Source organism: Streptomyces sp. NPDC058796, from assembly GCF_042745235.1.
Lineage (GTDB): Bacteria > Actinomycetota > Actinomycetes > Streptomycetales > Streptomycetaceae > Streptomyces.
The window spans coordinates 1-55,315 of sequence record NZ_JBHYOP010000014.1; the positions used below are offsets into that span (position 1 = coordinate 1).

The following is a 55,315-nucleotide window of genomic DNA, read 5'->3' on the forward strand; positions in this document are numbered from 1 at the left end:
CGAACCGATCAGGTCGGGGTATCAACATATCTGGCGTTGACTTTTGGCACGCTGTTGAGTTCTCAAGGAACGGTCGCTTCCTTTGTACTCACCCTATCGGGCTTTCCTCCGGGCGCTTCCCTTCGGTCTTGCGTTTCCGACTCTATCAGATCCTTTTCGATCCGATTCCCGGTCGGCGGGGGTTTGCCGTCGGCTTCCGGCTTTCGCCTGTCGGCCTTTCGACGTTCACTACGTTAGCGGATCTCTCCGGGGACTCATAATCGAGTCCCGCGAGATTGAATTCGGGCATACAAGCACGCAGAATTCGCCCCCGCTGAGGGGAGACCGTAGGTAGTGGGTTGGCCGCTTCCGGCTGCAGGCGATTGCCGTACCCGGGTCAAGCGGCTCGGGCTACATTACGCGGCCCCCGAGGGAGAGTCAACTTCGGCGGCGCCTGGGCACATGGGCCCGGTAGGGACTGACCGTCGGGTCGTCGGCGACCCAGTAGCGCCACGGATGTACGCCGCCCTCGCCGGCCACGCCGGTGCGCGGACCGTTGCGCACCTGGTCAGCGGGGACGGGGGCGCCGGCCAGGATGCGCAACGGAGTGTCCTCCGTCGTGCAGGCGTCCGTGCCGTTCAGTGCGCGGTCGACGTCCAGGGCGGTGGCGAGGCGGGCCGGACCTTTGGCCAGTTCCTTGTCGTTGCGGGCGGAATGCCGTCGGGTACGGGCCAGCTCGGCGCCCTCGATGATCTCGCCGGCGCGGAGCAGGACCGCACTCGCCCGGCCCTCGGGTCCGCACACCAGGTTCATGCAGAACCACATGCCGTAGGTGAAGTAGACGTACACGTGTCCGGGAGGACCGAACATCACGTCGTTGCGGGGTGTGCGCCCGCGGTAGGCGTGGGACCCGGGGTCGTTCTGACCGTCGTAGGCCTCCACCTCCGTCAGACGGAGGGCGATCGGGCCGTCCGGGCTGTTGCGCACGAGGACGCGGCCCAGGAGGTCGGGGGCCACCTCGAGGATGGGGCGGTCGAAGAAATCCCTGGGCAGAGGCGTACGGTCGGGGCTCGCGATCATGCCTTCCGAGCGTAACGCAGGTGCGTCGGTGGGAGGGGTGGCCAGGGCTCGTCACCCTTGCCGGGGTGTGGGCGTGGAACCGGTCATGGCCGGATCGCGTTTGTAGGGATCAAGGGTTCACACGCAAAGGGTGGAGAGGGAGAGACATGGCGTTCAAGAAGCTGCTCGCGAGCCTGGGGGCCGGTGGGGCTTCGGTGGAGACCGTGCTGAGCGAGGTCAACGTCGTTCCGGGCGGTGTCGTCCAGGGCGAGGTCAGGATTCAGGGCGGCTCCGTCGACCAGCAGATCGAGGCCCTGTCGGTGGGACTCCAGGCCAAGGTCGAGGTGGAGAGCGGCGACCAGGAGTACAAGCAGGACATCGAGTTCACCAAGAGCCGGCTCGGCGGTGCCTTCGAGCTGAAGGCGAACGCGGTGCACGCCGTGCAGTTCGGACTCGAGATCCCGTGGGAAACGCCGATCACGATGATCGACGGGCAGGCGCTGCGCGGTATGGACATCGGCGTCACCACCGAGCTGGAGATCGCCCGCGCGGTGGACTCCGGTGACCTGGACCCGATCAACGTGCACCCGCTCCCCGCGCAGAAGGCGATCCTGGACGCGTTCATCGGGCTGGGCTTCCGCTTCAAGAGCGCTGACATGGAACGCGGCCACATCCGTGGTACGCGGCAGAAGCTGCCCTTCTACCAGGAGATCGAGTTCTTCCCGCCGCAGCAGTACCGGGGACTGAACCAGGTCGAGCTGAGCTTCGTGGCCGACGCGCAGGCGATGGACGTCGTGCTGGAGATGGACAAGAAGCCGGGTCTGTTCAGTGAGGGCAGCGACACCTTCCGTTCCTTCAAGGTGGGGCTGAACGACTACCAGGGCACCGACTGGACGGCGTACCTCAACCAGTGGCTGTCCGAGGTCGGCAGCAAGCGGAACTGGTTCTGAGGGTCCTAGGCTCGGAGATCACTGCACCGAACCATCAGGAGGTACCGAGGTGACCGAGCTCAAGCGGCGTCCGCTCCCCCATGACTTCCACCCGCCCGTGGCGTCGTTCACGGTCACGAGTGAGGACGTCCAAGAGGGCGCGACGCTCAAGGACGCTCAGGTCTACGCGGCCGGCAACACCTCGCCGCAGCTGCGGTGGGAGGGCTTCCCGGCCGAGACCAAAAGCTTCGCCGTGACCTGCTACGACCCGGACGCCCCGACGGGCAGCGGTTTCTGGCACTGGGTGGTGTTCGACATCCCTGCCTCGGTGACCGAGCTGCCGGCGGGCGCGGGCAGCGGCAAGTTCGAGGGCCTGCCGGAAGGGGCCGTACAGGCGCGCAACGACTACGGGACCAAGGAGTTCGGTGGTGCCGCGCCGCCGGCCGGCGACGGGCCGCACCGGTACGTGTTCACGGTGTACGCCGTGGACGAGGAGAAGCTGGGTCCGGACGCGGAGGCGACTCCCGCCTTCGTCGGTTTCAACCTGCGCTTCCACACGATCGGCCGGGCGCAGCTGATCGGTGAGTACGAGGTGCCCGCCGAGGGCTGAGTGTTCCGAGCGTTCATGGAACGTTTGCCCGCCCCTGGTCTTGGAATGGATCAGGGGCGGGCATTTTTGTTGCGGGGGTGGTGGGGGCACGTCCCCCGTAGGAGCAGCAGATATTGCGTTGTCCATCCCGGCGTGCCCGGCCAGAGTTGATCCCAGCCCGCCAGGGGGTGGGCCGGTGCACACGGGAGGTGGGCTGGTATGCGGGACACGCTGGTACTGAACGCGAGCTTCGAGCCGTTGTCGACGGTGACGCTGAATCGAGCCGTCGTTCTGGTGCTCCAGGACAAGGCCGTCGTCGAACAGGCCCACCCCTCACTGCGGATGCGCGGCGCCGCGCTCGACATGCCGGCGCCCCGGGTGATCAGGCTGTGCCAATACGTACGGGTCCCTTTTCGAAGACGTGCTCCCTGGTCGCGGCGGGGTGTTCTGGTCCGGGACCGGCACCGGTGCGCGTACTGCGGGCGCCGGGCGACGACCGTGGACCACGTGGTGCCGCGGTCGCACGGTGGGCAGGACACGTGGCTGAACACGGTGGCCTCCTGCGCGGAGGACAATCACCGGAAGGCGAACCGGACGCCTGAGCAGGCGGGGATGCCGTTGCTGCGGGAGCCGTTCGAGCCGACTCCCGCCGATGCGATGTTGCTGGCGCTGGCCAGGGACGACCTTGAGGCGCTGCCGGATTGGTTGGTGCTGGACGCTGCGTGAGGATGCGCCGTAGGAGCTCATGTGCGTCGCTGACCGCGGGTTTGTCGTGGCTTGTCGCGCAGTTCCCCGCGCCCCGTCGGGGCGCGGGTGTCGCCCCGCGTCGTGACGTACCGGCTAGTCGATCGACGGCTTCTCGCGGCGTTCCTGGGCGGGGACGCTCGCGCCGCCGTTGCCGCTGCCCGAGCCGCCGCCCAGGCCACCGATGTTGCCCATGGCGCCGGAGAGGCCCTTGAGGGCGTCGCCGATTTCGCTGGGGACGATCCAGAGCTTGTTGGCGTCGCCCTCGGCGATCTTCGGGAGCATCTGGAGGTACTGGTAGGAGAGCAGCTTCTGGTCCGGGTCGCCGGCGTGGATGGCCTCGAAGACGGTGCGGACGGCCTGGGCCTCGCCCTCGGCGCGCAGGGCCGCGGCCTTGGCCTCACCCTCGGCGCGCAGGATCTGGGACTGCTTCTCGCCCTCGGCGCGCAGGATCTCGGACTGGCGGACACCCTCGGCCTGGAGGATCGCGGCGCGCTTGTCGCGGTCGGCACGCATCTGCTTCTCCATCGAGTCCTGGATGGAGGTGGGCGGCTCGATCGCCTTCAGCTCGACGCGGTTGACGCGGATGCCCCACTTGCCGGTTGCCTCGTCGAGGACGCCGCGAAGGGCAGCGTTGATCTCCTCGCGGGAGGTCAGGGTCCGCTCCAGGTCCATGCCGCCGATGATGTTGCGGAGCGTGGTGACGGTGAGCTGTTCGATGGCCTGGATGTAGCTGGCGACCTCGTAGGTCGCGGCGCGTGCGTCGGTCACCTGGTAGTAGATGACGGTGTCGATGTTGACGACCAGGTTGTCCTGGGTGATGACCGGCTGCGGCGGGAAGGGGACGACCTGTTCGCGCAGGTCGATGCGGTTGCGGATGGTGTCGATGAACGGGACGACGATGTTGAGGCCCGCGTTGAGGGTCCGCGTGTAGCGGCCGAAGCGCTCGACGATGGCGGCGCTGGCCTGCGGGATGACCTGGATGGTTTTGATCAGGGCGATGAAGACCAACACCACCAGGATGATCAGAACGATGATGACCGGTTCCATAGTGGCTGTCCGTCCCCTTCTCCGCCTCGGCGCTCCGGCAGATCCTATTGACCTTGACTGCTGTGCATCTTACGGCTGTTGAGGATCTTGTCCGTCGAGTCTGACAGACCGTCGTGTGCCTCGGTGGGTGTTCGGTCCACTTGTGTCCGGCATACGTCCCGCGCGGTCACATGATGATCGCGGTTGCCCCCTCGATGTCCACCACGTCCACTTCCTCGCCCGCCTCGTAGGCGCGTGCGCTGTCGAGGGCGCGCGCGGACCAGATCTCACCGGCGAGCTTGATGCGGCCGCCGGCGCCGTCGACCCGTTCCAGTACGACGGCTTGTCTGCCCTTCAGGGCGTCGACACCGGAGGCCAGTTGGGGCCGTTGGGCGCGGTGCCGGGCGGCGACGGGCCGTACGACGGCGATCAGCGCGACCGAGACGATGACGAAGACGAGTACCTGGACGACGAGGTCCGCGCCGAGGCCGGAGGCGACGGCGGCGGCGACCGCGCCGACGGCGAACATCCCGAACTCCGGCATCGCGGTCACGACGAGCGGGATTCCGAGCGCTGCCGCGGCGACGAGCCACCACACCCATGCGTCGATGTCGTTCACACGGTCATGGTAGGTCCGGGTGGCGTGCCGGGGACAGGGCGCACGGGGGGCGGGTCAGGACAACGGGAGTCCCTGAGCGGTCCAGCGGTCGCCGACCTGCTCGACGACGAGCGGGAGCCCGAAGCAGAGGGAGAGGTTGCGGGAGGTCAGTTCGAGCTCCAGCGGGCCCGCGGCCATGACCTTTCCCTGACGGATCATCAGGACGTGGGTGAAGCCCGGGGCGATCTCCTCGACATGGTGGGTGACCATGAGCATCGAGGGGGCGATGGGGTCGCGGGCGAGGCGGCCGAGGCGGCGGACCAGGTCCTCACGGCCGCCGAGGTCGAGGCCGGCGGCCGGCTCGTCCAGGAGCAGCAGCTCGGGGTCGGTCATCAGGGCGCGGGCGATCAGCGTGCGCTTGCGTTCGCCCTCGGAGAGGGTGCCGAACCTCCGCTCCAGGTACTCGGTCATGCCGAGGCGGTCGAGGAAGGCGCGGGCGCGCTGTTCGTCGACGTCCTCGTACTCCTCCTGCCAGCCGGCGGTCATGCCGTAGGCGGCGGTGAGCACGGTCTGCAGGACGGTCTGGCGCTTGGGCAGCTTGTCGGCCATGGCGATGCCGGCCATGCCGATGCGCGGGCGCAGCTCGAAGACGTCGGTGCCGGGCTCGCCGAGGGTCTCGCCGAGGATCGTGGCGGTGCCCTTGCTCGGGTAGAGGTAGCTGGACGCGACATTGAGGAGGGTGGTCTTGCCGGCGCCGTTGGGGCCGAGGATGACCCAGCGCTCACCCTCCTTCACCGACCAGGAGACCTGGTCCACCAGAGCCCGGCCCTCGCGGACCACGGATACGTCCTGAAGCTCCAGAACATCGCTCATGAGCGCGTTGTCTCCCCTTGCATTGTGGCCGGTCTCGGCTGTCGCGTACGCCTGTGGCTCGGGCCGCCGCGCCGGTGGGCGCAGGCCCTCCAGGAAATCTACGCCACCGGTCGGCTTCACCGTTCCATCGGTCCGGTCCTTAGGGTGGGGGCATGCTCTCGGAACCACGCGCAGGGCGCCTAGCCGCCTGGGGAAATGCCCTTATTGCCGGAATGGTCTCGCCGGATGACGCCGCGATCGCGATCGTGGGCGAGGACGCCGTGCACCGGGTGGAGGGGCTGCCGGGTGAAGCGGCGCCGGTCGGTCTCACGCTGGCGCTGGGGCGGCTACGGGCGCTCGGGGCGAGGGGGCTGCGGGTCGCGCTGCCCGCGCCGGGGCATCCGCTGGGGCTGAGCGGGCCGCCGGACTTCAACGCGCGTGCGCTGGAGGCGGAGGAGGCGGTGGTCTGTCACGGGGCGGCGCTGGGGCTGGTGCCGGAGGTGTACGAGGCGGGCCCCGAGGGTGATGTGCACGTCGAGGTCGTCTGGCACTGTCTGCCGGTGCGGGAGGCGCCGCCCGCGGACGTGCCGTCGCTCGGGGAGGCCGAGCGGGAGCTGGCGGAGGCCTTGCGGGACGCGACGGAGGTGCTGACGCGGCTGGACGTCGCCGGGTCGGGGCCGGTGGCGGAGGCGGCGGTCGCGGCGTACCGGGCGCGAGTCGACGGGGCGGCGCGTAGCGCCTCGTTGAGGGGCGGTGGCCGGGTGGCGGGCGGGAGGGGTCCGGAGGTGCTGGCTCCGGGATATCCGTCGCGGGCGGTGCGGGTGCTGGAGATGGCACAGCGGGTGGGGCTGCTGATCTCGCTGGCGTACGAGAACGGGCACGGGGGTGCGGTGAGTGCCGGTGAGATGGCGGCTCGGGGGGAGGCGTTGCGGCCGGTGGAGCGGACGGCTCGGCGGGCGCAGGTCGCGGCGTACAACTCCGTTGTGGAGGAGCGGGAGAAGGGGATGCGGTGACTGGCCGCCCGCCCCGTGCCCCACGGTCCTGTGAGCCCCCTGGGGGCTGCGCCCCCAGACCCCCGTTTTCGGTCTGAACGGCCTCGTCCTCAGACGCCTTGACGAGCTGAAAGCACCGACCGCATGACGGCGACCGGCCTCCCGGGTGGGGCCGGGAGGCCGGGGGGCCGTGGGGCCTGGCGGCCTGGGTCAGTGGTTGACGCCCAGGTTGCCGAAGGCCGGGTTCAGGACGCCGATGACGTTGACGCTGTTGCCCACGGCGTTGACCGGGATGTGGACCGGCGCCTGGACGACGTTGCCGGAGGCGACGCCCGGGGAGCCGATGGCCTCGCCGTGGGCGGCGGAGCCGTCGGTGGCGGAGGCCATGCCCGCGCCGGCGGCGATCAGCCCGCCGGCCATCATCGTCACGGCCGCTGCCTTCTTCAGGTTCTTCACTTACAAGCCCTCCTTGCGATTGCCGCGGCAGTCGCCGCAGCACGCACTGGAGAACGGCCGGACGCCGGAGAGGATGCGCCATATGGGGGACATTCCCACGACGGTATGAATCTCGCACCGGAGGGGAACCCTCCGGGTTGCCGCCGCGTACGGGGTCAGCCGGTGACACCGTGGCGTACGGCCCACAGCGCGGCCTGGGTGCGGTCCGCGAGGTCGAGTTTCATCAGGATGTTCGAGACGTGGGTCTTCACCGTCTTCTCGGAGAGCACCAGGGCGCGCGCGATCTCCCGATTGGAGCGGCCGTCCGCTATCAGGCCCAGCACCTCGCGCTCCCGCTCCGTGAGGGAGCCGGCTCTGCCCGGACCGGAACCGCTCTCCTCCTGGGCCAGCAGGGCGCCCGCCACCTCGGGCTGGAGCAGGATGTGGCCGGCGTGGACGGAGCGGATGGCGCCCGCCAGCGCGTCGGGGTCGACGTCCTTGTAGACGTACCCGGCGGCCCCCGCCCGCAGGGCCGGGACCACGGTGCGCTGCTCGGTGAAGCTGGTGACGATCAGCACGCGCGCGTGGTTGTCCAGCTCACGGAGCCTGCGCAGCGCGTCCACGCCGTCCATGCCCGGCATCTTGACGTCCATGAGGATCACGTCGGGCTTCAGCTCCTCGGCGCGGTCGACTCCCTCGGCGCCGTCCGCGGCCTCCCCCACCACCTCGATGTCGTCCTGCACCTCCAGGAAGGTGCGCAGGCCCCGGCGGACCACCTGGTGGTCGTCGACGAGCAGCACCTTGATTCCGTCAGCCACCGGGGACCTCCATCTCGATCGTGGTGCCCTCGCCGGGCGCCGATTCGACGGTGAGCCTGCCGCCGACACCGTTCGCCCGGTCCCGCATGGAGACCAGGCCCAGGTGGCGTCCCGCGCGGCGTACCGTGCGCGGGTCGAAACCGGTGCCGTCGTCGGCGACCCGGAGCACCGCTCCGGTGCCGCGCCGGTGCAGCGTCACGTCGACGCGGTCCGCCGCGGAGTGGCGCAGGGCGTTGTGCAGGGCCTCCTGGGCGACGCGCAGCATCGCCTCCTCCTGGGCGGCGGGCAACGCCTTGACCCCGTGCCCGGCGAAGGTCACGCGCGCGGTGTGGGCGCGGTCGAGGACCTGGATCTGGGTGCGGAGGGTGGCGACGAGACCGTCCTCGTCCAGGGCGGCGGGGCGCAGCTCGACGACGGCGGCGCGCAGCTCGTCGGCGGCCTCGGCGGCGAGCGCGGCGACCTGCTGCAGCTCGCCCTTGGCGCGTGCGGGGTCGCGGTCTACCAGGGCTGCGGCGGCCTGGGCGGTCAGGCGCAGGGAGAAGAGCTTCTGGCTGACCGCGTCGTGCAGTTCGTGGGCGAGGCGGGAGCGTTCCTCCGCGATGGTCAGCTCGCGGCTGCGTTCGTAGAGGCGGGCGTTGGTGAGGGCGATGGCGGCGTGCTGGGCGAGGATGCCCAGCAGTTCCTCGTCGTCCGCGGTGAAGCCGCAGCCGCCCTCGGGCTTGACGCAGTTCTTGTTGGCCAGGAAGAGAGCGCCCATGACCTCGTCGCCGTCCCTGATCGGCAGGCCCAGGAAGTCGACGAGGTCGGGGTGGGCGGACGGCCAGCCCTCGAAGCGGGGGTCCTTGCGGACGTCGGCGAGGCGCTGGGACGTGGCCTCGTGCAGCATCGCGGCGAGGATGCCGTGCTGGCGGGGCAGGGGGCCGATGGCCTTCCACTGCTCGTCGCTGACGCCGTCGACCACGAACTGTGCGAAGCCGCCGTGGTCGTCGGGGACGCCGAGAGCGGCGTACTGCGCGTCGAGCAGCTCGCGGGCCGAGGCGACGATCGTCTTGAGGACGTCGCGCACCTCGAGGTGCCTGCTCATGGCCAGCAGCGCGGAGCTCACCGCGGCGAGGCCGGACCGGGGGCCGTGACTCATGTCCTCACGGTACCGGCGGGGTGCGACGGCGGGATCGGACCTGTGGACGCCACCGCCTAGGACGGTGGGCCTAGGTCCGAGGTCCCGTCGGCCGGTCCTAGGGCGAACGGCCCCGCGCGATTGCGGCCCGTGCCCGAGGCGGCCCGGGCGGTCCGGTTCCTACGTTGAGGAGCACGCCGGCCATTCGGCGGGCGTGGACGACGAGGGGAAGTGTGTCATGCCGGTCGCGATCATCACCGGAGCTTCGAAGGGACTGGGCCGGGCGCTGGCCGAGGCCCTGGCGGAGCGGGGCTGGGACCTGGTGCTGGACGCCAGGACGCCGGGCGTGCTCAAGGAGACGGCGGCGGCGCTGGAGGCGTACGGCACGCGCGTGACGGCGCTGCCCGGTGACGTCACGGACGCCGGGCACCGGGCGGCCCTTGTGGCGGCGGCGTGGCGGCTGGGCGGGGTGGACCTGCTGGTCGGCAATGCGAGCGCGCTGGGGGCCGAGCCGCTGGTGCGGCTGGAGGAGCTGCCGCTGGACGGACTGCGCCGCGCGCTGGAGGTGAACGTGGTGGCGGCGCTGGGGCTCGTCCAGGAGGCGCTGCCGCTGCTGCGGGCGGCCCCGGCGGGCGCGGTGCTGGCCATCAGCTCGGACGCGGCGGCGGAGGCGTACGAGACGTGGGGCGGCTACGGGGCGTCCAAGGCGGCCCTGGACCAGCTGATGGCGGTGCTGGGCGTGGAGGAGCCGGGGCTACGGGTCTGGGCGGTCGATCCAGGGGACATGGCCACCGACCTGTACGCGGCGGCCGTACCGGACGACGACGATCCGCGGCCCGATCCGGCGAGTGTCGTACCGGCGCTGCTGCGGCTGCTGGACGAGCGGCCGGCCGGAGGCCGCTACGGGGCGCCGGCGCTGCTGGAGGACCGGCGATGACCTTGGCGGTGCGGGTGCCGAAGGAGCTGTCGGCCCGGGTGCCGGCCGAGCAGCGGGGGCCCGGCCTGGAGCGGGACGACGTACGGCTGCTGGTGTCGCGCGGCACCGAGGTGTCGCACCACGGGTTCCGGGAGCTGCCGGGGCTGCTGCGGGCCGGGGACCTGCTGATCGTCAACACGTCGGCCACGCTGGCCGCCGCCGTGGACGGGCGGGTGGGGCACGCGCGCGTGGTGGTGCACTTCTCCACGCGCGGGGACGACGGCCGGTGGGCGGTGGAGCTGCGGGAGCCGGACGGGCGGGGCACCACGCGCGCGCGTGCGGACAAGGGGGGAGGGCTGGAGGTGCGGCTGCCGGGTGATGGGCGGCTGGTGCTGGAGGAGCCGTTGAGCCCGGGTTCGGGACGGTTGTGGTGGGCGAGCGTGCACGGGGCCGGGGTGCCGGTGCTGCTGCGGGAGCACGGGCGGCCCATCCGCTACTCGTACACGGAGCGGGACCAGCCGCTGTCCGTCTACCAGACGGTGTTCGCGCTGCCGTCGGGCGACGGGACGGGCAGCGCCGAGATGCCGAGCGCGGCCCGCCCCTTCACGGCGCGTCTGGTGGCGGAGCTGGTGAGCCGTGGGGTGCAGTTCGCGCCCGTGCGGCTGGACACGGGGGTGGCGTCGGCGGAGTCGCACGAGCCGCCGTATCCGGAGCGGTTCTCGGTGCCCTCGGCATCGGCGCGGCTGATCAACGCGGCCCGGGCGGGCGACGGGCGGGTGCTGGCCGTGGGGACGACCGCCGTGCGGGCGGTGGAGTCGGCGGCCGGTCCCGACGGGGTGGTGCGGGCGCGGGCCGGGTGGACCGGTCTGGTGGTCACTCCGGAACGGGGGGTACGGGTGGTGGACGGGCTGCTGACGGGGCTGCACGAGCCGGAGGCCTCGCATCTGCTGATGCTCGAGGCGGTGGCGGGACGGGCGGCGATCGACCGCGGGTACGAGGCGGCGGTGGACGGGCGCTACCTGTGGCACGAGTTCGGCGACGTCCATCTCCTCCTGCCGTAGGAGGGCTGCTCCAACCCCTCACGCAACGCATTGCTCCAGCAACCAACAGTGAGAAGAGAGGGGGGCGCGTGTGAGCCCGCGCATAGGGTCCACGTCACGTACGAACGGGAGTAGGAGAACGACTCGTCCGTTTTGAGCGGGGCAGATGGTCCAATCTATCCCGTTCCTCCCATCCCTGATCCACTATCTCGGATCGTACGTCACACCTTTGCCTCCGAATTTTGCGGCCGCTAAGAATTGCTCTCGTCGCTCAACGCCGTGGGTCGTTTCCCCGCGGCGTTCGTGCCGGAAACATCATCTGTCCCCACCGGACGAGAGCGACCTCCGCGCTATTCGAAGAGGTCTATCCCGCCATGCCCAAGAACATCTTCACCCGTGGTCGCAGTCTTCCCCTGAACCGCAAGCACAAGATCGCGGTCGCCGGTGTCGGCGCGCTCGGCGCCGCCGCCGTCGCGCTCACCGCGGTCCCGGCCAGCGGTCAGACGACGACCACGAGCGAGGCCGCTCCGACGGCCAAGGTGGCGTACAGCACCAAGCAGATCCAGGACGTGCACGCCGGCGTCACCGGCCAGCTCGCCGGCGCCAGCCAGAAGGTCGCCGCGATCGAGGCGAAGCAGGAGGCGGCCGCCAAGAAGGAGACCGCCGCCAAGAAGGCCGCCGCCGAGAAGGCCGCCGCCAAGCGTGAGACGAAGCAGTCCGCCAGCCGCTCCGCCGAGCGCACCGAGGTCAAGAAGTCCTACCCGGACAACCTCGACGGCTGGATCCGCGAGGCCCGGGCCATCATGAAGAAGCACGGCATCCCCGGCTCCTACGAGGGCATCCACCGCAACATCATGCGGGAGTCCTCCGGCAACCCGAAGGCCATCAACGACTGGGACATCAACGCCATCAACGGCATCCCGTCGAAGGGCCTGCTGCAGGTCATCCCGCCGACGTTCGAGGCCTACCACGTGCCCGGCACCCCGAAGAACATCTGGGACCCGGTCGCCAACATCGTCGCCGCGTGCAACTACGCCGCGGACAAGTACGGCACCATGGACAACGTCGACAGCGCGTACTGAGGTCGGCGCGGACCTCTTCACGACGTCGCCGACGCCGCACCGTACGCCGAAGGGCGGCACCCTCCTGACGGGGTGCCGCCCTTCGGGGCGTTCACGGGGCCGTCGGGGCCCCTGCGGTCACTTCCGCATGACCTCGGGCTCATGGCGGCGCAGGAAGCGCGCCACGAAGAAGCCGCAGATCACACCGAGCGCGATCAGCGCGGCCATGTCCATGGCCCAGGCGCCGACGGTGTGCTCCCACAGCGGATCGGCCTCGGCGCCCTGCTCGGGCGGGCTGATCTTGTTGAAGTCAAGCGTCGCGCCTGCCGCGGCCACCGCCCAGCGGGACGGCATCAGGTACGAGAACTGGTTGACGCCCACCGCGCCGTTCAGGGCGAAGAGGCAGCCGGTGAAGACGACCTGGATGATCGCGAACATGACCAGCAGCGGCATGGTCTTCTCGGCGGTCTTCACCAGCGAGGAGATGATCAGGCCGAACATCATCGAGGTGAAGCCCAGCGCCATGATCGGCAGCGACAGCTCGACGAGCGTGAGCCCGCCGAGGACGAGGCCCTCCTCGGGGATCTCCCGGGAGGCGAAGCCGATGACGCCGACCATCAGACCCTGCAGCACGGTGATCACACCGAGCACGAAGACCTTGGACATCAGGTAGGCCGACCGGGAAAGGCCGGTCGCCCGCTCCCGTTCGTAGATCACCCGTTCCTTGATCAGCTCGCGGACCGAGTTCGCGGCGCCGGCGAAGCACGCGCCGACCGCGAGGATCAGCAGCACCGTGGTCGCCGTGCCGTTCGGAATGATCCGGCCGGCCGCGTTGGGCGGGTTGGGCAGCAGGCCCTTGTCGGCGTCGATGAGCAGGCTCACCGCGCCGAGCACCGCCGGGAGGATCACCATCAGGGCGAGGAAGCCCTTGTCGGAGACGATCACCGACACATAGCGCCGCACCAGCGTGACGAACTGCGACATCCAGCCCTGCGGCTTCGGCGGCCTCATCGCCTGCATCGCCGGGACCTGTACGGCCTGCGGGGCGACGGCGTCGATGTCCGCGGCGTACATCTGGTAGTGCTGCGAGCCCTTCCAGCGGCCCGCCCAGTCGTAGTCCCGGTAGTTCTCGAAGGCGGAGAAGACGTCGGCCCAGGTGTCGTAGCCGAAGAAGTTCAGCGCCTCCTCGGGCGGGCCGAAGTAGGCCACCGAGCCGCCCGGCGCCATCACCAGCAGCTTGTCGCAGATCGCCAGCTCGGCCACCGAGTGGGTGACGACGAGGACGGTGCGGCCGTCGTCGGCGAGGCCGCGCAGCAGCTGCATCACGTCGCGGTCCATGCCCGGGTCGAGACCGGAGGTCGGCTCGTCCAGGAAGATCAGCGACGGCTTGGTCAGCAGCTCCAGGGCGACCGAGACGCGCTTGCGCTGGCCGCCGGAGAGGGACGTGACCTTCTTGTCCTTGTGGATGTCCAGCTTCAGCTCGCGCAGCACCTCGTCGATGCGGGCGTCGCGCTCGGCGGCCGTGGTGTCGGCCGGGAAGCGGAGCTTGGCCGCGTACTTCAGGGCCCGCTTGACGGTCAGCTCCTTGTGCAGGATGTCGTCCTGCGGGACCAGACCGATGCGCTGGCGCAGCTCGGCGAACTGCTTGTACAGGTTCCGGTTGTCGTAGAGGACCTCGCCCTGGTCGGCGGGCCGGTATCCGGTGAGCGCCTTGAGCAGGGTCGACTTGCCGGAGCCGGACGGGCCGATGACGGCGATCAGCGACTTCTCGGGTACGCCGAAGGAGACGTCCTTGAGGATCTGCTTGCCGCCGTCGACCGTGACGGTCAGGTGGCGGGCGGAGAAGGACACCTCACCGGTGTCGACGAACTCCTCGAGGCGGTCGCCGACGATCCGGAACGTCGAGTGGCCGACGCCCACGATGTCGGTCGGACCGAGCAGCTGGGAGCCGCCCTTGGCGATCGGCAGACCGTTGACGTACGTGCCGTTGTGCGAGCCCAGGTCGCGGATCTCCATGCGCCCGTCGGGCGTCGAGTGGAACTCCGCGTGGTTGCGGCTGACCTGGAGGTCGGAGACGACCAGATCGTTCTCCAGGGCACGTCCGATGCGCATCACACGACCGAGCGAGAACTGGTGGAACGTGGTGGGGCTGCGGTCGCCGTACGCCGGCGGCGCCCCCGCCGCGCCACCGGAGCCCTGCTGCTGGGGGAAGTGCGGTGCGCCCTGCTGCGGCGCTGCCTGGTGCTGCGGCTGCGGCTGCTGCTGCTGCTGGTGCTGCCAGCCGGCCTGCTGCGGCTGCTGCCCGTGCTGCGGCGGAGCCTGCTGCTTCTGCGGCTCCTGGACCGGCGCCTGCTGGGCCCAGCCGGCGTTCGCGCCCTGCGCGGCGTACGGCTGCTGCCCCTGCGGCGTGCCGGCCGGGGCCTGCGCGCCGGACAGGCTGACACGCGGTCCGTCGGTGGCGTTGCCCAGGTTCAGCACCGTGCCGGCGCCGAGTTCCACGTGCTGGACGCGCTGTCCGTGCACGAACGTGCCGTTGGTGCTGCCGTGGTCCTCGACGACCCAACTGCGGCCGTTGAAGCTGATCGTGGCGTGACGCCAGGACACCCTGGCGTCGTCGAAGACAAGTTCCCCCTGCGGATCGCGTCCGAGCGCGTATGACCGGGACGGATCGAGCGTCCAGGTCTGTCCATTGGATTCCAGTACGAGTTCCGGCACTCCAAGCCCCACTGAGTTGTCCCCCGATGTACCCCCGTAGCGGGGAGTCTAGGGATGTCGAACATCGGGGGGAACTATTTCAGGCTCGGCCCCCTGACCGAAAGTCGGGCCTTGTGAAACTTGCGTAGGCGCCCATCGGCCGATCCCGTTGACGGGGTTGAAACCTGCCCGGAGAGTGGTATTCCACGCGAGGGGGACATGCGCGGCAACTCCGCCGCGCAGCGGATCGGGGGGTCTGCCATGAGCGCGTCCACGAGCGTCGGCACCGAGGGATACGGCACGAGGGTGCCGTGGGGTGACGTCCTGATGTCCGCGATCGCCTCCGTGAGCTGGGCGTTGATCGGGATGGCGGGCACGGCGGCGCTCGGTCTGCGCCTGCTGGGCGCGGACGCGGCGGGCGCGCTGGGCCCGATGACCGCGGCGGTGGTGGCGCTCGGTGCGGGTGGTTCGGTGTCGCCGGCCGGTGATGTGTCCGTGTTCGGGCTGGAAGGGGCCGAGGCGCACACGGCCGTCGAGATCGCGCCACTGGGTGTGGGGCTGGTCGGTGCGCTCTTCCTGTCCTTCTTCTTCCTACGGACCATGCGGGCAGCCGGAGTCGTGGTCTCGCCCGCGGAACTGCTGGCGCGCGCGGGCGCGGTGGTCTCCCTGTTCGTGGCGATGCTGGGCGGGCTGGCCTGGGTGGGTCACGATGTCGTCACGATCGACGGCGGTTCGATGGGGCTGGACGACCTGCCGGAGAGCGGTGCCGGGGGCATCGAGGTGCCCGGGCTCGGCGACGTGGGCGGCATCGGGGACATCGGGGACATCGGCGGGCTGCTCCCCGACCGGATCGGCGACCTGGTCGACGCCGAGGCGGCGGTCGGCTTCTCCGTCGACACGGGTCCGACGTTGCTGGGCGGGCTGGTCTGGTGCGTCGGGGTCCTGCTGATCGCGCTGCTGGCCTCGCGCCGCACTCCCCTGCCGCGCGGGTGCGAGGCGGTGCACCGGGTGGTGCGTCCGGCCGTGTCCGCCCTGGTCACGGTGGCGCTGACGGCGGTCGCGGCCGGCTGGGCGGCCGCGGCCTACGCGGCGATCGGCGACGACCATCCCCGGCGGATCTTCGGTGCCGCGTTGCTGGGCGCGCCGAACGGCGTCTGGCTCGGCGTTCCGCTCGGCCTGTTCGTGCCGTGGGAGGGGCGGGCCACGGGCGCACTGGTCCAAGTGCTTCCGGATCCGCTGGACGAGTTGCTGGGCGCCGGCGGGCGGGAGCCGGTGACGATCGGGCGGCTCGCGGAGCTGGACGGGCGGGTGTGGCTGCTCGGGGTGGCTGCGGCACTGGTGATGCTGCTGGCCGGGGTGCTGACGGCGGCGCGGACACCAGTGGCGCCCGATGAGGCGCGATCCCCGGCCTTCGCCGGGCGGTGTGCCGTGCGGCTGGGCGTCGCGACCGCGTTGACGCTGCCGCTGCTGGCCTGGGTGACGGAGGTGTCCGTGAACGCCTCGCTGTCCGTGCTCGGCATCGACGCGTTCGGCGCGGGGATCGGCCTGCGCGGGCAGCTCGGTACGGCGCTGCTGCTGGGCGCCGTGTGGGGCGCGGGGGCGGGGGCCGCCGGGGCGCTGCTGACGAGGGTGAGCGGCACGGCGGGGGCCCGGGCGACGGCGATGGCACGGGGTGCCGGGATGGTGGGGGCGAACGCGGTGGGCGCGGGTGGCGGGGGCGGAGGCCGCACCGGTGCGGGCGGGGGCGGTGCGCGCGGGGATGACACGGGTGCCGACGGGGGTGGCGGTGTGGATGGTGCCTGGGGTGGTGTCCCGGGCGGAGGCGGCGACGCGGGTGGTGGGCGAGGCGGTGTCCCGCACGGGAGCAGCGGTGCCGCTGGGGCGGGGGGCGGTGCCCCGGGCGGAGGCGGCCCTGCCGGCGGTGGGCGGGGCGGTGGCGGTGGCAGGGGTCCCGGCGGTACGGCGTACGCGGGGCCGTACCGGCCGGAGCCTTCGCACCGGCCACCGAACCCGGACACCAATCCGTACCTGCGCCCGGAGGGGGCGGGGGAACCCGAGGACGCACGGCCGGTGTGGGCGCGCCCCCGGCCACCGTCCGACACGGGCCGCGCTGCGGGGAGCGGGCCCCCCGCACCCGGCGTCCAACCGCACGGCAACCCTCAGTGGCCGCCGCACCGCCCGGACGAGGAGCCCGGCGGCGAAGACCGGTGGCCCCGGGACGGGAGCGGGCCGGCCGGTGAGGAGCGCCGTGCCGGCGGTGGGGACGGGCCGTCCGGGAGCGGCGAGCAGGAGCCCGGGGACGAGGACGTGTACGGCGCTCCCACGGTCGCCGGGCCGCTCGGACCGCCGCCGGGAACGCCGCGGCGGCCTCCGCGCCCCGGGGAGCGGCCGGGCAGGCCACCGTCCCGTTGGGGCGAGGGCCCGCCACCGCCGCCACCGCCGCCTCCGGCGCCCCCTCGGCGGCCGAAGGGTGGATGACCGGGTGACGGCGGACCGCCGGGACGCCCCGTGAAAGCCGCCGTCCCCTTCACTGCGGCAGGGCGGCCGCTGTCGTACGGCTGATGCGCGGGCCCGCCACGACCGCGCTGTCCGTCAGGCGGACCTCACGGGCGAAAGGCACCGGGTGCCGGATACGGTTGGAGCACCATGAGCGCTTCGCAGACCTCTGACGTTCCCACGCTTCTCGTCAAGATCTTCGGCAAGGACCGACCGGGCATCACGGCCGGCCTGTTCGACACCCTCGCCGCCTACTCCGTCGACGTCGTCGACATCGAGCAGGTCGTCACCCGTGGCCGGATCGTCCTGTGCGCGCTCGTGACCGAGCCACCCCGGGGGCTGGAGGGCGATCTTCGGGCGACCGTCCACAGCTGGGCGGAGTCGCTGAAACTGCAGGCGGAGATCATCTCCGGCATCGGTGACAACCGGCCGCGTGGTCTCGGCCGCTCCCTGGTCACGGTGCTGGGCCACCCGCTCACCGCCGAGGCGACGGCCGCCATAGCGGCCCGGATCACCGAGTCCGGCAGCAACATCGACCGTATCTTCCGGCTCGCCAAGTACCCCGTGACCGCCGTCGAGTTCGCCGTCTCCGGGGTGGAGACCGAGCCGCTGCGCACCGCCCTGGCGACGGAGGCCGCGGCGCTGGGTGTGGACGTCGCGGTGGTGTCGGCGGGCCTGCACCGGCGGGCGCAGCGCCTGGTCGTGATGGACGTGGACTCCACGCTGATCCAGGACGAGGTCATCGAGCTGTTCGCCGCGCACGCCGGCTGTGAGGACAAGGTCGCCGAGGTAACGGCGGCCGCGATGCGCGGAGAGCTGGACTTCGAGCAGTCACTGCACGCGCGCGTGCGGCTGCTGGCGGGGCTGGACGCGTCCGTGGTGGACAAGGTGCGCAGCGAGGTGCGCCTGACGCCGGGGGCCCGCACGCTGATCCGCACGCTGAAGCGGCTCGGTTACCAGGTGGGGGTCGTCTCCGGCGGCTTCACCCAGGTCACCGACGACCTGCGGGAGAAGCTGGGGCTGGACTTCGCCCAGGCCAACACGCTGGAGATCGTCGACGGGAAGCTGACCGGCCGGGTCACCGGGGAGATCGTGGACCGGGCGGGCAAGGCCCGGCTGCTGCGGCGGTTCGCCGCCGAGGCGGGCGTGCCGCTGTCGCAGACGGTGGCGATCGGTGACGGGGCCAACGACCTGGACATGCTGAACGCGGCCGGGCTCGGCGTCGCTTTCAACGCCAAACCGGTGGTCCGCGAGGCGGCGCACACCGCGGTGAACGTGCCCTTCCTGGACACCGTCCTCTACCTGCTGGGGATCACCCGCGAGGAGGTCGAGGCGGCTGACACGCTGGAAGAGGGCCTCGGCGACAGCCTGGGCAAGCCCCTCGACCGGATCTGACCGGCGCTCTTCGGCCACAACCCGCCGACGGGCGGGCGGCCACTGCGGCAAGGGCCCGGAGCACCTGAGCGCCGGGCCCTGTCGCGCGGGGCCGGGTCAGTCGGTCGGAGCCCAGTAGTCGACGAGGGAGGCCACGCCCGGCTCCACGTCCTTCCAGGAGCCGGTGAAGGTCAGCACGGCGAAGGCGGCGGTCGGGAATCCGCGGCGGCCCATCCGCTCGCGGGCTTCGTCCTCGGCCGAGCCCGCCAGGATCTCGGCAAGGCCTTCCATGCCCGGGTTGTGGCCGATCACCAGTACGTTCCGCAGGTCGTCGGGGGTCTCGTTGAGCACGGCGATCAGCTCGCCGGGCGAGGCCTCGTAGATCCGCTCCTCGTAGACGGTTTTCGGCCGCTGCGGAAATTCCGCGACGGCGAGCTTCCAGGTCTCGCGGGTCCGGGTGGAGGTGGAGCACAGGGCCTGGTCGAAGGGGACTCCGGTGTCCGCCAGCCGGCGTCCGGCCTCTGCGGCATCCTTGCGACCCCGCTCGGCGAGCGGCCGCTCGTGGTCGGTCACCTGTGGCCAGTCGGCTTTCGCATGCCGGAAGAGGACGATCCTGCGGGATTCTGCGACGCTCATGGCATCCAGCTTCGCATGAAACAGGCCACGGGGCGCAGGGAGTTGACATGCGGATTCAGCCCCCATCGGCGCGCATCCGGTGACGTGGTCCGTCCTCAGCGCGCGATCAGCTGCCGCAGCCACTCCACGAGGTGGGCGATCCCGGGTTGACCCTCGGCGGCGTGGGCGTCGGCGGGATTGAGTATCAGCAGGAGCAGGATCACGAAGGCGAGCACGGGCAGGGCGAGGGCCCACCAGGGCAGCCGGATGTCGACGCCGCCCCTGGACGCCTGGGGAGGCCGGGTGTGGGTAGGGGCCGACATGAGTGCCTCCGCGGGTCTTCGGGTGTCCCTGGTCCGTGCTGCGCGGCCCGCCTGGAGCGGGCACATCTCGAAGCTACGGATTCCGCGGGCCCCGCCCCATCCGGAGGTCCACCCACTTGACCCTGACCCTCACCCCCTAGGGGACGGGGGGTTAACCCCACCCCCGGGCGGCGTCACGGTGAGGCGATCGTCGCCACGATGCCGATGATCACGAAGATCGCGAGGAACGAGCCGAAGACGATCAGCATCTTCTTCTGGCCGTGCTGGGGGTTCGGGTCGAGGACTGGCATACGGCAAGTCTCGCATCCGCCGCCCGTGCCCGGGACGGGGGTCCGGGTCAGCGGCCCGCTTCGTCCTCCACCGTGCGGTCGCGCCCCGCGAGCACGCCCACCACGATCTGCGGCACCATCAGGGCGCTCATCAGCGCGATCGGCAGGCCCCAGCCCCCGCTGTGCTGGTAGAGCACACCCACCAGCAGCGGCCCCGGGATGGAGATGAGGTAGCCGGTGCTCTGCGCGAAGGCGGACAGCTGGGCGACGCCCGCGCCGGTCCTTGCCCGCATCCCGACCATGGTCAGCGCGAGCGGGAAGGCGCAGTTGGAGACGCCGAGGAGCAGGGCCCAGACCCAGGCGCCGCCGGCCGGGGCGAAGTACAGGCCGGCGTATCCGGCCAGCCCGCACACGCCCAGCACGACCACGATCGGTCCCTGGTGGGGCAGGCGGGTGGCCACGCGCGGGATGACGAAGGCGAGCGGCACGCCCATCACCATGATGACGGCGAGCAGCAGCCCGGCGGTGCCCGCGGAGACGCCCGCGTCCCGGAAGATCTGCGCCATCCAGCCCATCGTGATGTAGGCGGCGGTGGCCTGGAGGCCGAAGAAGACGGCGAGCGCCCAAGCCGTACGGCTGCGGGTGATGCGCAGCGGGGGCTGCTCGGCCTGGCGGCCGTCGGCGTCCGCACGCCGGTCGTCGGACCCGGCGGATTCTGCGGACCCGGCGGACGCCGACGCCTTCCGGGCCCGTACGAACGGGATCCACGCCAGAGCGGCCGCCGCGCCCAGCACCGCCCACACCGCGAGGCCGGGCTGCCAGTGCCCGCCCAGCGCGTTCGTCACGGGCACGGTCGCCGCGGCGGCGATCGAGGTGCCGAAGGCGAGGGCCATCGAGTAGAGACCGGTCATGGAGCCGACCCGGTCGGGGAAGAAGCGCTTGACGATGACCGGCATCAGTACGTTGCTGAGCGCGATGCCCATCAGGGCGAGGGCGGTGGCGGCCAGGAAGCCCGCCGTGCCGCCCGCGTACGGGCGTATCAGCAGGCCGGCGGTGATGGCGACCATGCCGCCGAAGACCACCGCGCCGGGGCCGAAGCGGCGGGCGAGGCGCGGGGCGGCGACGCCGAAGACGGCGAAGCAGAGCGGGGGCACGGAGGTGAGCAGCCCGGCCACGCTGCCGCTCATGCCGAGTCCGTCGCGGACCTCTTCCAGGAGCGCGCCCAGGCTCGTGATGGCGGGGCGCAGGTTGACCGCGGCCAGCACGATGCCGAGGACGAGCAGACGGGCCGTCCACGGCGTCCACGCGCGCGTGCCGGTCGCCGGCCGCGTGGTTTCCGTCTGCCGCATCGTCCGCGTCTCCGTCCGCGTCTCCGTCCGTGTGTCGGTCCGGGTTTCGTCACTAGCCATGAGGCCCATCATAGAATCATGGGATGATTGATTGTCCACTCGCTTGTCGACTCGCGCGTGAAGGTGAGCCATGCCCCTGAGTCATCCCCGTCGCTCGGCGCTGTCCGAGCAGGTCATCGCGGCGCTGCGGCAGCAGATCGCCACGGGCGAGTGGCCGGTCGGCTCCCGCATTCCGACGGAGCCCGAGCTGGTCGACCAGCTCGGCGTCGCCCGGAACACGGTCCGCGAGGCGGTCCGCGCCCTGGCCCACAACGGTCTGCTGGACATCCGTCAGGGCTCCGGCACGTACGTCGTGGCGACCAGCGAGCTGGCCGGCGTGATGCAGCGCCGGTTCGCCGAGGCCGACCCGCGGCACATCGCCGAGCTGCGCTCCACCCTGGAGTCCGCCGCCGCCCGGCTGGCGGCCGAACGGCGCACGGAGAAGGACCTCAAGCAGCTCGACGCGCTCCTCGCGCGCCGCGAGGAGGCGTGGCAGACGGGCGACGCGGAGGCGTACGTGACGGCGGACTCGACCTTCCACCTGGCCGTCGTGGCGGCCTCGCACAACGACGTGATGACCGCGATGTACGCGGACCTCGGTGAGGTGATGCGGGACTGGCTGCGCGTGGACGTCGGCGGCGAGCTGACGCCGGAGACGCGCATGGACCACACCCGGCTGGTGGAGGCGATCCGCGCGGGGGACGCCGAGACGGCGCACACGGAGGCCGCGGGCTACCCGTTCCAGTGCCGCGCGGGCCGGATCAGCTGATCAGTCCCCCCGCGCGTGGCTGACCCAGGCCGCCCGGACCTCCTTCCAGCACCGGCCGTCCAGGCGCACGGTCTGCGCGGGAGCGGCCTGAACCGGGGAGGTGTCGGTGTCGAGGTCCCACCAGCGCTCGCACTCGATGTGCAGGCGCACGTGGTCGGGCTCCGGGTAGGGGTTGTGGCAGTGGGCGGTCACGTCGGACTCGTCGACGCGGACCCGGCACGCGGAGCCGAACGGCTCGGCGGACTCGGTGTTCCCGGTCTCTCCGGCCCGCGTGACCGGCGCGCGGGCGTGGGACACCGCTTCGTACGGCAGGATCAGCACGCAGGCGACGGCGAGGGCCGCCGGGGCCAGACGGTGGAGTGGACGCACAAGGGACCTCCTCGGCCGGCTGGGGAGGGAAAGCGCGTGGTGACCTCGGCTTCAGCCTGCCGGGCGGCCGCCGCGGACGCCCGGCGGGCTGAGCCGAACGGGTGACGTTTCGGCGGTCGCACACGCGGTCACACACCGGGGGCCCGCACCCGGGTGGGTGCGGGCCCCCCGGGGGGCGTCCGGTCAGGCGCCGATGGCGTGCAGACCGCCGTCCACGTGGACGATCTCACCCGTGGTCTTCGGGAACCAGTCGCTGAGCAGCGCGACGATGCCGCGGCCGGCCGGCTCGGGGTCCTTGAGGTCCCACTCCAGCGGGGACCGGCTGTCCCACACCGAGGCCAGTTCCCCGAAGCCGGGGATGGACTTGGCGGCCATGGAGCCGATCGGACCGGCCGAGACCAGGTTGCAGCGGATGTTCTGCTTGCCCAGGTCACGGGCCATGTAGCGGCTGGTGGCCTCCAGCGCGGCCTTGGCCGGGCCCATCCAGTCGTACTGCGGCCAGGCGTACTGCGCGTCGAAGGTGAGGCCCACCACGGAGCCGCCGTTCTGCATCAGCGGCAGACAGGCCATGGTCAGCGACTTCAGGGAGTACGCCGAGACGTGCATGGCGGTGGCGACGGACTCGAACGGCGTGTTCAGGAAGTTGCCGCCGAGCGCGTCCTGCGGGGCGAAACCGATGGAGTGGACGACGCCGTCGAGGCCGCCCAGCTCCTCCCCGACGATGTCGGCCAGCCGCCCGAGGTGCTCGTCGTTGGTGACGTCCAGCTCGATGACCTTGGTGGGCTTCGGCAGCTTCTTGGCGATGCGCTCGGTCAGCGTGGGCCGCGGGAACGCGGTCAGGATGATCTCGGCGCCCTGCTCCTGGGCCAGCTTGGCGGCGTGGAAGGCGATGGAGGACTCCATCAGCACACCGGTGATCAGGACGCGCTTGCCCTCGAGAATTCCGCTCATGGTGATCAGTGACCCATTCCCAGTCCGCCGTCAACGGGGATGACGGCTCCAGTGATGTACGAGGCGTCGTCCGAGGCGAGGAACCGCACCGTCGCGGCGATCTCCTCCGGCCGCGCGTACCGCCCCAGCGGCACCTGCGACACGATGTTCGCCCGCTGCTCGTCGGTGAGCACCTTGGTCATGTCGGTGTCGACGAAACCAGGCGCGACGACGTTGAAGGTGATGTTGCGCGACCCCAGCTCACGGGCGAGGGAACGCGCGAAGCCGACCAGACCGGCCTTGGAGGCGGCGTAGTTCGCCTGCCCGGCGGAGCCGAGGAGCCCGACCACCGACGAGATGAGGACGACGCGGCCCTTCTTGGCGCGCAGCATGGCGCGGTTGGCGCGCTTGACCACGCGGAAGGTGCCGGTGAGGTTGGTCTCGACGACGGAGGTGAAGTCCTCCTCCGTCATCCGCATCAGGAGCTGGTCCTTGGTGACGCCGGCGTTGGCGACCAGGACCTCGACGGGACCGTGCGTCTCCTCGACCTCCTTGTAGGCCTGCTCCACCTGCTCGCTGTCGGTGATGTCGCACTTGACGGCCAGGAAGCCGGCAGGGGGCTCGCCCGAGCGGTACGTGACCGCGACCTTGTCTCCGGCGTCGGCGAACGCGCGGGCGATGGCGAGGCCGATGCCCCGGTTTCCTCCGGTGACGAGAACCGAGCGGCTCAACGGATCACCCTTTCGATAGCGGTCTGGCACACCCGCCCGGCCCCGTGGAGAGCAGGCGGCTTCCTCGAAAACCTATCGGTCGGGGACCGGCCGGGGACATTCGGGCACCCACAGTGGCTTACGGGAGTGACTGTCGGATCCCTACAGAACCGTTCGCGCACCGGCCGGAAACCTCTGGTCCGGGGGCGGGATGGGCGACATGATCGGAGCGACCACGGACACACCGGCCCGGTGCGCCCCGACCTCGTCCAGTCGACAGAAAGAGACGCAGGTGCCTCATAGCATCGACGAAGCCTTCACAGCACTCCCCCTGCGCGCCCTCGCCGACGCCGCCCTGGCCCGCGCGCGTGCGCTCGGCGCGGAGCACGCCGACTTCCGGCTGGAGCGGGTACGCAACGCCTCCTGGCGCCTGAGGGACGCCAAGCCCGCCGGGTCCTCGGACACCACCGACCTCGGGTACGCGGTGCGCGTGGTGCACGGCGGAACCTGGGGGTTCGCGTCGGGCGTGGACCTGACGATGGACGCCGCGGCCAAGGTCGCGTCCCAGGCGGTGGCGATGGCCAAGCTGTCCGCGCAGGTGATCGAGGCGGCCGGTTCCGACGAGCGGGTGGAACTCGCCGACGAGCCCGTGCACGCGGACAGGACGTGGATCTCGGCGTACGACATCGACCCGTTCACCGTGCCCGACGCGGAGAAGTCGGCCCTGCTGGCCGACTGGAGCGCGCGGCTGCTGGCGGCCGACGGGGTCGATCACGTGGACGCCTCGCTGCTCACCGTGCACGAGAACAAGTTCTACGCCGACACCGCCGGGACCGTGACCACGCAGCAGCGGGTGCGGCTGCACCCGGTGCTGACCGCCGTGTCGGTGGACGACTCCAGCGGTGAGTTCGACTCCATGCGCACCCTGGCGCCGCCCGCCGGGCGCGGCTGGGAGTACCTGACCGGCACCGGCTGGGACTGGGACGCGGAGCTGGCCGAGATTCCCGGGCTGCTCGCGGAGAAGATGCGCGCGCCGAGCGTCGAGGCGGGCCCGTACGACCTGGTCGTCGACCCGTCCAACCTGTGGCTGACCATCCACGAGTCCATCGGGCACGCCACCGAGCTGGACCGTGCCCTCGGCTACGAGGCCGCCTACGCCGGCACCTCCTTCGCCACCTTCGACCAGCTGGGCAGGCTGCGCTACGGCTCGGAGCTGATGAACGTCACCGGCGACCGCACCGCCGAGCACGGGCTGGCGACCATCGGGTACGACGACGAGGGCGTCGCGGGCCAGTCCTGGGACCTGGTGAAGGACGGGACGCTGGTGGGCTACCAGCTGGACCGGCGGATCGCGCGGCTCACCGGGTTCGAGCGGTCCAACGGGTGCGCGTACGCCGACTCCCCCGCCCACGTGCCCGTGCAGCGCATGGCCAACGTGTCCTTGCGGCCGGATCCCGGCGGGCTGTCCACGGAGGATCTGATCGGGGGTGTGGAGCGCGGGATCTACGTCGTCGGGGACCGGTCCTGGTCGATCGACATGCAGCGTTACAACTTCCAGTTCACCGGCCAGCGGTTCTTCCGGATCGAGAACGGGCGGCTCGCCGGCCAGCTGCGGGACGTGGCGTACCAGGCGACGACCACCGACTTCTGGGGCTCCATGGCGGCCGTCGGCGGCCCGCAGACGTACGTCCTCGGGGGCGCCTTCAACTGCGGCAAGGCGCAGCCGGGGCAGGTGGCGGCCGTATCGCACGGCTGCCCGTCCGCCCTCTTCAAGGGAGTCAACATTCTCAACACCACGCAGGAGGCGGGTCGATGAGCGCGCGCACGAGCAGGCCGCACGAGACCGTCGAGCGGGCGCTGGAGCTGTCCCGGGCCGACGGCTGCGTCGTGATCGCCGACGAGGAGTCCACCGCCAACCTGCGCTGGGCGGGCAACGCGCTCACCACGAACGGTGTCACGCGCGGGCGCACGCTGACGGTCGTCGCCACCGTGGACGGGCAGGAGGGCACTGCCTCGGGGGTCGTGTCGCGTTCCGCCGTGACCGCGGACGAGCTGGAGCCCCTGGTGCGCGCAGCCGAGGCCGCCGCGCGCGGTGCCGGACCGGCCGAGGACGCGCGGCCGCTGGTCACGGACGTACCCGCGTCGCCCGACTTCACCGACGCGCCCGCCGAGACCTCGTCGGCCGTGTTCGCCGACTTCGCGCCGGCCCTCGGGGAGGCGTTCGCACGCGCGCGTGCGGGCGGCCGGGAGCTGTACGGCTTCGCCAACCACGAGATGACGTCCACGTACGTGGGCACGTCCACGGGGCTGCGGCTGCGGCACGACCAGCCCAACGGGACGCTGGAGCTGAACGCCAAGTCGCCGGACCGCACCCGGTCGGCGTGGGCGGGCCGGGCCACGCGGGACTTCAAGGACGTCGACCCGGCGGCACTCGACGCCGAGCTGGCGGTGCGGCTCGGCTGGGCCGAGCGGCGGGTGGAGCTGCCCGCCGGGCGGTACGAGACGTTGCTGCCGCCCACCGCGGTCGCCGACCTGCTGATCTACCAGTTCTGGTCGGCGTCCGGGCGGGACGCGGCCGAAGGGCGCACGGTGTTCTCCAAGCCGGGCGGCGGCACGCGCGTGGGCGAGCGGCTGGGCGAGCTGCCGCTGACGCTGCGCAGCGATCCGCACGAGCCGGGCCTGGAGTGCGCGCCCTTCGTGGTCGCGCACTCCTCGGGCGGCGACCAGTCCGTGTTCGACAACGGTCTGCCGGTCGCGGCGACCGACTGGATCCGCGCGGGCGAGCTCCACCGGCTGACCACCACCCGCCACAGCGCCGGGCTGACCGGGCTGCCGGTGGCGCCGGCCATCGGCAACCTGGTCCTGGACGGCGGCGACCCCGGCCGGTCCCTGGAGGAGATGGTGGCCGGCACCTCGCACGGGCTGCTGCTGACCTGCCTCTGGTACATCCGCGAGGTCGACCCGGCGACGCTGCTGCTGACCGGGCTGACCCGGGACGGCGTCTACCTCGTCGAGAACGGCGAGGTGGTCGGCGAGGTGAACAACTTCCGGTTCAACGAGTCGCCGGTGAGCCTGCTGGGCCGGGCCACCGAGGCCGGGCGGACGGAAAAGACGCTGCCCAGGGAGTGGGGTGACTGGTTCACTAGGGCTGCGATGCCCGCCCTGAGGGTGCCGGACTTCAATATGAGCTCTGTCAGTCAGGGCGTATAACCTCGTAGTCGGCTGCCACCGGGCTGCCGAAGATCATGAGCATGTAGGAGACACGAGAACCGTGACGGACATCGTCGACGAGCTGAAGTGGCGTGGGCTGTTCGCCCAGTCCACCGATGAGGATGCTTTGCGCAAGGCGCTCGCGGACGGTCCCGTCACGTTCTATTGCGGTTTCGACCCGACCGCGCCGTCCCTGCACGTGGGGCACCTGGTGCAGGTGCTCACCGTGCGCCGGCTCCAGCAGGCCGGTCACCGGCCGCTGGCGCTGGTCGGCGGGGCCACCGGCCAGATCGGTGACCCGCGCCCGACCGCCGAGCGCACGCTGAACTCTCCGGAGACGGTCGCGGGCTGGGTCGAGCGGCTGCGCGGCCAGATCGAGCCGTTCCTGTCCTTCGAGGGCGAGAACGCGGCCCTGATGGTCAACAACCTCGACTGGACCGAGGGCCTGTCCGCGATCGAGTTCCTGCGGGACATCGGCAAGCACTTCCGGGTCAACAAGATGCTGACCAAGGACTCCGTCGCCCGGCGCCTGGAGTCCTCCGAGGGCATCAGCTACACGGAGTTCAGCTACCAGCTCCTCCAGGCGATGGACTTCCTCCAGCTCTACCGGCGCTACGGCTGCACGATGCAGCAGGGCGGCAGCGACCAGTGGGGCAACCTGACGGCCGGCCTCGACCTGCTGCACCGGCTGGAGCCGGACGCGTCCGTGCACGCCTACGCGACGCCGCTGATGACCAAGGCGGACGGCACCAAGTTCGGCAAGACCGAGGGCGGCGCCGTCTGGCTGGACCCGGAGATGACCACCCCGTACGCGTTCTACCAGTTCTGGCTGAACGTGGACGACCGGGACATCTCGCGCTACATGCGCATCCTTTCCTTCCGTTCCCGCGCGGAGCTGGAGGAGCTGGAGCGGCAGACCGAGGAGCGTCCGCAGGCGCGGGCCGCGCAGCGCGCGCTGGCCGAGGAGCTGACGACGCTGGTGCACGGCGCCGACCAGACGGCCGCCGTGATCGCCGCGTCCAAGGCCCTCTTCGGCCAGGGCGATCTGGCGGAGCTGGACGAGCGGACGCTGGCCGCGGCCCTGTCGGAGCTGCCGCACGTCCAGGTCGCCGAGCCGGCCCCGGTCGTGGACCTGTTCGCCGAGGTCGGCCTGGTCGCCAGCAAGTCCGCCGCCCGTCGCACGGTGAAGGAGGGCGGCGCCTACGTGAACAACGCCAAGGTCGCCGCCGAGGACGCCGTCCCCGCCCGCGAGGACCTGCTGCACGGGCGCTGGCTGGTGCTGCGCCGCGGCAAGAAGAACCTGGCCGCGGTCGAGGTCACCGGCGGCTGAACGCACGCGTCAGGGGCGGGCTCCGGTGCCGTGCGGCTGCCGGAGGCCGCCCCTTCGCCGTATGGGACCGTGCGGGCGCTCAGGCCCGTTCGCGCCGCTTGTTGCCGCGCACCGCCATGTAGAGCGCGTCGCCGACGCCCACGATGATGACCGCGGCCACCAGCTGGAACACGTGCCGCCACCAGTCGATACCGCGGGTCGCGTCCACGCCGACGGCACGGGCGATCGCGTTTCCGGCGATGGCTCCGAGGATGCCGAAGATGGTGGTCAGCCACAGGGGGCTGTGCTGCTTCCCGGGAATGATCGCCTTGGCGATCAGACCCAGCACGAATCCGACGATGATCGCCCACAACCAGCCCATGGCTGCCTCCTCATTCGGCTCCAAGCGAGCAATACCGCCAGTCTTCGGCCCTACCGCGTACGGCGCATGGCGGGTACGGCCGAATGGGGTACCGGGCTGCGCGGTGCGGCGCGGGTCCCGCGGGCCGGCCGGAGGGTGCCCCGGTCTCGTGGACGGCGCAGGTGCGGCGTAACGTGGTGAGTTGTCCGGGACCGGAGTCCCCGTGCGGCCGCGGACGGGAGCGGGGCGGGGAGAGTCCGATACGGGCGGATGGTGGAACCAGATGCGGAAGCAGAGTGCCGGCGGCAAGGCCGAGGTGTTCCGGATCACCGGGGCCCGCACGGGCCTCCAGGAAGACGTGCGCGGCCGGCAGCGCCGGTACATCATCTCCATGTCGATCCGTACCCTGTCGGTGATCCTCGCCGCCTGCCTGTGGAACGTGGAACGGCACGTGGCGATCGTGGCGCTGGTCCTGGGCGCGGTACTGCCGTACGTCGCCGTGGTGATCGCGAACGCCGGGCGCGAGAACGCGCCATCGTTGCCGTCGACGTTCGTGACGATGCCGACCGCCCCGATGATCACACCGCCGCGTGACGACGACGGCCCGGCGGAATCCGACCCGGAGGACACCCCGTCCGAAGCGGCTCCGGACGGGGCTGGTGAGCCCCGTGCTCGAGCCTGACCGCGGGGCGTACGTCGATTCCTCGCCAGGCCGAAGAAATGCTCAGATGAATCATGTGGTTCCGGTGCCGGGCGATGGGTGACCCGTGACATACTTCGTACGCGCTCCGCATCCCCCGTCGGAGCGACGGACCGACGCCGGGCAGCTCCCCCCGTGGCTGCTCGGCGTCGCCTTGTGTGTGGACCTGTGAGACGAGCCTGTGAGTGACGAGACCGCCCCGGAGACCGCCCCGATCTGCTCCGCCAAGGGCTGCCGCACCGCCGCCGTATGGGTGCTGGCGTGGAACAACCCGAAGATCCACACGCCGGAGCGGCGCAAGACGTGGATCGCGTGCGACGAGCACCGGGAGCACCTGTCGCAGTTCCTCGGAGTGCGCGGCTTCCTGAAGGACGTCGTCCCGCTGGACGAGTGGGAAGCCCCCGCGGGCTCCTAGGGGCTGTACCTATCCCCCGATCGCCGACATCGGCCGGTCGGGCTGGACGAACGTCGGGTCGTCGAGGCCGGCGCCGGCCTTCTTGCCCCACATGGCCAGCCGCCAGATCCGGGCGATCTCCTCGTCCGGGGCGTCCGAGCGCAGGGCGGCCCGCAGGTCGGTCTCCTCGGTGGCGAACAGGCAGGTGCGCACCTGGCCGTCGGCGGTCAGACGGGTGCGGTCGCAGGCGGAGCAGAACGGGCGGGTGACGGAGGCGATGACGCCGACCCGGTGCGGGCCGCCGTCCACGAGCCAGCGCTCGGCGGGGGCCGACCCGCGTTCCTCGGAGCCCTCGGCGGTCAGCTCGAAACGGGTGCGCAGGGAGGTGAGGATGTCACCGGCGGTGATCATCCCCTCGCGCTTCCAGCCGTGCTGGGCGTCCAGGGGCATCTGCTCGATGAAGCGCAGCTCGTAGTCGTGCTCGACGGCCCAGGCGAGCAGGTCGGGGGCCTCGTCGTCATTGAGGCCCGGCATCAGGACGGAGTTGACCTTGACGGGGGTCAGGCCCGCTTCCCGGGCCGCCTCCAGGCCCTCCAGGACGTCCTTGTGGCGGTCGCGGCGGGTGAGGGTCTTGAAGACGTCCGGGCGCAGGGTGTCCAGCGAGACGTTGACCCGGTCCAGCCCCGCGGCCTTCAGGGCCGCCGCCGTGCGCCGCAGGCCGATGCCGTTGGTGGTGAGGGACATCTGGGGGCGCGGCTCCAGGGCCGCGACGCGCTCCACGATGCCGACGAGGCCGGGGCGCAGCAGGGGCTCGCCACCGGTGAAGCGGACCTCCTCGATGCCGAGGGAGGTGACCGCGATGTCGATGAGGCGGACGATCTCGTCGTCCGTGAGCAGGTCGGGCTTGGCCAGCCACTGGAGGCCCTCTTCGGGCATGCAGTAGGTGCAGCGCAGGTTGCAGCGGTCGGTCAGCGAGACCCTCAGGTCGGTGGCCACCCGGCCGTAGGTGTCGATGAGCACGTGGACCCCTCCCTCGACGCGGATCGGCGGAGCACTTCTCTCCTCCGACACCTGCGAGCCTACGTGACGGGTCCGACATCGACAGCGGGCCGATCTCTACGACGTACGGCGGGGCCCCGTCGTAGGGATCTACGACGGGGCCCCGGCGGGGTGGGATCAGTGGGCTCCGGTGCCGGTCAGGGAGCGGACCTCGAGCTCCGCGTACTTCGCCTTGTCGGGCTCCTCCTTCGACAGGACCGTGCCGAGCCAGCCCATGAAGAAGCCGAACGGGATGGAGATGATGCCCGGGTTCTTCAGCGGGAACCAGGCGAAGTCGACGTCCGGGAACATCGCCTTCGGGTCGCCGGAGACCACCGGTGAGAACAGCACCAGGCCGACGGCGACGATCAGGCCGCCGTAGATCGACCACAGGGCGCCCTGGGTGGTGAACCTCTTCCAGAAGAGGCTGTAGAGGATGGTCGGCAGGTTGGCGGAGGCGGCGACCGCGAAGGCCAGGGCGACCAGGCCGGCCACGTTCAGGTCGCGGGCGAGGGCGCCGAGCGCGATGGAGACGATGCCGATGAGGACGGTCGCCCAGCGGGCCGCCCGCATCTCCTCCTTCTCGGTGGCCTTGCCCTTGCGGATGACGTTGGCGTAGATGTCGTGCGCGAAGGACGACGACGAGGCCAGGGTGAGGCCGGCGACCACGGCGAGGATGGTCGCGAAGGCCACCGCCGAGATCGTGGCGAGCAGGATCGCGCCCCAGGCCGAGTCGACGCCGCCCACGTGCAGGGCTAGCAGCGGCGCGGCCGTGTTGCCGGACGGGTTGGAGGCGATGATCTCCTTCTGCCCGACGAGTGCGGCGGCGCCGAAGCCGAGCGCGATGGTCATCAGGTAGAAGGCGCCGATGATGCCGATCGCCCAGTTCACGGACTTACGGGCGGCCTTGGCGTTGGGCACGGTGTAGAAGCGGATCAGGATGTGCGGCAGGCCGGCCGTGCCGAGCACCAGGGCGATGCCCAGGGAGATGAAGTCGAGCTTGGTGGTGCCGCTGGCGCCGTACTGGAGGCCGGGCTCCAGGAAGGCGGCGCCCTTGCCGCTGTTCTCGGCCGCCGTGCCGAGCAGGTCGGAGATGTTGAAGTTGAACTTCAGCAGCACCAGGAAGGTGATCAGGATGGTGCCGCCGATCAGCAGCACGGCCTTGACCATCTGGACCCAGGTGGTGCCCTTCATACCGCCGATGGAGACGTAAACGATCATCAGCAGACCGACCAGGGCGACGATGAGGATCTTGCCCGCGTCGGAGGTGATGCCGAGCAGCAGCGAGACGAGGATGCCCGCGCCCGCCATCTGGGCCAGCAGGTAGAAGATCGACACGACGATGGTGGAGGTACCGGCGGCCGTGCGCACGGGGCGCTGGCGCATGCGGTACGCGAGGACGTCGCCCATCGTGTAGCGGCCGGAGTTCCTGAGCGGCTCGGCGACCAGGAGCAGGGCGACCAGCCAGGCGACCAGGAAGCCGATGGAGTAGAGGAATCCGTCGTAGCCGAAGAGGGCGATGGCGCCGGCGATGCCGAGGAAGGACGCGGCCGACATGTAGTCGCCGGAGACGGCGAGCCCGTTCTGGAAGGCGCTGAACTGGCGGCCGCCCGCGTAGAAGTCGGCGGCGTCCTTGGTCTGGCGGCCGGCCCAGACGGTGATGCCGAGCGTCGCGAGGACGAAGAGGGCGAAGAGGGTGATGATGAGCGGCCGGTGCTCGCTGGCCTCGTTGGCGGCCAGTTCGGCGGCGAGAACGGTCTGTGCGGGGCTCATGCGCCGCCCTCCATCCGGGACTTGATGGCCTCGGCCTTGGGGTCGAGCTTCGCGGCGGCGTGCCGCGAGTACCACCAGGCGATGAGGAACGTGGTGACGAACTGGGCGATGCCGAAGACGAAGGCGACGTTGATGTTGCCGAAGAGCTTGGTGCCCATGAAGCCGCCGGCGTAGTTCGACAGCAGCACGTACAGCAGGTACCAGGCGACGAACGCGATCGTCAGCGGGAAGGCGAAGGAGCGGAAGGAGCGGCGCAGTTCGGCGAACTCAGCGCTCTGCTGCACTTCGGAGAACTCCTCCGGTGACGGAAGATGGCGTTCCTCTTTCGAGGGGGGCGGTGCGTCGGTGGCCACGGAGTCTCCTCGTACGACGGACATGACGGCTTTTACCTCGGTGTTCTCGCGGGGGCCTGATCGTGCTCGGACTCCCTGACCAACGACACGGCGCCCCACCGGCACCGGTTCAACCCGTGCGGCACTTTCCGAAGTCACCCGTGGCGGGTCATTGCTGGCCGGCGGCTACGAGGGATAGCTTCGCCCTGCACCACTCCGTCATGTACCTGCCCGGTCACCACCCGTGTCGCGGGCCGGTTCCTTTCCCGGATGATGTGGAGACCCCATGGATCATCTGCGTTCGACGCGTTCGTCGCGGTCACCGCGCTCCAGACGGCGGCTCGCTCTCGCCGTACCCGTCGTGCTGTCGCTCACCGCGTCCCTCGGCTTCCTGCCGGCCGCCGCCTCGGCCGCACCGGGTGCGGACACCGCCCAGGAGGCCGCCCGGACCGCCGGGACCACGGACGCACCCGGCCTCGCGTACGTGGTCAACACGCGGACGGACCACCGCACGATCGCGTCGGTGAAGCGCGCGACAGCCGAGGCCGACGGCAGCGTAGTCGCCACCTACCGGGAGATCGGCGTGATCGTCGTCCACTCCGCGAACCCGGACTTCGGCGCGGAGATGCGCAAGGTGCGCGGGGTGCAGTCCGCGGGGGCGACCCGCACCGCGCCGCTGACCGCCGCCGGGACGACCGGCCAGGGCGCCGCCGAGATGCTCACCGACGAGCAGGCCGCGCGGACCGCGAAGGCGTCGAAGGCCGCCGGGGCGGGCGAGCCGCTGGAAGCGGACCAGTGGGACCTGCGCGCGATAGGCGCCGACAAGGCCGCGAAGATCAACCCGGGCAGCTCCCGGGTCACCGTCGCCGTCATCGACACCGGCGTCGACGACACCCACCCCGACCTCGCCCCGAACTTCTCCGCCTCGCAGTCCGCCAACTGCGTCGGCGGCAAGGCGGACACCAGCGAGGGCGCCTGGCGGCCGTACACCGCCGACGACTACCACGGCACCCACGTCGCCGGTGAGATAGCCGCCGCCCGCAACGGCATCGGCGTCGCCGGTGTCGCACCGGGCGTGAAGGTCTCCAGCATCAAGGTGAGCGACCCGGACAACGGGCTCTTCTACCCCGAGAACGTCGTCTGCGCCTTCATGTTCGCCGCCGACCGCGGCGTGGAGATCACCAACAACAGCTACTACGTGGACCCCTGGCTGTACAACTGCATGGACGACCCGGACCAGCGCGCGATCGTCGACGCGGTCAACCGGGCCCAGCTGTACGCCCAGCGCAAGGGCACCCTCCACCTGGCCTCCGCCGGCAACTCCAACCACGACCTGGACTCCGACGCCATCGTCGACGACTCCAGCCCCGACGACTCCACGCCGGTGACGCGGACCATCGACCCGCACGAGTGCTTCGACGTGCCGACCCAGCTGCCGGGCATCGTCACGGTCAGCGCCACGGGCGTCGACAAGGAGAAGTCGTACTACTCCTCGTACGGCAAGGGCGTCGTGGACGTCGCGGCGCCGGGCGGCGACGCGCGCTACCAGATCCCGGACACGCCGTCGAAGAACGGCCGCATCCTGTCGACCATGCCGAACAACGAGTACGCCTGGCTCCAGGGCACCTCGATGGCCTCCCCGCACGCCGCCGGCGTCGCCGCGCTGCTGAAGTCGGAGCACCCCTGGGCGTCCCCGGCGACGCTCCAGCGGCTGCTGAAGGCGCAGGCCGGCAACCCGGGCTGCCCGGCCTCCTACGACCAGGACGGCGACGGCACGCAGGACGCCGGCTGCGAGGGCGGCAAGCGGGTCAACGGCTTCTACGGCTTCGGCATCGTCGACGCGCTGCGCGCGGTGAAGTGATCCGCCCGGCCTACCGCTCACCAGGCTTTCCCCTCCCTTCCAGCAACGACTCCACGAACGAACTGGAGACACCGCACATGACAGCTCCTCACCCGCGTCACCGCCGTGCCCTCGCGATCCCGGCCGGTATGGCCGTGGCCGCGTCGCTGGCCTTCCTGCCGGGCGTCCCGGCCTCCGCCGCCGAGGCCGCTCCCACGCTGTCGGCGGACTCGTCGTCCTCGACGAGCTACGTCGTCAACGTCCGTCCCGGGCACGGGCCCTCGGCGCACGTGAAGCGGGCGATAGCCAAGGCCGGCGGCACCATCGTGACGTCGTACGACCGGATCGGCGTGGTCGTCGTCCACTCCTCGAACGCGGACTTCGCGAAGACCGTCCGCAAGGCGCGCGGCGTGCAGTCGGCCGGCGCCACCCGCACCGCGCCGCTGCCGTCGGCCGCCACCACCGACACCGGTGCTCCCAAGGTGCTCAGCGGCGCGGAGATCGCCGCCGCCGAGGCCGCCGAGGGCCAGGACCCGCTGCAGTCCCTCCAGTGGGACCTGCCCGCCATCAAGGCGGACAAGGCGCACGAGAAGTCGCTGGGCAGCGAGGACGTCACCGTCGCGGTCATCGACACCGGCGTCGACGACACCCACCCGGACATCGCCCCGAACTTCGACCGGGACGCCTCCGTCAACTGTGTCTCCGGCAAGCCGGACACCACCGACGGGGCCTGGCGGCCGAGCGCGGCGGAGAGCCCGCACGGCACCCACGTGGCCGGGGAGATCGCCGCCGCCAAGAACGGCGTCGGCATGACCGGCGTGGCCCCGGGGGTGAAGGTCTCCGGCATCAAGGTGTCCAACCCCGACGGCTTCTTCTACACCGAGGCCGTGGTCTGCGGCTTCATGTGGGCGGCCGAGCACGACGTGGACGTGACCAACAACAGCTATTACACCGACCCCTGGTACTTCAACTGCAAGAACGACCCGGACCAGAAGGCCTTGGTCGAGGCCGTCAGCCGGGCCGCGCGGTACGCGGAGAAGAAGGGCGCGGTCAACGTCGCCGCGGCCGGCAACGAGAACTACGACCTCTCCTCCGACGAGATCACCGACCCGTCCTCCCCGAACGACACCACGCCCGGCGACCGGGTCGTCGACCCGTCCGAGTGCCTGGACATCCCGACCCAGCTGCCCGGCGTCGTGACGGTCGCGTCGACCGGCGCCAAGGGGCTCAAGTCGTCCTTCTCCAACCACGGTCTGGGCGTCATCGACATCGCGGCGCCCGGCGGCGACTCGACGGCCTACCAGGCGCCCGAGCCGCCCGCCACCAGCGGACTGATCCTGGGCACGCTGCCCGGCGGCAAGTGGGGCTACATGGCCGGTACGTCGATGGCGTCCCCGCACGTCGCGGGCGTCGCCGCCCTGATCAAGTCGACGCACCCGTACGCTCCCCCGGCCATGGTCAAGGCGCTGCTGTACGCCCAGGCCGACGCCACCGCGTGCACCAAGCCGTACGACATCGACGGCGACGGCAAGGCCGACGCGGTGTGCGAGGGCCCGAAGAACCGCAACGGCTTCTACGGCTGGGGCATGACCGACGCGCTGGACGCGGTCACCCGGTAGACCGTGCACGGTGACCGCGCCGGTCACCACGCGCGCGTGCGGCGGGCCGGGAGTGGTCTCCCGGCCCGCCGTGTGCGTTCCGGGTGTGACGCGTCACTCACTCTCCTCCCGGCTTCCTCGAACCGTACGGCGGCCGAAAACGTCCTCATGCGTGGAATGCCGGACCGCCAGTTGTTTTCCGGAACTTGCCCGGGTCTGGGGGAGCTGGTGAAGATCTCGAGGTGACCTTGACAAGACCCTCGTCCCGGACCACCGGCACCGGACGGCACGCGCGGCCCTCCGGCACCGGCCGGGCCGCGGCCGTGCTCGTGCTGGTGGTGCTGGCCGCGCTGATACCCGTCCTCGGCCCGTCCCCCGCCCTGCACGGCACCGGGGAGGCCGAGGCCCCCGGCACCGGCGGCATAGCCCTGCTGCGCACGGTGCTCTTCGCCGCCCTGAGCGTCCCGGTCGGCGAACTCCTCGTCAACCGGCTCGCCAAGTCGCTCCCCGGCGCTCCCCCGCAGCGCCCCCGCAGCTGGGCGCCGTACGCGGCCGCCGCCGGCTTCGTCGCCGCGCTGGGCCTGGCGTCGGTCGTGGCCACCGGCAACCTGGTGCCGGACAGCGCCGCCGACATCGACGTCGGCGGGCTGTACTCGTCCCGCGACGGCAAGCTCGCCCTCCTGGAGGTCAACGGCTTCCTCGCGGCCGGCCTGTGCGCCACCTCCCGGCGTCCCGGTCTCCAGGTCTGGCCGCTGGCCGCGGTGATCGTCGCCGAGGCGCTGCGCGCGCACCCCACGACCGAGTACAGCCCGCTGCTCGGGTCGGGACTCACCCTCGTCCACCTGACGTGCGCCTCCCTGTGGGTGGGCGGCCTGCTGTACGCACTGCGGACCCTGCGCACCTGGCGCCGCGCCGAGGCGGGCCCGGCGCTGCTGGGCCTCTACGCGCGCGTGGCGGCCGTTCTGCTGGCGGCCATCACGGCGACGGGGGTGTGCAGTTCGCTGCGCCGTATGCCGCCGGGCACGATCGCGGACCAGCTGACGGACACGGCGTACGGGCGGGTCCTGCTCGCCAAGGCGATCCTCATGGTCGCGGTCGCGGCTCTCGCTCTGTGGGCCAGGGTCCGGCTGAGCCGCGCGGCCGACCCGCTGACCGCCTGCTCCCCCGCGCGCGCGGAGGTCGCCGTTCTCGGTGTGGTGGTCGCGGTCTCGGGACTGCTGACGGCCCTTCCGGTGCCGATCCGGTGGTGATCCGGTGGTGAGTCCCTGAACGCCCGCTCACGGTAGGCCGCTTGACGGAGGAACCGTTCCGCCTCCGCGCCGTGCGGCACCTGCCGCACCGGAGTGTCGGTCGTGGCCCGTATCCTCATGGACCATGCTCGAAGACCGCACGACCGCAGCGCCGTCCGCCAGGGCGTGGCCGGCCGCGTATCCGCAGGGGTACGCGGTCGTCGACGTCGAGACCACCGGACTGGCCCGCGACGACCGCATCATCTCCGCGGCCGTCTACCGTCTGGACGCCCGCGGCGAGGTCGAGGACCACTGGTACACCCTGGTCAATCCGCAGCGGGACCCGGGCCCGGTGTGGATACACGGTCTGACGAGCGAGGTGCTCCGGGACGCGCCCCTCTTCCCGGACGTCGCCGAGGAGTTCGCGGCCCGCCTCGACGGGCGGGTGCTGGTCGCGCACAACGCCGTCTTCGACTGGCAGATGATCGCCCGCGAGTACGCCCGCGCCAGGCGTGAGGCCCCGGTGCGGCAACGGCTGTGCACCATCGCGCTCTCCAAGGCGCTGGCCCTTCCGCTGCCCAACCACAAGCTGGAGTCGCTGGCCGCACACTTCGGCGTCGTACAGCAGCGGGCGCACCACGCGCTGGACGACGCGCGGGTGCTGGCGGAGGCGTTCCGGCCGAGCCTGCTCGCCGCGGCGGCGGGAGGACTGCGGCTGCCGCTGCACGAGTGCCGGCCGCTGACCGAGTGGTCGGACGCGCCCGCCCCCCGGATCGGACAGCAGGCCGGTTACGGCGGCTACCGGCCGACGAGTTGGCGCCCGTCCCGCAAAAGGCCCGCATGCCCCTATCCCAACCCAGGCCGGTATGAAGTAGGCAAAAGACTCAAGCAGGGCATGCGGGTCGCCTTCTCGGGTGACACCTCCATCGAGCGGGACCTGCTGGAGGACCGCGCCACCGAGGCCGGGCTGCACGTCGCCACCAGCCTGTCGCGGCTGACGAGCCTGCTGGTCACCAACGACCCGGACTCGGGCACGTCGAAGGTGGTCAAGGCGCGGCAGTTCGGGACGCCGGTGGTGGACGAGGCGGCGTTCGGCCAGCTCCTGGGGGACGTCGAGCCCGCGGACGCCGAGCCGTGAGCCGGGCCGCGCGGGGATCGCGGCCGAGCCGTACGGACGGGTGATTCCGGGCGACTCGCCCGGCACCCGCTCGCCCGCGCCGCGGCGACGGCTCACCCTGTGGCGCATGGCGACATGCGAAGTCTGCGGCAACAACTACGGAATGACCTTCGAGGTCCACGCCCAGGGAGCGGTGCACGTCTTCGACTGCTTCTCCTGCGCGATCCACCGGATGGCCCCCATCTGCGAGCACTGCCGGGTGCAGATCATCGGCCAGGGCGTCGAGGTCGAGGGCCACTGGTACTGCGGCGCCCACTGCGCCCGCGCGGAGGGGAGGGCGGGGATCGTCGACAAGGTCTAGCGTCCGCCCGACGGCGCCGTAACGCCGTACCCGCCTCATCGCACCCCATGCCCCGGGTTGTACGGTCATGGGGTGTACCGCTTCCTCCTGTCCCGCCAGTGGGTGATCCTCACGCTGGTCGCCGTGCTGCTCATCCCCACGATGATCCGGCTGGGCTTCTGGCAGATGCACCGCTACGAGGAGCGCACCGCCCGGAACGACCTGGTCGCGCAGGCGCTCGACGCGGCGCCGGTGCCCGCCCGGTCGCTGACCGCTCCCGGCAAGAAGATCACCACGAGTGAGCGTTACCGGACCGTCACCGCGAAGGGTCACTTCGACACGGGCCGCGAGGTGGTCGTCCGCCGCCGCACCGACTCCGACGACAACATCGGCTACCACGTACTGACGCCGTTCGTGCTGAACGACGGCAAGATCCTGCTGGTCAACCGGGGCTGGATCCCCGCGGACGGTCCGAGTCAGACCGCTTTCCCCGAGATTCCCGCACCGCCCCGCGGGGAGATCACCGTCACCGGGCGGCTGATGCCCGACGAGACGACCGAGGCGAGCGGCATCAAGGACCTCGAGGGCCTGCCGGACCGGCAGATCATGCTCATCAACAGCGAGCAGCAGGCCGAGCGCCTGGGCGCCCCGGTGCTCGGCGGTTACGTCGTCCTGATCGAGCCGGAGCCGAAGGACGGCACCCCGGAGCGGATCGGCAGGCCCGGCAACGAGGACGCCGCGCTGAACTTCGCGTACGCGATCCAGTGGTGGCTGTTCGCCGCCGCCGTACCGGTCGGCTGGTGGTTCCTGGTCCGCCGCGAGAAGCGCGAACGCGAGACCGCCGAGGACGTGGAACTGGCGCAGGCGGAACCCGCGAAGGTGTAGTCGCCCGGCGAGAGCGCCCCGACGGCAGTGCGGACGGAGCACGCGGACGGACCCGATTGCTCCGCTCCCCGTCGGGAAGACGGATGCCGTGCACCCCCACATCGAGGACTACGCGCTCATCGGCGACGAGCAGACCGCGGCCCTGGTCGGCACGGACGGCTCCGTGGACTGGCTCTGTCTGCCCCGCTTCGACTCCGCCGCCTGTTTCGCCAAGCTGCTCGGCGACGAGGACAACGGCCACTGGCGCATCGCCCCCAAGGAGGCTCAGCGCTGCACGCGCCGTGCCTACCGGCCGGACACCCTGGTCCTGGACACCGAGTGGGAGACCGCGGACGGCGCGGTCCGGGTCACCGACTTCATGCCCCAGCGCGACCGCGCCCCCGACCTCGTACGGATCGTGGAGGGCCTGCGCGGCGAGGTCACCGTGCACAGCGTGCTGCGGCTGCGCTTCGACTACGGCTCGGCCGTGCCCTGGATGCGCCGGACCGACGGGCACCGGGTGGCGGTCGCCGGGCCGGACTCGGCGTGGCTGCGCAGCGAGCCGGAGGTGCGCAGCTGGGGGCAGGACTTCGGGACCCATGCGGAGTTCACGGTCGCCGAGGGCGAGAAGGTCGCGTTCGTCCTCACCTGGCACCCCTCGCACGAGCCCCGCCCTCCGCTGGTCGACCCGTTCATCGCCCTGGAGCACAGCGTCGAGGACTGGCGGGCCTGGGCCGCGCACTGCCGCTACGACGGCCCGCACCGGGACGCCGTCGTCCGTTCGCTGATCACTCTGAAGGCGCTCACCTACAAGCCCACCGGCGGCATCGTGGCCGCGCCGACCACCTCGCTGCCCGAGGAGCCGGGCGGCGTGCGCAACTGGGACTACCGCTTCTGCTGGCTGCGCGACTCCACCCTCACCCTGGGCGCCCTGCTGTCGGCCGGGTACCTGGAGGAGGCCGAGGCCTGGCGCGACTGGCTGCTGCGCGCGGTCGCGGGCAACCCGGCCGACCTGCAGATCATGTACGGCCTGGCGGGTGAGCGGCGGCTGCCGGAGTTCGAGCTGCCGTGGCTGTCCGGCTTCGCCGGGTCCACCCCCGTACGGATCGGCAACGACGCGGTGAACCAGCTCCAGCTGGACGTGTACGGCGAGGTGATGGACTCCCTGTCGCTGGCCCGGCTGGCCGGCATGCACCCGCAGCCGCAGATGTGGGAGCTGCAGTGCGCGCTGATGGACTTCCTGGCCACGGCGTGGCGCGAGCCCGACGAGGGGCTGTGGGAGGTGCGCGGCGGGCGCCGGCAGTTCGTCCACTCGAAGGTGATGACGTGGGTGGCGCTGGACCGGGCGGTGCGCACCCTGGAGAACCACCCCGAGCTGAGCGGCGGTGACCCGGACGGCTGGCGGGCGCTGCGCGACGAGGTCCACCGGGAGGTGTGCGACAAGGGCTACGACCCGGAGCGCAACACCTTCACCCAGTCCTACGGCTCGCGGGAACTGGACGCCTCGCTGCTGCTCATCCCCCGCGTGGGGTTCCTGCCGCCGGACGACCCCCGGGTCGTGGGGACGGTCGACGCGATCGGTGCGGAGCTGTCCCGGGACGGGCTCGTGCGCCGGTACAGCACCGAAGGGGATCCCGTCGACGGGCTGCCGGGCAGCGAGGGGACCTTCCTGGTGTGCTCGTTCTGGTACGCGGACGCGCTGCACGCGACGGGCCGGACCAAGGAGGCCCGTGCGCTGTTCGAGCGGTTGGTCGGGCTCGCGAACGACGTGGGCCTGCTGGCCGAGGAGTACGACCCGGTGGCCGGCCACCAGCTCGGCAACTTCCCTCAGGCGTTCAGCCACGTCGGCCTGGTGAACACGGCCCTCGCGCTGTTCGGGGACGAGGGGGCAGGATAGGGCCATGGATCTTGGACTGAAGGACCGGGTGTACGTCGTCACCGGAGCCACCCGGGGCCTGGGCAACGCCGCCGCGCGCGAGCTGGTCGCCGACGGGGCGAAGGTCGTCGTCACGGGGCGGGACGAGAGAACCGTCGCGGAGGCGGCCTCGGAGCTGGGGCCGGACGCGGTGGGCGTGGCCGCCGACAACGCCCACCCGGAGGCCGCCGGCCGGCTGGTCGCGGCCGCCCGTGAGCACTTCGGCCGCTTCGACGGCGTACTGATCAGCGTGGGCGGGCCGCCGCCCGGGTTCGTCGCCGACAACACGGACGCGCAGTGGCAGGCCGCGTTCGAGTCGGTGTTCCTCGGCGCGGTGCGGCTGGCCCGGACGGCGGCGGCCGAACTGGAGGGCGGCGGCGTCATCGGCTTCGTCCTGTCGGGCTCGGTGCACGAGCCGATCCCGGGCCTGACCATCTCCAACGGCCTGCGGCCCGGTCTGGCGGGCTTCGCCAAGTCCCTCGCCGACGAGCTGGGCCCGCGCGGCATCCGCGTCGTCGGCCTGCTGCCGGGCCGCATCGACACCGACCGGGTGCGCGAGCTGGACGGCATGTCCGCCGACCCCGAGGCGACGAGGGCTGCGGCCGAGTCCCGCGTCCCGCTGCGCCGCTACGGCGCCCCGGAGGAGTTCGGCCGCGCGGCGGCCTTCCTGCTGTCCCCCGCGGCGTCGTACGTCACGGGCGTGATGCTGCCGGTGGACGGCGGGATGCGGCACGGGTTCTAGGCGACGCCCGCCCGGCCGCTGTCCCGTCCGCCTCCGGTGGGCGGACTCCGCGGCGACGGCCGGCGCGTGCGGCCGAGTGCCCCTCCGCGGGAGTTCCGCAGGGCGGTGGGCGACCGGGGACCGTCGGGCACGGTCCCCGGTCGCCCACCGGCGGTCAGCTGACCCGCTCGGCCCCGTGCTTGACGCCTCGGAGCTGGACCTCGGCCGGGAGGGCGGCGAGGTTCGCCGAGGTGCGGGCGTGGGTCAGGGCGCGGGTGGCGAGGTCGTCGAGGGCGGTGCCGGGGTCGACGTGGGGGGCGAGGAGGAGGCGGACGCGGGCGGCCGGGGCGGTGCGGCGGCCGGTCAGCCGGACCCTGGTCCGTTCGACCCCGTCCACGCCGTCGGCCTCCTGGGCGATGACGGCCTCCAGGGCCCGGCCGCGCAGCGCCGCGCCCTCGCCGTCACCGGTGCCGACGAGCACCTCGGTGAGCCGGCGGCGGCGCACCACCGCCACCAGCCACCACAGGGCGAGCAGCAGCAGAACGGCGAGCGCGGCGATGACGACCGGCCACCACCAGCCCGCCTCCCGCCACCTGGTCCGCTCGGCGGCGCTGAGCAGCACGTCGTGCGGCCCCTGGTGCAGCCACCAGGAGGGCGCGGGAGCGCCGAAGCCGATGGCCAGCACCGAGCCGCCGAGGGCGAGCAGGACGAGCCCCGCCAGCCCCAGGAGCACCCGGTCGACGGTCCTGAGCACCGCCCTCACCCCTTCTTTCCGGGGCGCGCCACCCTGACCGACACGGCGGGCGGCCGGGCCAGCCCCAGCCCGCGCACCGCTTCGTCGAGCACGCCGTCCAGATCGGTCCGTACGTCGTCCAGTTCCCGGAAGTGCGACAGCGCGCGCACGCGGGCCTTCCGGCGGCGCAGCCGCACGCGCGCCGACTGCACCCCGGCGACCTCCATGGCCCGGTCGCGCAGCACCGTGGCGGCGGCGTCCCGGTGGAGCCCGGCGCGTACGTCCGGCAGGACGCGCCGCATCGGCAGCACCTTGCGCAGGCCGGGCGTGAGGGCCAGGAGCAGCAGCCAGAGCCCGAGGGCCGCGGCGACTCCCGCGCCGACCAGGACCCACGTGTCGTCGAGGGGCCGCTCGGCCAGTTGCCGGGCCAGGTCGCGGCGCCAGCCCAGGGCCGAGCGGCCGGTGCGCACGGCGACGATGTCGTAGAGGAAGGCGCCCGCGACGAGCAGGAGGAGCAGCGCGACGATGCCCGCGGGGACTCGGCGTGCCGACCAGAAGCGGCCAGCCCGTCCGTCGGCGGCGTCGGGTCCGGGCGGCGGCGATCCGCGGCCGGGTGCCTCCTGCTCCGTGCCGGGCTCCATGACGGGCAGCTGCCGGGTGCTGCCCTCCGTGCCCCCGGTTTCCTGGGGCTCGCTCATCGCGCCCTCCCCTGCTTCGCGCCGTACTCCGCCGCCAGGTGCAGCCGCTCCACCTGGACGGCGACCTCCGGCACCGCCATGCCCACCAACGCGCGTACCCGATGGACGACTTGGTGACGCACCTGCCCGCAGCGTGCGCCGATGTCGCACGGGTAGTCCAGTTCCACGTGGACCTGGACGCGGGCGGTGTCGTGGTGGACGGACACGGTGGCGTACGGGCGTGCCGCGTCCGGGTGGAGCGGACCGACCGCCTCGCGCGCCGCCCGCGCGGCGACCTTGGCGACGACCCGGTCGGCGATCCGCGTGGCACCGCGCTCGCCCGGCGGGACGACGGTCGGAGGTTCGAGGAGCTCTCCGGCCCCACCGCTCACGCCGGTCACCGCCGCCGGTCGTCGCGGGAGCGGAAGAAGTCGCCGAGGTCCATGTCGCCCTCGAGCAGGCGGCCCACGACGAAGCCGACGGCTCCCAGGGCCGCCACCAGCAGGAAGGCGCCGAAGCCGCCGAAATACCCGGCGAAGCCCAGTGCCATGCCGGCGATCAGGCCGACCACGGCCATGCTCATGGTGCGCTCCCCTCAATCCGCGTCCGCGTCACTTGATCCGAGGCTCCGGCTGCTCCTCGTCCTCCTCGTCGGGCAGCTTCACGTCGCTGACCGCGATGTTGACCTCGACGACCTCGAGGCCGGTCATCCGCTCCACGGCCGCCACCACGTTCTCCCGCACATCGCGGGCCACGTCCGAGATCGACACGCCGTATTCGACGACGATCTCGAGATCGAGGGCGGTCTGCTTCTCGCCGACCTCGGCCTTGACGCCGCGCGTCACCGACTTGGTGCCCCCGGGCACCCGGTCGCGCACGGCGCCGAAGGTGCGGGACATGCCGCTGCCCATGGCGTGCACACCGGCGACGTCGCGTGCCGCCATTCCGGTGATCTTCTCCACGACGCCGTCGGCGATGGTGGTGCGGCCCCGCTCTCCGGGGGCTCCCCCACCGCGCCGGACGCCTTGTGCTCGGTGGGCCCCGGTCTCGGGCGTGTCCTTCTCCGTCAGGTCACTCATCGCCGCAGTCCTTTCCCGGTCCGTCCTTCTTCGACCACCGTAAGCAAGGTTGCGCGATCGCGCGCCGTGGATGCGGCAGGCTGGAGGTATGACGACGGCGGACCGGTGGGCGCGGGCGGTGCGGGAACAGTTGGGACTCGGCAGGCTGCTGCCGCTGGGCGGGCCGCGGGACGGCGCGTGGATCGCCGAGCGGGCGGTGCGCGAAGTACTGGTGGCCGCTGCCGGGGCCGTGGCGGGTGCGCGCCCGGACGGTCTGCGCGTGGCACCCGCCGATCCGGGTGACGCGCGGGAACCGGCGGTGCCGTCACCGCCGAGTGCCCTGCCGCCCGGACCGCTGCGGGTGACGGCCGACTTCGCGGCGACGGCGGCTCAGCCGCTGCCGGTGACGGCGGCCCGTCTGCGCGCCGCGCTGGCGACGGCGGCGCACGGGCTGGGCCTGACGGTGACGGACGTGGATCTGCGGGCGACGGCCCTGCTGGAGACGGCTGCGGAGCCCGCGGCGGGGCCGGCTCCGGCACCGGGTCGCGAACCGGAGCCGCGCGGCGTCGTCGGCCCGGGTGAGGGCGACGCGGGCCGCGTGGCCGACGCGGCGCTGGCCGTCCCGGGCGTGTCCCGGCTGACGGCCGCGCTGGGACGTCCGGTGGACATCGCGGAGCTGTCGCGCGAGTCCGCCCTGCCGCGCCGTCACGTCCGGGTGGAACTGGCCCTGCACACCGGGCACCATCCGGTGGAGGTGGCCCGGCAGGTGCGCGCGGCGGTGTCCGCGGCGCTGCCGGACCGCCCCTCGGTGGCGGTACTGGTGACGGCGGTCGACTGACCGGACCGGCGAACCGGCTACTCCGACGCGCCGGTGGTCCCGGTCACTCGCCGAGACCGGCCAGGTCGCGCAGCCGGCGGCCCTGGGCGGCGCGCTCGGCGGCACGCTGGGCCTCGTAGTCGCGGCTGAGGGCGCCCTGGAGGAGGGCCTTGGTCTCGATGACGGCGTCGCGCGGCGCGGCGAGCACGGCGGAGGCCAGGTCGTGTACGGCGCCGTCGAGCTGGTCCGCGGGCACGGCGAGGTTGGCCAGTCCGGTGTTCACGGCCTCCTCGGCCATGACGAAGCGGCCCGTCGCGCAGATCTCCAGCGCCCGGGCGTAGCCGACCAGGGACACCAGGGGGTGCGTGCCCGTCAGGTCCGGCACCAGGCCGAGACTGGTCTCGCGCATGGCGAACTGCACGTCGTCCGCGACGACCCGCAGGTCACAGGCGAGGGCCAGCTGGAAGCCCGCCCCGATGGCGTGCCCCTGCACGGCGGCGATCGACAGGATGTCGCTGCGCCGCCACCAGGTGAACGCCTCCTGGTACTCGGTGATGGTCGCGTCCAGCTCGGCGTCGTCACCCCGCGCGAGGTCGATGAACGACGGTTCGCCGTCGAAGCCCTCGGGCGTGAACGCCTGCCGGTCGAGCCCGGCCGAGAAGGACTTGCCCTCGGCGCGCAGCACCACGACCCGGACGGAACCCGGCAGCAGCCGGCCGGCCTCGGTGAGCGCCCGCCACAGAGCGGGGCTCTGCGCGTTGCGCTTGGCCGGATTGGTCAGCGTCACCGTGGCGATCGCGTCGTCGACGGTGAGCCGCACACCGTCCTTGTCGAGTGCGGGACCGGGGTCGTGGGCGGGCGAAGCCATGGGGCGCCTCCGAAAGGTGCGGTCGTCGTCCCCGCCGTACGCCGGCTTGCACGCCGTGCGACGACGGAGCTAAGTGACTGCACAGTAACCACCCGGGCGGTCCGAGGACCGACCGGGTGACCACCTTCACTTTCGGAGCCGGGGGATCGCCCGGAACGTCAGGCCGATGTGGCCTTCTTGCCCCGGGTAGCCCCGCCACGCCCTCGGAGCGTGACGCCCGACTCGCTGAGCATGCGGTGCACGAAGCCATACGAGCGGCCGGTTTCCTCGGCCAACGCCCGGATGCTTGCACCGGCGTCGTACTTCTTCTTCAGGTCTGCCGCGAGCTTGTCGCGCGCGGCGCCGGTCACCCGGCTGCCCTTCTTCAGAGTCTCGGCCACCCGTGCCTCCTCATGGGAAGTGCGCTCTGGTCTCCTCATGATCACCCCTCCCGGCCCTGATGGCCACCCATTCGGCAAGGTCGATGAGACAAGGTCGTGACGACAGGAGCGGGTCCCCACATACGGAATGGGGGATTCCAGAGAATCGCGTCCGTACACCCGAACGGGTTTCTCCGCGAAGGTCCAGGTCAGAAAGGCGTCGCGGCCGGGCCCCGGCGATGGGAGGTCCGGCCGCGAAAATCCGTGTAGGACACACCTCGTGATGAGGAGATCTCACACAGATGGTGGATCACGGATCGGCTGAATGATCCATACCCAGTGGATCGTCCATTCGATCAAGCCAGGGCGACGAGATCCGCGTAGTCGGCACCCCAGAGGTCCTCGACGCCGTCCGGAAGCAGAATGATCCGCTCCGGCTGCAGTGCCTCGACGGCGCCCTCGTCGTGGGTGACCAGGACGACCGCTCCCTTGTAGGTGCGCAGCGCGCCGAGGATCTCCTCGCGGCTGGCCGGGTCGAGGTTGTTGGTGGGCTCGTCGAGCAGCAGCACGTTGGCCGAGGACACCACGAGGGTGGCCAGCGCCAGGCGGGTCTTCTCGCCGCCGGACAGGACCCCGGCGGGCTTGTCGACGTCGTCGCCGGAGAACAGGAACGAGCCCAGGGTCTTGCGGACCTCGACCAGGTCCAGGTCGGGGTTGGCCGAGCGCATGTTCTCCAGGACGGTGCGCTCGGGGTCGAGGGTCTCGTGCTCCTGCGCGTAGTAGCCGAGCTTGAGGCCGTGGCCCTCGATCACCTGGCCGGTGTCGGGCTTCTCGACGCCGCCGAGGAGGCGGAGCAGGGTGGTCTTGCCCGCGCCGTTGAGGCCGAGGATGACGACCCGGGAGCCCTTGTCGATGGCCAGGTCGACGTCGGTGAAGATCTCCAGGGAGCCGTACGACTTGGACAGGCCCTCGGCGGTCAGCGGGGTCTTGCCGCAGGGCGCGGGCTCGGGGAAGCGGAGCTTGGCGACCTTGTCGGACTGGCGGACCGCCTCCAGGCCGGAGAGCAGCTTGTCCGCGCGGCGCGCCATGTTCTGCGCGGCGACCGTCTTGGTGGCCTTGGCGCGCATCTTGTCGGCCTGCGAGTGCAGGGCGGCGGCCTTCTTCTCGGCGTTGGCGCGCTCGCGCTTGCGGCGCTTCTCGTCGGCCTCGCGCTGCTGCTGGTAGAGCTTCCAGCCCATGTTGTAGACGTCGATCTGGGAGCGGTTGGCGTCCAGGTAGAACACCTTGTTGACGACCGTCTCGACCAGCTCGACGTCGTGGGAGATCACGATGAAGCCGCCGCGGTAGGTCTTCAGGTAGTCGCGCAGCCAGATGATCGAGTCGGCGTCGAGGTGGTTGGTCGGCTCGTCGAGCAGCAGGGTGTCCGCGTCCGAGAACAGGATGCGGGCCAGCTCGATGCGGCGGCGCTGACCGCCGGAGAGCGTGTGCAGGGGCTGGCCGAGCACCCGGTCGGGCAGGTTCAGCGCGGCGGCGATGGTGGCGGCCTCGGCCTCGGCCGCGTACCCGCCCTTGGTGAGGAACTCGGTCTCCTGGCGCTCGTACTGCCTGAGCGCCTTGTCGCGGGTGGCGCCCTGGCCGTTGGCGATGCGCTGCTCGTTCTCGCGCATCTTGCGGATCAGTACGTCCAGGCCGCGGGCGGAGAGGATGCGGTCGCGGGCGAGCACGTCGAGGTCGCCGGTGCGCGGGTCCTGCGGGAGGTAGCCGACCTCGCCGGAGCGGGTGACGGTGCCGGCGGCGGGCTGGCCCTCGCCGGCGAGGACCTTGGTGAGGGTGGTCTTGCCCGCGCCGTTGCGGCCGACCAGGCCGATGCGGTCGCCCTTGGCGACGCGGAAGGTGGCGCTTTCGATGAGGACGCGGGCACCGGCGCGCAGCTCGATGCCGGAGGCGGAGATCACGGTCAGACTCCTGGGCGGGTGGGTGGCGGGACGGGCGGCTGGAGGACGTTCCCGCCGTCTAATGCGCGAGGAGAATGGCCATGAGGCCAGTCTAACGGGGCCGTGCAAGCACTTTTCCCGGGTCCGGCCGTCGGCGGTCCCGTGTTCGGCGCTCCCCTGTTCGGAAGCGCTGGTCCGGGGTGTTGTCAGCGGGCGGTGCCAGACTGGCGACAGGGCTGGATTCCAGGACTTCACGGGCTTCCCGGGTCCTCACGGCGTCCGGTCCCCGACACCGGCTCACAAGGGAGTGATCGGCATGGCAGGCATGGACGGCGGGCGTCCCAGCGTCTGTCCGACGCTGCTGTACGCGGACGCCAAGGCGGCGGTCCGCCAGCTCACCCAGGCCTTCGGCTTCACGGAACTCGCCGTGTACGAGGGCGAGGACGGCTCGGTGGCCCACGCCGAGCTCGCCCAGGGAAACGGCGCGGTCATGCTCGGCTCGAAGGGCACGGGCAGCCGCTTCGACGAGGCGATGAAGAACGCCGGGACGGCGGGGGTGTACGTCGTGGTGGACGACGTCGACGCCCACCACCGCCGGGCGGTGGAGCACGGCGCGGAGATCCTGATGCCCCCGACCGACCAGGACTACGGCTCGCGGGACTACATGGCCCGTGACCTGGAGGGGAACATCTGGAGCTTCGGCACCTACGCTCCGGAGATCCGCGCCTGAACCCGGGCCGACGCCCTCGGCCAGCCCCTCAGCCGCCTCCGGTGTGCACCTGGAACGCCGCCCGGCGCACGGCCTTGGCCAGGGCGGGGTCGGGGTGGGCGGCGGCGAGCGCGACCAGGACCTGCACGGTGCGCGGGTGCCCGACCGCCCGTACCTCGTCGAGCAGGGCCGGGACGGTGGGCTGCACCGCGGACTCCAGGTGCCGCACGAGCAACGGGGCCTCCCCGTGGTCGGCGACGGCGGCGGCGGTGTCGACCCACAGCCAGGTGGCCTCCCTGCGGGTGAGGACCTCGTGGGCGTCCTCGGGGTCGGCGCCGTCGTGCTCGGCCAGCCACAGCAGCGCGTAGGGCCGCAGCGTCGGCTCGTCGACGACCGCGCGGACCTCGGGCTCGGCGGGGGCGCCGACGACCCGGAGCGCGTCGAAGGCGAGGCCGCGCAGCAGGGCGTCCTCGCCGCGGGCGGCACCGATCAGCTCGGCGACGGCGCTGCCGACGGGGCGGGCGGCGAGCCAGGCGCGGTACTCGGCGCGGGCGGCGTTCGGGCGGAGCCGGCCGCAGCCGCGGAGCATGTCCTCGGCCGACTGCTCGATGTTGCCGGCGGGGCTCTGCGCGGCGACGCAGATCTGCTCCAGCTTGACCCAGACCGCCCAGCTGCCGAGCGGGGTGAGCGTGGCGTGACCGTCGCCGCAGGTGAGGGCGCCGACGGAGGCGAGGGCGTGCAGGGCCCAGTCGAGGAGGGGGGCGAGCGGGGTGCCGGGGGCGGTGTCCGGGACCGGGGCCGCCTCGGCGGGCTGCGGGGTTCCCGGCTCGAGCCGGGGGCCGTAGGGCACCTCGCAGCGCTCGGTACGCAGTTCGGTGACGCGCTGCTCCAGCAGGTCCAGGAGCTGCGCCACCGGAACGGGTCCGGCGGACAGCTGGAGGAAGGAGAGCACCTGGGGCATCGCGGAGATGACCTCGGCCACGGCGGCGGGCTCGTGCCCGGCGGGCTCGGGGTGGGCGAGCGACCAGGCGTCGAAGAGGGCGACCCAGCCGCGCAGCACGGCGCTGTCGTCACGGTTCCAGGCGCGCAGGCGCCAGCCGGGGCGGGCGCTGTCACCGTGCACCTCGACCAGTCCGGCGAGACGGGCGGTGTCCCAGTCGGCGCGGACCTCGGCCGGGGTCAGGCCCAGCTCCCGGGCCGCCCGCTCGGCGGTCGCGTCGGAGAGGGTGGCCTTGCCGTCGGCGGTCGCGCTGCCGCGGCCGAGCGCGCTGTCGGCCCAGCGGGCGACGCGGGCCGCGTCGGCCAGACCGGAGCGTGCCATTCTGGCCAGCTCCGACCGGGCGGGGGTGCCCTCCGGGGGCCGTGGCGCGGCGCGGCGCGGACGCCGCTGGGTCATCGCTTGGGGGGCGGCGGCCAGGGGTCGCGGGCGGACGAGTCGGAGCCTGGAGTCGCGCGGGATACGGGACGTCACGGGTGCAGTCTTCCGGTTGACCGTCCGAAAACCCAAACGGAATGCGATGACCCACGTCCGGCGCGGGGGACGTACCGGTCTGGAACGCCCTCCGAGGCACGATCAAGCCACCGGTACGGCATTAAACGGAACCGGCAGCGAGCAGGGCGGGCACCGGCCCGCCGGGGGACGCGGGACGGGTGCGCGGGAAGGCACGGGACGGACCCGGAAGACAGGGCGGGGGCGGTCGCCCGGCAACCGGCAGCACGCGACAGCCAGGACACGGCACGCGCGCCGCCGGGCACTCACGGGGCGGGTGCGCCGGGGAGGCACCCGGCCGGGAGGCCGCCCGGGGCGGGTGGCGGAGGGCAGTCGGCAGGCGCGCCGGAGGGGCTCCGCACGGGTTCGCCGGAAAAGCATGGACCAGGGCCGTGGGAGCCACCGGGCAGGGGTTCGAGGGAGGTACCGGCACGGGTGCGCGCCCGTACGTCCGGTGCGGACCGCCGGAGGTGCCCGGCGCGGCAACCGCCGGGCTCACACCAGCGGGGTCATGAAGCGGCGCAGCGTCTCTTCGTAGTCGTCGGGGTCGGCGTTCCACATGGCGCCGTGCGGGGCGCCCTTGACGGGGTGCAGGGCGACCAGGCGGGGGTGGGTGTCGGCGAGGCGGCGGGAGAGGCGCCAGGAGGAGACCGCGTCGTCGGGGCCGTGGAAGATCAGGGTGGGGACCGCCGGGCGGTAGAGGCCCGCGGTCCCCGCGTCGTGGTCGGCGTGCAGGCCGGCGCGGCCCTGGGCGGCGCGGACCGCGAGCGGCAGGAGCGCGCCCGGGGTGCGGCGCGCGGCGGCCAGGGCGCGCAGCGTGGTCTCCCAGCTGAGGACGGGGGAGTCGAGTACGAGCCCCGCGATGCGCTCGCGTACGTCGGAGAGCGCGGCGGTGCGCAGGGCCATGGTGGCGCCGGTGGACCAGCCGAGGAGGACGACCTGGCGGGCGCCGTGGTCGACGGCGTAGCGGATGGCCGCGTCGACGTCGCGCCACTCGGTCTCGCCGAAGTGGTGCAGGCCGTCGGGCGAGGGCGGGGCACCGACGTCGCCGCGGTAGGCGAGGGCGAGCACCGGGACACTGCGGCGGTGCAGGGGCGCGATGAGGTTCAGGGCGTGTTCGCGGGTGGCGGCCAGGCCGTGCACGGCGATGACCCAGGTCGGCCGGGACCCGGGCAGGAACCAGGCCGGCAGCGGACCGAGTTCGCCGGGGACCTCGACGTCGGCGAACTCCAGGTCGAGGGCGGTGCCCGGGTTGCCGACGTACAGGTTCGGCGTGAACCAGGCGCGGTCGCCGGCCGTGAGGGTGCCGTGCGTGACGCGTTCCAGGCGGCGTACGACGGTGTCGGCGCCGTGATCGGCCGTGCCGAGGACCGGGCCGACGACCGCGTGGGAGCCGTCGCCGGCGAGGCCGTAGCGGCCGGGGCGCAGCGCGGCCAGGTCCCGGGTGAGGGTGATCTGGCCGGCCGCGGTGCCGTGCACGGTGAGCCTCGGTTCGGTGGGCAGGGGCCGTCCGGGCGGCGCCTTGAGCGCGGCGTCGCTGGCGAGCCGTCCGGCGGCGACGCTCGCCGCCCCTGCGGCCAGGGCTGCGGTGACGGCGGCGGCCGTCGCGGGGAGGATGCGCACGCCTTTCAGTTTCCCGGGAGGCAGCGGAGTAAGCCACCGGGACGGCGGGCGGGCGGGCCCGTTCGGATCAACGGGCCGGCGGCGGGGGTCAGGTCCGCTGCCCGTACCCGCGCAGCCGGTCCGCCGCCTCGGCCAGCTGCTCCCCGGTCAGCAGCGACGGCGACCGGCCCGGCACCGAGGAGGCCGTCAGCCACAGGCGGCACATCCACTCCAGTTGGGCGGTGCGGTCGTAGGCCTGGTCCAGGGTGGCGCCGTAGGTGAGGGTGCCGTGGTTCTGGAGCAGGCAGCCGGTGCGGCCGGTGAGGGCGCCGAGCATGTGGCGGGCCAGTTCGTCGGTGCCGTAGGCCGCGTAGGGGGCGACGCGGACGGGGCCGCCGAGCGCCGCGGTCATGTAGTGGACCGGCGGGAGCTCGGGGACGAGGAGGGAGACGGCCGTGGCGTGCACGGCGTGGGTGTGGACGACGGCGCGGGCGTCGGTGGCTCGGTAGACGGCGAGGTGCATGGGCAGTTCGCTGGTGGGGACGAGGGCTCCGAGCACCTGTCGGCCGTCAAGGTCGACGCCGGTGACGTCCTCGGGGGCCAGACGGTCGTAGGGCACACCCGAAGGGGTGACCAGCACCGTGTCGCCGACGCGTACCGAGACGTTGCCCGAGGTGCCGACCACCAGGCCGTCCGCCACCGTCCGCCGGGCCGTGGCGACGAGCGCCTCCCAGGCCGCCCTCCGGTCCCGTTCCTCTTCCGGTTCCGCTTGTCCCGCCGCCCCTCCGGCCCGCGAATACGTCACAGTCACCGTCTCCTCCCCGCCCGCTCCGGGCCCGTTTGGACCGCCGCCGACCGGCGTCGCGGCGATCCTGCCAGGCACGTCTCCGGAGAGCATCGGGGCGGACACGCGGAGGGAGGCGGTGGCGCCGGTTCCGGTCACCGTGACGCCCTGCTCAGTTCATCTTCCGTTCACCATGGTTACCTACGTTCGTCCAGCCAATGACCTCGAACGATTGCCTGGGTAAATGGAAAGCTTCTCGCTGATCCTCGCGATTGTGGTGGTGACCGCTCTCGCGTTCGATTTCACGAACGGTTTCCACGACACCGCCAACGCGATGGCAACGACCATTTCGACCGGTGCGCTCAAGCCCAAGGTGGCGGTGGCGATGTCCGCCGTCCTCAACCTTGTCGGCGCCTTCCTCTCCGTGGAGGTCGCCAACACGATCTCCAAGGGTCTCGTGGACGAGACCGGCATCCGTCCCGAGGTCATCTTCGCCGCCCTGGTCGGCGCGATCCTCTGGAACCTGCTGACCTGGCTGGTCGGACTCCCGTCCAGCTCCTCCCACGCCCTCATGGGCGGTCTGATCGGTGCCGCGGTCGCTTCGGCGGGCGTCGGCGCGGTCAACGGCGACGCGCTCGTCACCAAGGTGCTGATCCCCGCGATCGCCGCCCCGCTCGTCGCGGGTGTCGCGGCGATGCTCGGCGCGCGCCTGACGTACCGGCTCGGCCGCAAGGCCGACGGCAAGGCCGCCGCGAAGGGCTACCGCGCCGGGCAGATCGCCTCCGCCGGCCTGGTCTCGCTGGCCCACGGCACCAACGACGCCCAGAAGACGATGGGCATCATCACCCTCGCCCTGGTCGCCGGCGGTTCGCTCGCCCCCGACTCCGACCCGCCCATGTGGGTCATCCTGTCCGCGGGCATCGCCATCGCGCTCGGCACCTACCTCGGCGGCTGGCGCATCATCCGCACGATGGGCAAGGGCCTGACCGACCTCCAGCCGCAGCAGGGCTTCGCCGCCCAGACCAGCGCGGCGACGGTCATCCTGGCCTCCTCGCACCTCGGCTTCTCCCTCTCCACCACGCACTCGGTCTCCGGTGCGGTGATGGGCGCGGGCCTCGGCCGCAAGGGCGGTGTGGTCCGCTGGTCCACGGCCACCCGGATGTTCGTCGCCTGGGGTCTGACCCTGCCGGCCGCGGCCCTGGTCGCCGCGATCGCCGAGTGGGTCTGCCGGCTGGGTGACTGGGGCACCGCCCTGGTCGCGGTCTTCCTGGTCGCCTCCAGCGCCGCCATCTGGAAGCTCTCCCGGCGCGAGGTCGTCGACCACACCAACGTCATCGACACCGACGAGGCCGAGCAGTCCGGCGTGGTGACCCAGGCGATGGCCGCCGTGACCCCGCCCCCGGCGGGCGTGACCGAGGAGCCGGCGGCCGCCGTCGCGTCCTCCGCTTC

At 72.0% G+C, this 55,315-nt stretch carries 56 protein-coding genes (1 of these 56 cut by a window edge); 26 read left to right on the plus strand and 30 right to left on the minus strand.

The genetic code is table 11. The annotated features are described in order from the left end of the window. Positions 1-417: 417 nt before the first annotated feature. Positions 418-1,059 (minus strand): DNA-3-methyladenine glycosylase, encoded by a 642-nt coding sequence (locus tag ACFW47_RS29985; RefSeq protein WP_386288885.1) that lies wholly within the window; start codon positions 1,057-1,059, stop codon positions 418-420. A 146-nt stretch (positions 1,060-1,205) separates the two neighbouring features. On the opposite strand from ACFW47_RS29985, the gene ACFW47_RS29990 reads away from it, so the two are divergent. The 3 genes from ACFW47_RS29990 (at position 1,206) to ACFW47_RS30000 (ending at position 3,282) form a co-directional block, all read left to right on the plus strand. After that, positions 1,206-1,988, plus strand: coding sequence for a sporulation protein (locus ACFW47_RS29990; protein ID WP_386288883.1), 783 nt, complete (start codon positions 1,206-1,208; stop codon positions 1,986-1,988). 49 nt (positions 1,989-2,037) lie between these two features. Then, on the plus strand, positions 2,038-2,577 hold the full coding sequence (locus ACFW47_RS29995) for a YbhB/YbcL family Raf kinase inhibitor-like protein (RefSeq protein ID WP_386288881.1): 540 nt from the start codon (positions 2,038-2,040) through the stop codon (positions 2,575-2,577). A 198-nt stretch (positions 2,578-2,775) separates the two neighbouring features. Continuing rightward, positions 2,776-3,282 (plus strand): HNH endonuclease, encoded by a 507-nt coding sequence (locus ACFW47_RS30000; RefSeq protein ID WP_019329390.1) that lies wholly within the window; start codon positions 2,776-2,778, stop codon positions 3,280-3,282. 114 nt (positions 3,283-3,396) lie between these two features. On the opposite strand, the gene ACFW47_RS30005 is transcribed toward ACFW47_RS30000, so the two are convergent. The 3 genes from ACFW47_RS30005 to ACFW47_RS30015 form a co-directional block, all read right to left on the minus strand. Then, a complete protein-coding gene (locus ACFW47_RS30005) occupies positions 3,397-4,350 on the minus strand; it encodes an SPFH domain-containing protein (protein ID WP_191888582.1) in 954 nt (317 codons plus the stop codon). Between the two features lie 166 nt (positions 4,351-4,516). After that, positions 4,517-4,948 carry an NfeD family protein gene (locus tag ACFW47_RS30010; protein ID WP_386307675.1) on the minus strand — a complete coding sequence of 144 codons (432 nt, stop codon included), beginning with the start codon at positions 4,946-4,948 and terminating at the stop codon, positions 4,517-4,519. A gap of 54 nt (positions 4,949-5,002) precedes the next feature. Beyond that, positions 5,003-5,800 (minus strand): ABC transporter ATP-binding protein, encoded by a 798-nt coding sequence (locus ACFW47_RS30015; RefSeq protein WP_386288876.1) that lies wholly within the window; start codon positions 5,798-5,800, stop codon positions 5,003-5,005. Positions 5,801-5,952: 152 nt separating this feature from the next. Between ACFW47_RS30015 and ACFW47_RS30020 the strand changes: the two genes are divergently transcribed. Continuing rightward, positions 5,953-6,792, plus strand: a complete 840-nt coding sequence (locus ACFW47_RS30020; RefSeq protein WP_386288875.1) for a hypothetical protein — start codon at positions 5,953-5,955, stop codon at positions 6,790-6,792. Between the two features lie 189 nt (positions 6,793-6,981). On the opposite strand, the gene chpE is transcribed toward ACFW47_RS30020, so the two are convergent. From chpE to ACFW47_RS30035, 3 genes are all read right to left on the minus strand, one after another. Beyond that, the gene (chpE, locus tag ACFW47_RS30025; RefSeq protein ID WP_382722211.1) at positions 6,982-7,227 is read right to left on the minus strand and encodes a chaplin ChpE; all 246 of its coding nucleotides are present in this window, start codon (positions 7,225-7,227) and stop codon (positions 6,982-6,984) included. 155 nt (positions 7,228-7,382) lie between these two features. Continuing rightward, positions 7,383-8,024 (minus strand): response regulator, encoded by a 642-nt coding sequence (locus ACFW47_RS30030; protein ID WP_386288873.1) that lies wholly within the window; start codon positions 8,022-8,024, stop codon positions 7,383-7,385. Further along, positions 8,017-9,162, minus strand: coding sequence for a GAF domain-containing sensor histidine kinase (locus ACFW47_RS30035; RefSeq protein WP_386307676.1), 1,146 nt, complete (start codon positions 9,160-9,162; stop codon positions 8,017-8,019). Before ACFW47_RS30035 ends, ACFW47_RS30030 begins: the two co-directional genes overlap by 8 nt. A gap of 217 nt (positions 9,163-9,379) precedes the next feature. On the opposite strand from ACFW47_RS30035, the gene ACFW47_RS30040 reads away from it, so the two are divergent. The 3 genes from ACFW47_RS30040 to ACFW47_RS30050 all read left to right on the plus strand — a co-directional run bounded on the left by ACFW47_RS30040 (position 9,380) and on the right by ACFW47_RS30050 (position 12,179). After that, positions 9,380-10,078 (plus strand): SDR family NAD(P)-dependent oxidoreductase, encoded by a 699-nt coding sequence (locus tag ACFW47_RS30040; protein WP_386288869.1) that lies wholly within the window; start codon positions 9,380-9,382, stop codon positions 10,076-10,078. Beyond that, positions 10,075-11,118: an S-adenosylmethionine:tRNA ribosyltransferase-isomerase gene (locus ACFW47_RS30045; RefSeq protein ID WP_386307677.1), complete on the plus strand. Its 1,044-nt coding sequence runs from the start codon at positions 10,075-10,077 to the stop codon at positions 11,116-11,118. Before ACFW47_RS30040 ends, ACFW47_RS30045 begins: the two co-directional genes overlap by 4 nt. Before the next feature lie 353 nt (positions 11,119-11,471). Further along, a complete protein-coding gene (locus ACFW47_RS30050; RefSeq protein ID WP_386288865.1) occupies positions 11,472-12,179 on the plus strand; it encodes a transglycosylase SLT domain-containing protein in 708 nt (235 codons plus the stop codon). Between the two features lie 117 nt (positions 12,180-12,296). Here ACFW47_RS30050 and ACFW47_RS30055 read toward each other — a convergent pair whose 3' ends face one another. Then, on the minus strand, positions 12,297-14,873 hold the full coding sequence (locus tag ACFW47_RS30055; protein ID WP_386307678.1) for an FHA domain-containing protein: 2,577 nt from the start codon (positions 14,871-14,873) through the stop codon (positions 12,297-12,299). A gap of 240 nt (positions 14,874-15,113) precedes the next feature. On the opposite strand from ACFW47_RS30055, the gene ACFW47_RS30060 reads away from it, so the two are divergent. Both ACFW47_RS30060 and serB read left to right on the plus strand, forming a co-directional pair. After that, the gene (locus ACFW47_RS30060; RefSeq protein WP_386307680.1) at positions 15,114-17,330 is read left to right on the plus strand and encodes a streptophobe family protein; all 2,217 of its coding nucleotides are present in this window, start codon (positions 15,114-15,116) and stop codon (positions 17,328-17,330) included. A gap of 168 nt (positions 17,331-17,498) precedes the next feature. Next, complete coding sequence (gene serB / locus ACFW47_RS30065) at positions 17,499-18,743, plus strand: phosphoserine phosphatase SerB (protein ID WP_386288859.1); 1,245 nt, start codon at positions 17,499-17,501, stop codon at positions 18,741-18,743. Between the two features lie 96 nt (positions 18,744-18,839). On the opposite strand, the gene ACFW47_RS30070 is transcribed toward serB, so the two are convergent. From ACFW47_RS30070 to ACFW47_RS30085, 4 genes are all read right to left on the minus strand, one after another. Beyond that, positions 18,840-19,358, minus strand: a complete 519-nt coding sequence (locus ACFW47_RS30070; RefSeq protein ID WP_386288856.1) for a SixA phosphatase family protein — start codon at positions 19,356-19,358, stop codon at positions 18,840-18,842. Between the two features lie 95 nt (positions 19,359-19,453). Next, on the minus strand, positions 19,454-19,660 hold the full coding sequence (locus ACFW47_RS30075; RefSeq protein ID WP_386288854.1) for a hypothetical protein: 207 nt from the start codon (positions 19,658-19,660) through the stop codon (positions 19,454-19,456). Between the two features lie 173 nt (positions 19,661-19,833). Continuing rightward, entirely contained in the window at positions 19,834-19,950 is a 117-nt protein-coding gene (locus ACFW47_RS30080) for an SGM_5486 family transporter-associated protein (protein WP_019329374.1), read from the minus strand. 47 nt (positions 19,951-19,997) lie between these two features. Beyond that, positions 19,998-21,350, minus strand: a complete 1,353-nt coding sequence (locus ACFW47_RS30085; RefSeq protein WP_386288852.1) for a CynX/NimT family MFS transporter — start codon at positions 21,348-21,350, stop codon at positions 19,998-20,000. A 58-nt stretch (positions 21,351-21,408) separates the two neighbouring features. Here ACFW47_RS30085 and ACFW47_RS30090 point away from each other — a divergent pair, with 58 nt between their 5' ends. Further along, a complete protein-coding gene (locus ACFW47_RS30090) occupies positions 21,409-22,086 on the plus strand; it encodes a FadR/GntR family transcriptional regulator (RefSeq protein WP_386288850.1) in 678 nt (225 codons plus the stop codon). Here ACFW47_RS30090 and ACFW47_RS30095 read toward each other — a convergent pair whose 3' ends face one another. The 3 genes from ACFW47_RS30095 to fabG all read right to left on the minus strand — a co-directional run bounded on the left by ACFW47_RS30095 (position 22,087) and on the right by fabG (position 24,116). Then, positions 22,087-22,455 (minus strand): hypothetical protein, encoded by a 369-nt coding sequence (locus tag ACFW47_RS30095; protein ID WP_386307681.1) that lies wholly within the window; start codon positions 22,453-22,455, stop codon positions 22,087-22,089. A gap of 183 nt (positions 22,456-22,638) precedes the next feature. Further along, positions 22,639-23,406, minus strand: a complete 768-nt coding sequence (gene fabI / locus ACFW47_RS30100) for an enoyl-ACP reductase FabI (protein WP_386288845.1) — start codon at positions 23,404-23,406, stop codon at positions 22,639-22,641. 5 nt (positions 23,407-23,411) lie between these two features. Further along, a complete protein-coding gene (fabG, locus tag ACFW47_RS30105) occupies positions 23,412-24,116 on the minus strand; it encodes a 3-oxoacyl-[acyl-carrier-protein] reductase (protein ID WP_386307682.1) in 705 nt (234 codons plus the stop codon). Positions 24,117-24,387: 271 nt separating this feature from the next. On the opposite strand from fabG, the gene ACFW47_RS30110 reads away from it, so the two are divergent. The 3 genes from ACFW47_RS30110 (at position 24,388) to tyrS (ending at position 28,635) form a co-directional block, all read left to right on the plus strand. Then, the gene (locus ACFW47_RS30110) at positions 24,388-25,911 is read left to right on the plus strand and encodes a TldD/PmbA family protein (protein WP_386307684.1); all 1,524 of its coding nucleotides are present in this window, start codon (positions 24,388-24,390) and stop codon (positions 25,909-25,911) included. Next, positions 25,908-27,305: a metallopeptidase TldD-related protein gene (locus tag ACFW47_RS30115; protein WP_386307686.1), complete on the plus strand. Its 1,398-nt coding sequence runs from the start codon at positions 25,908-25,910 to the stop codon at positions 27,303-27,305. The genes ACFW47_RS30110 and ACFW47_RS30115 overlap by 4 nt, the downstream gene beginning before the upstream one ends. 61 nt (positions 27,306-27,366) lie before the next feature. Continuing rightward, entirely contained in the window at positions 27,367-28,635 is a 1,269-nt protein-coding gene (gene tyrS / locus ACFW47_RS30120) for a tyrosine--tRNA ligase (protein WP_386288836.1), read from the plus strand. A 79-nt stretch (positions 28,636-28,714) separates the two neighbouring features. On the opposite strand, the gene ACFW47_RS30125 is transcribed toward tyrS, so the two are convergent. Then, on the minus strand, positions 28,715-28,996 hold the full coding sequence (locus ACFW47_RS30125; RefSeq protein ID WP_386288834.1) for a GlsB/YeaQ/YmgE family stress response membrane protein: 282 nt from the start codon (positions 28,994-28,996) through the stop codon (positions 28,715-28,717). 262 nt (positions 28,997-29,258) lie between these two features. On the opposite strand from ACFW47_RS30125, the gene ACFW47_RS30130 reads away from it, so the two are divergent. Both ACFW47_RS30130 and ACFW47_RS30135 read left to right on the plus strand, forming a co-directional pair. After that, entirely contained in the window at positions 29,259-29,657 is a 399-nt protein-coding gene (locus tag ACFW47_RS30130) for a DUF3099 domain-containing protein (protein WP_386288833.1), read from the plus strand. A gap of 199 nt (positions 29,658-29,856) precedes the next feature. Next, positions 29,857-30,090: a hypothetical protein gene (locus ACFW47_RS30135; protein WP_073721353.1), complete on the plus strand. Its 234-nt coding sequence runs from the start codon at positions 29,857-29,859 to the stop codon at positions 30,088-30,090. 9 nt (positions 30,091-30,099) lie between these two features. On the opposite strand, the gene moaA is transcribed toward ACFW47_RS30135, so the two are convergent. The 3 genes from moaA to ACFW47_RS30150 all read right to left on the minus strand — a co-directional run bounded on the left by moaA (position 30,100) and on the right by ACFW47_RS30150 (position 33,233). After that, a complete protein-coding gene (gene moaA / locus ACFW47_RS30140) occupies positions 30,100-31,089 on the minus strand; it encodes a GTP 3',8-cyclase MoaA (protein ID WP_386288831.1) in 990 nt (329 codons plus the stop codon). A gap of 156 nt (positions 31,090-31,245) precedes the next feature. Continuing rightward, positions 31,246-32,880 (minus strand): cation acetate symporter, encoded by a 1,635-nt coding sequence (locus tag ACFW47_RS30145; protein ID WP_386288829.1) that lies wholly within the window; start codon positions 32,878-32,880, stop codon positions 31,246-31,248. Continuing rightward, the gene (locus ACFW47_RS30150) at positions 32,877-33,233 is read right to left on the minus strand and encodes a DUF485 domain-containing protein (RefSeq protein WP_217254157.1); all 357 of its coding nucleotides are present in this window, start codon (positions 33,231-33,233) and stop codon (positions 32,877-32,879) included. Before ACFW47_RS30150 ends, ACFW47_RS30145 begins: the two co-directional genes overlap by 4 nt. A gap of 265 nt (positions 33,234-33,498) precedes the next feature. Here ACFW47_RS30150 and ACFW47_RS30155 point away from each other — a divergent pair, with 265 nt between their 5' ends. The 8 genes from ACFW47_RS30155 (at position 33,499) to ACFW47_RS30190 (ending at position 42,857) form a co-directional block, all read left to right on the plus strand. Next, positions 33,499-35,073 carry a S8 family serine peptidase gene (locus tag ACFW47_RS30155; protein WP_386307687.1) on the plus strand — a complete coding sequence of 525 codons (1,575 nt, stop codon included), beginning with the start codon at positions 33,499-33,501 and terminating at the stop codon, positions 35,071-35,073. Positions 35,074-35,150: 77 nt separating this feature from the next. Further along, on the plus strand, positions 35,151-36,671 hold the full coding sequence (locus tag ACFW47_RS30160; protein WP_386307688.1) for a S8 family serine peptidase: 1,521 nt from the start codon (positions 35,151-35,153) through the stop codon (positions 36,669-36,671). A 221-nt stretch (positions 36,672-36,892) separates the two neighbouring features. Continuing rightward, the gene (locus ACFW47_RS30165; protein ID WP_386307689.1) at positions 36,893-37,900 is read left to right on the plus strand and encodes a CopD family protein; all 1,008 of its coding nucleotides are present in this window, start codon (positions 36,893-36,895) and stop codon (positions 37,898-37,900) included. A 124-nt stretch (positions 37,901-38,024) separates the two neighbouring features. Continuing rightward, positions 38,025-39,017, plus strand: coding sequence for a DEDDh family exonuclease (locus ACFW47_RS30170; protein ID WP_386288821.1), 993 nt, complete (start codon positions 38,025-38,027; stop codon positions 39,015-39,017). Between the two features lie 106 nt (positions 39,018-39,123). Then, on the plus strand, positions 39,124-39,357 hold the full coding sequence (locus ACFW47_RS30175) for a hypothetical protein (protein ID WP_071528763.1): 234 nt from the start codon (positions 39,124-39,126) through the stop codon (positions 39,355-39,357). Positions 39,358-39,429: 72 nt separating this feature from the next. Further along, a complete protein-coding gene (locus ACFW47_RS30180) occupies positions 39,430-40,221 on the plus strand; it encodes an SURF1 family protein (protein ID WP_386288819.1) in 792 nt (263 codons plus the stop codon). Positions 40,222-40,309: 88 nt separating this feature from the next. Next, on the plus strand, positions 40,310-42,097 hold the full coding sequence (locus tag ACFW47_RS30185; protein WP_386307690.1) for a glycoside hydrolase family 15 protein: 1,788 nt from the start codon (positions 40,310-40,312) through the stop codon (positions 42,095-42,097). A 4-nt stretch (positions 42,098-42,101) separates the two neighbouring features. Next, entirely contained in the window at positions 42,102-42,857 is a 756-nt protein-coding gene (locus tag ACFW47_RS30190) for an SDR family oxidoreductase (protein ID WP_386288815.1), read from the plus strand. Positions 42,858-43,011: 154 nt separating this feature from the next. Here the strand turns inward: ACFW47_RS30190 and amaP are convergent, their stop codons facing one another. From amaP to ACFW47_RS30215, 5 genes are read right to left on the minus strand one after another with little or no spacing between them, the layout of a single operon-like run. Beyond that, entirely contained in the window at positions 43,012-43,599 is a 588-nt protein-coding gene (gene amaP / locus ACFW47_RS30195) for an alkaline shock response membrane anchor protein AmaP (RefSeq protein WP_386282182.1), read from the minus strand. Next, positions 43,596-44,267 carry a DUF6286 domain-containing protein gene (locus ACFW47_RS30200; protein ID WP_386282185.1) on the minus strand — a complete coding sequence of 224 codons (672 nt, stop codon included), beginning with the start codon at positions 44,265-44,267 and terminating at the stop codon, positions 43,596-43,598. Before ACFW47_RS30200 ends, amaP begins: the two co-directional genes overlap by 4 nt. Further along, positions 44,264-44,647, minus strand: a complete 384-nt coding sequence (locus tag ACFW47_RS30205) for a hypothetical protein (protein ID WP_386282187.1) — start codon at positions 44,645-44,647, stop codon at positions 44,264-44,266. The genes ACFW47_RS30200 and ACFW47_RS30205 overlap by 4 nt, the downstream gene beginning before the upstream one ends. Further along, the gene (locus ACFW47_RS30210) at positions 44,644-44,829 is read right to left on the minus strand and encodes a hypothetical protein (protein WP_019329346.1); all 186 of its coding nucleotides are present in this window, start codon (positions 44,827-44,829) and stop codon (positions 44,644-44,646) included. The genes ACFW47_RS30205 and ACFW47_RS30210 overlap by 4 nt, the downstream gene beginning before the upstream one ends. Before the next feature lie 28 nt (positions 44,830-44,857). Beyond that, entirely contained in the window at positions 44,858-45,325 is a 468-nt protein-coding gene (locus ACFW47_RS30215) for an Asp23/Gls24 family envelope stress response protein (protein WP_386282190.1), read from the minus strand. 88 nt (positions 45,326-45,413) lie between these two features. On the opposite strand from ACFW47_RS30215, the gene ACFW47_RS30220 reads away from it, so the two are divergent. Continuing rightward, positions 45,414-46,142: a nucleopolyhedrovirus P10 family protein gene (locus ACFW47_RS30220; protein ID WP_386282192.1), complete on the plus strand. Its 729-nt coding sequence runs from the start codon at positions 45,414-45,416 to the stop codon at positions 46,140-46,142. A gap of 43 nt (positions 46,143-46,185) precedes the next feature. Here ACFW47_RS30220 and ACFW47_RS30225 read toward each other — a convergent pair whose 3' ends face one another. From ACFW47_RS30225 to ACFW47_RS30235, 3 genes are all read right to left on the minus strand, one after another. Then, on the minus strand, positions 46,186-46,989 hold the full coding sequence (locus ACFW47_RS30225) for an enoyl-CoA hydratase/isomerase family protein (RefSeq protein ID WP_386282194.1): 804 nt from the start codon (positions 46,987-46,989) through the stop codon (positions 46,186-46,188). Positions 46,990-47,147: 158 nt separating this feature from the next. Continuing rightward, a complete protein-coding gene (locus tag ACFW47_RS30230; protein ID WP_003976983.1) occupies positions 47,148-47,369 on the minus strand; it encodes a helix-turn-helix domain-containing protein in 222 nt (73 codons plus the stop codon). A gap of 335 nt (positions 47,370-47,704) precedes the next feature. After that, positions 47,705-49,303 (minus strand): ABC-F family ATP-binding cassette domain-containing protein, encoded by a 1,599-nt coding sequence (locus ACFW47_RS30235; protein ID WP_386282198.1) that lies wholly within the window; start codon positions 49,301-49,303, stop codon positions 47,705-47,707. A 295-nt stretch (positions 49,304-49,598) separates the two neighbouring features. On the opposite strand from ACFW47_RS30235, the gene ACFW47_RS30240 reads away from it, so the two are divergent. Then, complete coding sequence (locus ACFW47_RS30240) at positions 49,599-50,012, plus strand: VOC family protein (protein ID WP_386282200.1); 414 nt, start codon at positions 49,599-49,601, stop codon at positions 50,010-50,012. Positions 50,013-50,040: 28 nt separating this feature from the next. Here ACFW47_RS30240 and ACFW47_RS30245 read toward each other — a convergent pair whose 3' ends face one another. The 3 genes from ACFW47_RS30245 to ACFW47_RS30255 all read right to left on the minus strand — a co-directional run bounded on the left by ACFW47_RS30245 (position 50,041) and on the right by ACFW47_RS30255 (position 53,887). Continuing rightward, positions 50,041-51,462, minus strand: coding sequence for a hypothetical protein (locus ACFW47_RS30245; protein ID WP_386282202.1), 1,422 nt, complete (start codon positions 51,460-51,462; stop codon positions 50,041-50,043). Between the two features lie 513 nt (positions 51,463-51,975). Next, positions 51,976-53,103: an alpha/beta hydrolase family protein gene (locus tag ACFW47_RS30250; protein ID WP_386307691.1), complete on the minus strand. Its 1,128-nt coding sequence runs from the start codon at positions 53,101-53,103 to the stop codon at positions 51,976-51,978. 88 nt (positions 53,104-53,191) lie between these two features. Continuing rightward, positions 53,192-53,887 (minus strand): class II aldolase/adducin family protein, encoded by a 696-nt coding sequence (locus ACFW47_RS30255; protein WP_386282206.1) that lies wholly within the window; start codon positions 53,885-53,887, stop codon positions 53,192-53,194. Positions 53,888-54,110: 223 nt separating this feature from the next. Here ACFW47_RS30255 and ACFW47_RS30260 point away from each other — a divergent pair, with 223 nt between their 5' ends. After that, on the plus strand, positions 54,111-55,315 hold the 5' portion of the coding sequence (locus ACFW47_RS30260; protein ID WP_386282208.1) for an anion permease. 37 nt of this gene lie beyond the right edge of the window; only the first 1,205 of its 1,242 coding nucleotides appear in the window; the start codon lies at positions 54,111-54,113; the stop codon falls past the right edge of the window.

What these genes read in the sequence shown, in the direction of transcription:
- ACFW47_RS30050 (WP_386288865.1), top strand. Translation starts at nt 11,472, where the DNA reads ATGCCCAAGAACATCTTCACCCGTGGTCGCAGTCTTCCCCTGAACCGC.
- ACFW47_RS30000 (WP_019329390.1), top strand. Translation starts at nt 2,776, where the DNA reads ATGCGGGACACGCTGGTACTGAACGCGAGCTTCGAGCCGTTGTCGACG.
- ACFW47_RS30090 (WP_386288850.1), top strand. Translation starts at nt 21,409, where the DNA reads ATGCCCCTGAGTCATCCCCGTCGCTCGGCGCTGTCCGAGCAGGTCATC.
- ACFW47_RS30220 (WP_386282192.1), top strand. Translation starts at nt 45,414, where the DNA reads ATGACGACGGCGGACCGGTGGGCGCGGGCGGTGCGGGAACAGTTGGGA.
- ACFW47_RS30210 (WP_019329346.1), bottom strand. Translation starts at nt 44,829, where the DNA reads ATGAGCATGGCCGTGGTCGGCCTGATCGCCGGCATGGCACTGGGCTTC.
- ACFW47_RS30080 (WP_019329374.1), bottom strand. Translation starts at nt 19,950, where the DNA reads ATGCCAGTCCTCGACCCGAACCCCCAGCACGGCCAGAAGAAGATGCTG.
- ACFW47_RS30160 (WP_386307688.1), top strand. Translation starts at nt 35,151, where the DNA reads ATGACAGCTCCTCACCCGCGTCACCGCCGTGCCCTCGCGATCCCGGCC.
- ACFW47_RS29985 (WP_386288885.1), bottom strand. Translation starts at nt 1,059, where the DNA reads ATGATCGCGAGCCCCGACCGTACGCCTCTGCCCAGGGATTTCTTCGAC.
- ACFW47_RS30155 (WP_386307687.1), top strand. Translation starts at nt 33,499, where the DNA reads ATGGATCATCTGCGTTCGACGCGTTCGTCGCGGTCACCGCGCTCCAGA.
- ACFW47_RS30020 (WP_386288875.1), top strand. Translation starts at nt 5,953, where the DNA reads ATGCTCTCGGAACCACGCGCAGGGCGCCTAGCCGCCTGGGGAAATGCC.
- ACFW47_RS30070 (WP_386288856.1), bottom strand. Translation starts at nt 19,358, where the DNA reads ATGAGCGTCGCAGAATCCCGCAGGATCGTCCTCTTCCGGCATGCGAAA.
- ACFW47_RS30115 (WP_386307686.1), top strand. Translation starts at nt 25,908, where the DNA reads ATGAGCGCGCGCACGAGCAGGCCGCACGAGACCGTCGAGCGGGCGCTG.
- ACFW47_RS30085 (WP_386288852.1), bottom strand. Translation starts at nt 21,350, where the DNA reads ATGATGGGCCTCATGGCTAGTGACGAAACCCGGACCGACACACGGACG.
- ACFW47_RS30035 (WP_386307676.1), bottom strand. Translation starts at nt 9,162, where the DNA reads ATGAGTCACGGCCCCCGGTCCGGCCTCGCCGCGGTGAGCTCCGCGCTG.
- ACFW47_RS30040 (WP_386288869.1), top strand. Translation starts at nt 9,380, where the DNA reads ATGCCGGTCGCGATCATCACCGGAGCTTCGAAGGGACTGGGCCGGGCG.
- ACFW47_RS30130 (WP_386288833.1), top strand. Translation starts at nt 29,259, where the DNA reads ATGCGGAAGCAGAGTGCCGGCGGCAAGGCCGAGGTGTTCCGGATCACC.
- ACFW47_RS30005 (WP_191888582.1), bottom strand. Translation starts at nt 4,350, where the DNA reads ATGGAACCGGTCATCATCGTTCTGATCATCCTGGTGGTGTTGGTCTTC.
- ACFW47_RS30060 (WP_386307680.1), top strand. Translation starts at nt 15,114, where the DNA reads ATGAGCGCGTCCACGAGCGTCGGCACCGAGGGATACGGCACGAGGGTG.
- ACFW47_RS30225 (WP_386282194.1), bottom strand. Translation starts at nt 46,989, where the DNA reads ATGGCTTCGCCCGCCCACGACCCCGGTCCCGCACTCGACAAGGACGGT.
- ACFW47_RS29990 (WP_386288883.1), top strand. Translation starts at nt 1,206, where the DNA reads ATGGCGTTCAAGAAGCTGCTCGCGAGCCTGGGGGCCGGTGGGGCTTCG.
- ACFW47_RS30215 (WP_386282190.1), bottom strand. Translation starts at nt 45,325, where the DNA reads ATGAGTGACCTGACGGAGAAGGACACGCCCGAGACCGGGGCCCACCGA.
- ACFW47_RS30175 (WP_071528763.1), top strand. Translation starts at nt 39,124, where the DNA reads ATGGCGACATGCGAAGTCTGCGGCAACAACTACGGAATGACCTTCGAG.
- ACFW47_RS30125 (WP_386288834.1), bottom strand. Translation starts at nt 28,996, where the DNA reads ATGGGCTGGTTGTGGGCGATCATCGTCGGATTCGTGCTGGGTCTGATC.
- ACFW47_RS30200 (WP_386282185.1), bottom strand. Translation starts at nt 44,267, where the DNA reads ATGAGCGAGCCCCAGGAAACCGGGGGCACGGAGGGCAGCACCCGGCAG.
- ACFW47_RS30075 (WP_386288854.1), bottom strand. Translation starts at nt 19,660, where the DNA reads ATGTCGGCCCCTACCCACACCCGGCCTCCCCAGGCGTCCAGGGGCGGC.
- ACFW47_RS30145 (WP_386288829.1), bottom strand. Translation starts at nt 32,880, where the DNA reads ATGAGCCCCGCACAGACCGTTCTCGCCGCCGAACTGGCCGCCAACGAG.
- ACFW47_RS30240 (WP_386282200.1), top strand. Translation starts at nt 49,599, where the DNA reads ATGGCAGGCATGGACGGCGGGCGTCCCAGCGTCTGTCCGACGCTGCTG.
- ACFW47_RS30045 (WP_386307677.1), top strand. Translation starts at nt 10,075, where the DNA reads ATGACCTTGGCGGTGCGGGTGCCGAAGGAGCTGTCGGCCCGGGTGCCG.
- ACFW47_RS30170 (WP_386288821.1), top strand. Translation starts at nt 38,025, where the DNA reads ATGCTCGAAGACCGCACGACCGCAGCGCCGTCCGCCAGGGCGTGGCCG.
- fabI (WP_386288845.1), bottom strand. Translation starts at nt 23,406, where the DNA reads ATGAGCGGAATTCTCGAGGGCAAGCGCGTCCTGATCACCGGTGTGCTG.
- ACFW47_RS30015 (WP_386288876.1), bottom strand. Translation starts at nt 5,800, where the DNA reads ATGAGCGATGTTCTGGAGCTTCAGGACGTATCCGTGGTCCGCGAGGGC.
- ACFW47_RS30190 (WP_386288815.1), top strand. Translation starts at nt 42,102, where the DNA reads ATGGATCTTGGACTGAAGGACCGGGTGTACGTCGTCACCGGAGCCACC.
- serB (WP_386288859.1), top strand. Translation starts at nt 17,499, where the DNA reads ATGAGCGCTTCGCAGACCTCTGACGTTCCCACGCTTCTCGTCAAGATC.